Source organism: Thalassovita litoralis (genome assembly GCF_900182725.1).
Taxonomy (GTDB): Bacteria; Pseudomonadota; Alphaproteobacteria; order Rhodobacterales; family Rhodobacteraceae; genus Thalassobius; species Thalassobius litoralis.
Genome location: NZ_FXTO01000028.1, coordinates 1 through 44445 on the forward strand (window position 1 = coordinate 1; position 44445 = coordinate 44445).

Annotated in this window: 46 protein-coding genes, 2 tRNA genes and 1 pseudogene; 27 read left to right on the forward strand and 22 right to left on the reverse strand. The window is 58.3% G+C overall.

The window, feature by feature from the left end:
• From FN828_RS21135 to FN828_RS15855, 3 genes and pseudogenes are all read left to right on the forward strand, one after another.
• Positions 1-133: pseudogene (locus FN828_RS21135) on the forward strand (transposase domain-containing protein); the annotation flags it as partial.
• Between the two features lie 372 nt (positions 134-505).
• Positions 506-1510: a tyrosine-type recombinase/integrase gene (locus FN828_RS15850; protein WP_142494398.1), complete on the forward strand. Its 1005-nt coding sequence runs from the start codon at positions 506-508 to the stop codon at positions 1508-1510.
• Positions 1511-1552: 42 nt separating this feature from the next.
• Entirely contained in the window at positions 1553-1759 is a 207-nt protein-coding gene (locus FN828_RS15855) for a hypothetical protein (RefSeq protein ID WP_142494399.1), read from the forward strand.
• A 106-nt stretch (positions 1760-1865) separates the two neighbouring features.
• On the opposite strand, the gene FN828_RS15860 is transcribed toward FN828_RS15855, so the two are convergent.
• Positions 1866-1939, reverse strand: a tRNA-Cys gene (locus tag FN828_RS15860).
• A 323-nt stretch (positions 1940-2262) separates the two neighbouring features.
• Between FN828_RS15860 and FN828_RS15865 the strand changes: the two genes are divergently transcribed.
• Complete coding sequence (locus FN828_RS15865; protein WP_142494400.1) at positions 2263-2448, forward strand: CTP synthetase; 186 nt, start codon at positions 2263-2265, stop codon at positions 2446-2448.
• Between the two features lie 85 nt (positions 2449-2533).
• Here FN828_RS15865 and FN828_RS15870 read toward each other — a convergent pair whose 3' ends face one another.
• Entirely contained in the window at positions 2534-3292 is a 759-nt protein-coding gene (locus tag FN828_RS15870) for an alpha/beta fold hydrolase (protein ID WP_142494437.1), read from the reverse strand.
• 89 nt (positions 3293-3381) lie between these two features.
• Here FN828_RS15870 and FN828_RS15875 point away from each other — a divergent pair, with 89 nt between their 5' ends.
• A complete protein-coding gene (locus FN828_RS15875; protein WP_142494401.1) occupies positions 3382-3756 on the forward strand; it encodes a hypothetical protein in 375 nt (124 codons plus the stop codon).
• On the opposite strand, the gene FN828_RS15880 is transcribed toward FN828_RS15875, so the two are convergent.
• Both FN828_RS15880 and glyA read right to left on the reverse strand, forming a co-directional pair.
• On the reverse strand, positions 3695-4543 hold the full coding sequence (locus tag FN828_RS15880) for a DUF817 domain-containing protein (RefSeq protein WP_142494438.1): 849 nt from the start codon (positions 4541-4543) through the stop codon (positions 3695-3697). The genes FN828_RS15875 and FN828_RS15880 overlap by 62 nt on opposite strands.
• A 158-nt stretch (positions 4544-4701) precedes the next feature.
• A complete protein-coding gene (gene glyA, locus FN828_RS15885; protein ID WP_142494402.1) occupies positions 4702-5985 on the reverse strand; it encodes a serine hydroxymethyltransferase in 1284 nt (427 codons plus the stop codon).
• A 174-nt stretch (positions 5986-6159) separates the two neighbouring features.
• Here glyA and FN828_RS15890 point away from each other — a divergent pair, with 174 nt between their 5' ends.
• Positions 6160-6921 (forward strand): NAD kinase, encoded by a 762-nt coding sequence (locus FN828_RS15890; RefSeq protein WP_142494403.1) that lies wholly within the window; start codon positions 6160-6162, stop codon positions 6919-6921.
• 27 nt (positions 6922-6948) lie between these two features.
• On the opposite strand, the gene FN828_RS15895 is transcribed toward FN828_RS15890, so the two are convergent.
• Both FN828_RS15895 and FN828_RS20615 read right to left on the reverse strand, forming a co-directional pair.
• On the reverse strand, positions 6949-7350 hold the full coding sequence (locus FN828_RS15895; protein WP_142494404.1) for a CIA30 family protein: 402 nt from the start codon (positions 7348-7350) through the stop codon (positions 6949-6951).
• Positions 7351-7483: 133 nt separating this feature from the next.
• The gene (locus FN828_RS20615; protein ID WP_185959055.1) at positions 7484-7627 is read right to left on the reverse strand and encodes a hypothetical protein; all 144 of its coding nucleotides are present in this window, start codon (positions 7625-7627) and stop codon (positions 7484-7486) included.
• Positions 7628-7823: 196 nt separating this feature from the next.
• Between FN828_RS20615 and FN828_RS15900 the strand changes: the two genes are divergently transcribed.
• Both FN828_RS15900 and FN828_RS15905 read left to right on the forward strand, forming a co-directional pair.
• A tRNA-Lys gene (locus FN828_RS15900) sits at positions 7824-7909 on the forward strand.
• A 16-nt stretch (positions 7910-7925) separates the two neighbouring features.
• Positions 7926-8321, forward strand: coding sequence for an aminoacyltransferase (locus tag FN828_RS15905; RefSeq protein WP_142494405.1), 396 nt, complete (start codon positions 7926-7928; stop codon positions 8319-8321).
• A gap of 376 nt (positions 8322-8697) precedes the next feature.
• Here the strand turns inward: FN828_RS15905 and FN828_RS15910 are convergent, their stop codons facing one another.
• The 7 genes from FN828_RS15910 to FN828_RS15940 form a co-directional block, all read right to left on the reverse strand.
• On the reverse strand, positions 8698-9648 hold the full coding sequence (locus FN828_RS15910; protein ID WP_142494406.1) for an IS1595 family transposase: 951 nt from the start codon (positions 9646-9648) through the stop codon (positions 8698-8700).
• Between the two features lie 377 nt (positions 9649-10025).
• A complete protein-coding gene (locus tag FN828_RS15915; protein ID WP_142494407.1) occupies positions 10026-11246 on the reverse strand; it encodes an SPOR domain-containing protein in 1221 nt (406 codons plus the stop codon).
• A 65-nt stretch (positions 11247-11311) separates the two neighbouring features.
• Entirely contained in the window at positions 11312-11944 is a 633-nt protein-coding gene (gene upp, locus FN828_RS15920; protein ID WP_142494408.1) for a uracil phosphoribosyltransferase, read from the reverse strand.
• The gene (locus FN828_RS15925) at positions 11941-12930 is read right to left on the reverse strand and encodes an adenosine deaminase (protein ID WP_142494409.1); all 990 of its coding nucleotides are present in this window, start codon (positions 12928-12930) and stop codon (positions 11941-11943) included. Before FN828_RS15925 ends, upp begins: the two co-directional genes overlap by 4 nt.
• The gene (locus FN828_RS15930; RefSeq protein WP_142494439.1) at positions 12927-14138 is read right to left on the reverse strand and encodes a phosphopentomutase; all 1212 of its coding nucleotides are present in this window, start codon (positions 14136-14138) and stop codon (positions 12927-12929) included. Before FN828_RS15930 ends, FN828_RS15925 begins: the two co-directional genes overlap by 4 nt.
• Positions 14138-15442 carry a thymidine phosphorylase gene (locus FN828_RS15935; protein WP_142494410.1) on the reverse strand — a complete coding sequence of 435 codons (1305 nt, stop codon included), beginning with the start codon at positions 15440-15442 and terminating at the stop codon, positions 14138-14140. Before FN828_RS15935 ends, FN828_RS15930 begins: the two co-directional genes overlap by 1 nt.
• 5 nt (positions 15443-15447) lie before the next feature.
• Positions 15448-15840, reverse strand: coding sequence for a cytidine deaminase (locus FN828_RS15940; protein WP_142494411.1), 393 nt, complete (start codon positions 15838-15840; stop codon positions 15448-15450).
• Positions 15841-16002: 162 nt separating this feature from the next.
• On the opposite strand from FN828_RS15940, the gene FN828_RS15945 reads away from it, so the two are divergent.
• The gene (locus FN828_RS15945; RefSeq protein ID WP_142494412.1) at positions 16003-18282 is read left to right on the forward strand and encodes an NADP-dependent malic enzyme; all 2280 of its coding nucleotides are present in this window, start codon (positions 16003-16005) and stop codon (positions 18280-18282) included.
• Positions 18283-18333: 51 nt separating this feature from the next.
• Here the strand turns inward: FN828_RS15945 and FN828_RS15950 are convergent, their stop codons facing one another.
• Positions 18334-19314 carry a Hint domain-containing protein gene (locus FN828_RS15950; protein ID WP_142494413.1) on the reverse strand — a complete coding sequence of 327 codons (981 nt, stop codon included), beginning with the start codon at positions 19312-19314 and terminating at the stop codon, positions 18334-18336.
• 442 nt (positions 19315-19756) lie between these two features.
• Between FN828_RS15950 and prpE the strand changes: the two genes are divergently transcribed.
• Positions 19757-21646: a propionate-CoA ligase PrpE gene (prpE, locus tag FN828_RS15955; RefSeq protein WP_142494414.1), complete on the forward strand. Its 1890-nt coding sequence runs from the start codon at positions 19757-19759 to the stop codon at positions 21644-21646.
• Between the two features lie 145 nt (positions 21647-21791).
• Here the strand turns inward: prpE and FN828_RS15960 are convergent, their stop codons facing one another.
• Positions 21792-22724, reverse strand: a complete 933-nt coding sequence (locus tag FN828_RS15960; protein ID WP_142494415.1) for an MYG1 family protein — start codon at positions 22722-22724, stop codon at positions 21792-21794.
• A gap of 98 nt (positions 22725-22822) precedes the next feature.
• Positions 22823-23134, reverse strand: coding sequence for an ETC complex I subunit (locus tag FN828_RS15965; protein ID WP_142494416.1), 312 nt, complete (start codon positions 23132-23134; stop codon positions 22823-22825).
• 424 nt (positions 23135-23558) lie between these two features.
• Here FN828_RS15965 and uvrB point away from each other — a divergent pair, with 424 nt between their 5' ends.
• Both uvrB and FN828_RS15975 read left to right on the forward strand, forming a co-directional pair.
• Entirely contained in the window at positions 23559-25757 is a 2199-nt protein-coding gene (uvrB, locus tag FN828_RS15970; RefSeq protein WP_142494417.1) for an excinuclease ABC subunit UvrB, read from the forward strand.
• A gap of 34 nt (positions 25758-25791) precedes the next feature.
• On the forward strand, positions 25792-26106 hold the full coding sequence (locus FN828_RS15975; RefSeq protein ID WP_142494418.1) for an aspartate aminotransferase: 315 nt from the start codon (positions 25792-25794) through the stop codon (positions 26104-26106).
• Here FN828_RS15975 and FN828_RS15980 read toward each other — a convergent pair.
• Positions 26093-26698, reverse strand: coding sequence for a rhodanese-like domain-containing protein (locus FN828_RS15980; protein WP_142494419.1), 606 nt, complete (start codon positions 26696-26698; stop codon positions 26093-26095). The genes FN828_RS15975 and FN828_RS15980 overlap by 14 nt on opposite strands.
• A 171-nt stretch (positions 26699-26869) precedes the next feature.
• On the opposite strand from FN828_RS15980, the gene FN828_RS15985 reads away from it, so the two are divergent.
• From FN828_RS15985 to FN828_RS16045, 13 genes are all read left to right on the forward strand, one after another.
• A complete protein-coding gene (locus tag FN828_RS15985; protein ID WP_235891505.1) occupies positions 26870-27181 on the forward strand; it encodes a hypothetical protein in 312 nt (103 codons plus the stop codon).
• 117 nt (positions 27182-27298) lie between these two features.
• The gene (locus FN828_RS15990) at positions 27299-27754 is read left to right on the forward strand and encodes a universal stress protein (RefSeq protein WP_142494420.1); all 456 of its coding nucleotides are present in this window, start codon (positions 27299-27301) and stop codon (positions 27752-27754) included.
• 34 nt (positions 27755-27788) lie between these two features.
• Positions 27789-28871: a hypothetical protein gene (locus FN828_RS15995; RefSeq protein WP_142494421.1), complete on the forward strand. Its 1083-nt coding sequence runs from the start codon at positions 27789-27791 to the stop codon at positions 28869-28871.
• Between the two features lie 86 nt (positions 28872-28957).
• Entirely contained in the window at positions 28958-29521 is a 564-nt protein-coding gene (locus FN828_RS16000; protein WP_142494422.1) for a NifU family protein, read from the forward strand.
• Positions 29522-29634: 113 nt separating this feature from the next.
• Positions 29635-30222: a tRNA (adenosine(37)-N6)-threonylcarbamoyltransferase complex dimerization subunit type 1 TsaB gene (gene tsaB, locus FN828_RS16005; protein WP_142494423.1), complete on the forward strand. Its 588-nt coding sequence runs from the start codon at positions 29635-29637 to the stop codon at positions 30220-30222.
• Complete coding sequence (locus tag FN828_RS16010) at positions 30215-30643, forward strand: GNAT family N-acetyltransferase (protein ID WP_142494424.1); 429 nt, start codon at positions 30215-30217, stop codon at positions 30641-30643. The genes tsaB and FN828_RS16010 overlap by 8 nt, the downstream gene beginning before the upstream one ends.
• A 166-nt stretch (positions 30644-30809) precedes the next feature.
• Positions 30810-31811 carry a BMP family lipoprotein gene (locus FN828_RS16015; RefSeq protein ID WP_142494425.1) on the forward strand — a complete coding sequence of 334 codons (1002 nt, stop codon included), beginning with the start codon at positions 30810-30812 and terminating at the stop codon, positions 31809-31811.
• A gap of 72 nt (positions 31812-31883) precedes the next feature.
• Positions 31884-33479, forward strand: coding sequence for an ABC transporter ATP-binding protein (locus tag FN828_RS16020; protein WP_142494426.1), 1596 nt, complete (start codon positions 31884-31886; stop codon positions 33477-33479).
• A gap of 4 nt (positions 33480-33483) precedes the next feature.
• Positions 33484-34578, forward strand: coding sequence for an ABC transporter permease (locus FN828_RS16025; protein ID WP_142494427.1), 1095 nt, complete (start codon positions 33484-33486; stop codon positions 34576-34578).
• Positions 34579-34581: 3 nt separating this feature from the next.
• On the forward strand, positions 34582-35547 hold the full coding sequence (locus tag FN828_RS16030) for an ABC transporter permease (RefSeq protein WP_142494428.1): 966 nt from the start codon (positions 34582-34584) through the stop codon (positions 35545-35547).
• Between the two features lie 196 nt (positions 35548-35743).
• Positions 35744-36667: a sulfite exporter TauE/SafE family protein gene (locus FN828_RS16035; protein WP_142494429.1), complete on the forward strand. Its 924-nt coding sequence runs from the start codon at positions 35744-35746 to the stop codon at positions 36665-36667.
• On the forward strand, positions 36664-37443 hold the full coding sequence (locus tag FN828_RS16040) for a TIGR02186 family protein (protein WP_142494430.1): 780 nt from the start codon (positions 36664-36666) through the stop codon (positions 37441-37443). The genes FN828_RS16035 and FN828_RS16040 overlap by 4 nt, the downstream gene beginning before the upstream one ends.
• A gap of 218 nt (positions 37444-37661) precedes the next feature.
• The gene (locus FN828_RS16045) at positions 37662-38360 is read left to right on the forward strand and encodes a DUF2270 domain-containing protein (RefSeq protein WP_235891506.1); all 699 of its coding nucleotides are present in this window, start codon (positions 37662-37664) and stop codon (positions 38358-38360) included.
• 119 nt (positions 38361-38479) lie between these two features.
• Here the strand turns inward: FN828_RS16045 and ccoP are convergent, their stop codons facing one another.
• From ccoP to ccoN, 4 genes are read right to left on the reverse strand one after another with little or no spacing between them, the layout of a single operon-like run.
• Positions 38480-39346 carry a cytochrome-c oxidase, cbb3-type subunit III gene (gene ccoP / locus FN828_RS16050; RefSeq protein WP_142494431.1) on the reverse strand — a complete coding sequence of 289 codons (867 nt, stop codon included), beginning with the start codon at positions 39344-39346 and terminating at the stop codon, positions 38480-38482.
• Positions 39347-39351: 5 nt separating this feature from the next.
• Entirely contained in the window at positions 39352-39543 is a 192-nt protein-coding gene (locus FN828_RS16055; protein WP_142494432.1) for a cbb3-type cytochrome c oxidase subunit 3, read from the reverse strand.
• Between the two features lie 15 nt (positions 39544-39558).
• Positions 39559-40287, reverse strand: coding sequence for a cytochrome-c oxidase, cbb3-type subunit II (ccoO, locus tag FN828_RS16060; RefSeq protein WP_142494433.1), 729 nt, complete (start codon positions 40285-40287; stop codon positions 39559-39561).
• A 15-nt stretch (positions 40288-40302) separates the two neighbouring features.
• Entirely contained in the window at positions 40303-41904 is a 1602-nt protein-coding gene (ccoN, locus tag FN828_RS16065; protein WP_142494434.1) for a cytochrome-c oxidase, cbb3-type subunit I, read from the reverse strand.
• Positions 41905-42107: 203 nt separating this feature from the next.
• Here ccoN and FN828_RS16070 point away from each other — a divergent pair, with 203 nt between their 5' ends.
• Complete coding sequence (locus tag FN828_RS16070; protein WP_142494435.1) at positions 42108-42947, forward strand: universal stress protein; 840 nt, start codon at positions 42108-42110, stop codon at positions 42945-42947.
• A gap of 174 nt (positions 42948-43121) precedes the next feature.
• On the opposite strand, the gene FN828_RS16075 is transcribed toward FN828_RS16070, so the two are convergent.
• The gene (locus FN828_RS16075; RefSeq protein WP_142494436.1) at positions 43122-43928 is read right to left on the reverse strand and encodes a class I SAM-dependent methyltransferase; all 807 of its coding nucleotides are present in this window, start codon (positions 43926-43928) and stop codon (positions 43122-43124) included.
• Between the two features lie 293 nt (positions 43929-44221).
• Between FN828_RS16075 and FN828_RS20620 the strand changes: the two genes are divergently transcribed.
• Positions 44222-44389, forward strand: a complete 168-nt coding sequence (locus tag FN828_RS20620; protein WP_185959056.1) for a hypothetical protein — start codon at positions 44222-44224, stop codon at positions 44387-44389.
• Positions 44390-44445 lie beyond the last annotated feature (56 nt).

The following is a 44445-nucleotide window of genomic DNA, read 5'->3' on the forward strand; positions in this document are numbered from 1 at the left end:
CGGTGTGGCCCTCGGCCGGAAATCCTGGCTCTTCGCCGGATCAGAGCGCGGCGGACATCGCGCCGCCGCCATCTACACGCTGATCGGCACGGCCAAGCTCAACGACATCGACCCGCAGGCATGGCTCGGCGATACGACCCCACCAAGCAAGAACTGGAATCTGCTTACAGAGGGTTCACATTGGCACCCACGACATGAGGAAATCATGGATCACATTCTTTGTCGTGCTGCCCTTCGAGGAATCCAAGCTGTCAGGTATGATGAAGGTAGTTTTCTAACCTCAAATCCAGATGCACTTGCAATGCACTTGGATGGTGAATTGGTAAGGCTGTCGGGTCGCTCTGGTCAGAAACCCCTGCTTACGATCACCGATACCTATGGACGACAACATAAAAGATGGGGCGGAAAACTGTAGCGGGCCTAAACTTCCCAATCCAGCTTATCAACAGTGCGCTTTAACACATCGAAGCTGAACCCGATGAATTTGAGAGGATAGATTTGCAACATGGCAAAGCGTGAACTTCCCAAGCATGTCTATCGGCAGCGCAACGGGCTGTATTTTCAGCGGCGCGGGTGGCCTTCCTTAAAATTCCAGAATGACTTTGGAACACCGGAATTCTGGGCAGAATATGCCAGCATCCTGAATGGGGAAAGCAAGCCTTCGCGGGTATCTACCCGCTCTTTCCGGGCATTGGTTGCGAATTACCGCAAGTCTCCGCGTTATCGTCGGCTCAAGCCACGCACGGCGCTGGATTACGACAAATATCTTGATTTCTTCTGTGATAAGATGGGCGATACTAATCCGGCCAACATGAAGCGCAAGGATGTGATCCGCCTGCGGGATGCGAACGCCGAAAAGGCGTATTTCGCAAACTACTCTTTGCGGGTGCTGCGTGTTCTGATGGAGCATTGCGTCGATCTGGGTTGGCGGGAAACCAATCCTGCCAAGGGGGTTCCCGAACTGAAAACCCAAAAGACCGAACGCGAACCGTGGCCGCGTCAATTGCTGGACACCTATCGCGCGGCTTGCCCTATAGGCACCCGTGAACGGCTTGTGATGGAACTTTGCGTTGGCACTGGTCAGCGCATTGGTGATGTTTTGGAAATGCGTTGGTCCGACATTCAAGACGGTGCCATTGTCGTGCAGCAGAACAAAACCAACAAGGTTCTCTGGGTGCCTATCTTGCCTGAATTGCAAGCGGCGCTGGATCAGGCCAGCCGCCATTCGGTGTTTATCCTGACGAATGAGAGGGGAACCAATCGTTGGTCCTATCGTGGCGCATCGCAGGCGGTGCGCAAGGTGCGCGAACAGATTGGGGCTGTGAACTATGACATTCACAGTTGGCGCTACAATGCCGCCTGTGAGTTGCTGGAAGCTGGGTGTGAGGACGATCTGATCGCCGCAGTTACGGGCCAAAGCCCCGCGATGGTGCTGCACTATACCAAGAAAGTTCGGCAGAAACTCAGGGCGATTCAGGCGCAAAATATGCGCGTTGGGCAAAACCCCTAAAAAATCCAGCACAACACAAACCACACACAGGGCGGAAACGGCATGGCTGACCTCATCGTGATATTATTCGCTCTGTGGCTTGTCCTTTGGTTCTACATCTTCTTGCCCGCCAGAATGGCAAGTAACCGAGGACGCAGCGCATTGATTTGGGTGCTGGTCTCTTTGGTTTTCAGTCCACTGTTGGCAATCTTTCTGCTGCTGGTTCTAGGCCGGGCCACTTCCGCATGGAAATCACAAGCAAAGGCCTAGCGTTTCACCATGCCTTTGCGAACAGAACAAAAACAGAATATTTAGACATTTGTTTAGACGCAAAAGCTTGCGTCCGGCGTCATTCTTCTAAGTGATTGATTTTATTTGGAGGCGAGTACCGGAATCGAACCGGTGTACACGGATTTGCAATCCGCTGCGTCACCACTCCGCCAACTCGCCGCCATGGTGTAGTGATGGCAATTAGAGCATATAGAAACGGAGCGCAAGAGCGAACCTTGGTGTGAAGCCCCCCTTCTGGGGAGGCTTCCAGATATGCTTGGAAGACCTAATAGGATTTTAAGGACGGCAGAGCCAAATCATACCCGCCAAGCAAAGGCGGGATGGTCCGAACATAGGTCAAAGCTTTCGGAATACGCACACCCACGCCCCCAAAGCACGATCCGAGCCGCGATAAATTCGGGATGTGACCCAGATCAAAGAAAAAACATTCCGAATCCCATATGCGTCTTCATAGGACACGCGTCAGATTTTATGAGGATGCTATGCTCAGACTGGCTTCGATTTTATATTCGTTGATTGGCACCACGATTGCCGGGACTTTGGTCATTGCGGCCCTGACGATGGGGTATGACACATTGCAGCCCATTCTGGTTGCGGCCGCCGCCGGGTTCGTGGTGGCACTGCCGGTCGCGTGGCTGGTGGCCAAGGGCATCGTCGATAATAACTGATCTTTGGTTTGTTTCGCTCCGGCGGAACATGGGCGATGGCGGTACGAGGGAGGGGTCCCCGTTGGGGCCGCCATCGCCAACTTTGTTACATATTCAGCCAGGTACGCACTGCGGCTTCGAATTCGCGCGGTTTGTCAGCGTGCAGCCAATGCCCTGCACCGGGAATCTTAGCGAATTTTGTGTTCGGGAACAGGGCTTTGATCGTGTCCCGATGGCCCGGCGTTACATAATGGGATGCGCCCCCGGTCAGGAATAGAACGGGTTTAGCAAATTTCCCGCTGATCTGCGGAAAGCTAAGGATTTTCGGCATTTCCTGCGCCAGTACATCCAGATTTAGCCGCCACTTTTTCGCAGACACATCCAAGGATTGCGTGAAAAACACCGGCAGGATCGGATCGTCGATCATGGATCGCAACTGTGCTTCGGCATCTGATCGTTTGGTTATGGCGTTCAGGTCAATTGCTTTCATCGCCTTGATGTATTCGATCTGGGAATGCCCATAGCTGACCGGCGCAATATCGGCCACGATCAGGCGGTTCACCAAATCGGGGTATTTCAGCGCCAGCACCATCGCCGCCTTACCGCCCATCGAATGCCCCAGCACATCCATTGGCGCCCCGTGGGCGCGGATCACGGCGGCCAGATCTTCGGCCATGTCCTCATAGGAATGGCTGTCATAGCAAGGGCTGTAACCGTGGTTGCGTTGATCTACGGCAATCACCTGCCGTTCATCTGACAGGCGTTTGGCGATCACGCCCCAATTCCGCCCAGAGCCATACAAGCCGTGGACAATCAGCAGCGCGGGGTTGGCGGTGGGGGTGCCGTGGGCAATCTGGTTCAACATAACCTGTGCATAGCGCCGCATCAGATGCTTTTCCAGCGGCATTGTGCGACACCGGGGCTTGCGTTATTTTTCATGGCGGAGAGTGGTACGTGATCGACGAAAAAACAATCACCCGGATGGCAACAGAGCTGGAGGCGTTACTGGCCGAAAAATGCGGTCAAACCTCTGGCCCGTTTGCGCTGCGCCTGAAGCGCGGGGTGCGCCGCGCACCCCGGTCCGTTCGTCATGCGGCTGATGGCTTTGCGCTGGCATTCACGCAAATGGGGCATCCAAAACTGGCGCGCCTGATGGATGCGTCGAAGGTGAACGATCAATACGACATCCTGCGCAGCTACTTGCGCGGCATTGACGTGGCCGACCGGCGCAAGGGGCTGTTGCTCAGCGTGCTGGGCAGCGTGTCGTTTAGTCTGCTGGCGATGCTGGCGCTGTTGCTGATTTTTCTGCGGTGGCGGGGCTATCTGTAACCCGTGGACTGCGCTGCAACGCGCCACGGAACACCAGCGTCACGGTGACAAAGCTGACATACAGCAGCAGATACCACGACCCCATCTTGGCGAAGCTAACCTGATCGAACGGGTTTTGTCCGGCATACAGCCATGTACCTGTCATCGTGCCGATGTTTTCGGCCAGCCACAGAAAGAAGCTGGAAAAGAAAGCGGCCAGCGGCAGGGGCATCCAGTACCAGTTTTCCCCAATCCGAAACCAGATGCGGGTACGCAGGTACAGCAGCACCGTCGCCGCAAAAAGGATAACGCGAATATCAGGCAGGAAATGATGCGCAAAGAAATTCACATAGATCGCCCCAGCCAGCACAAGGGATGACCAGAACGGCGGATAGGGGGCGAATTGCATGTCAAACAAACGGATGACCCGCGCCATGTAACTTCCAACGGATGCGTACATAAACCCGGAAAACAGCGGCACGCCCCATAGCTTCAACAGGCCCGGTTCGGGGTAGGACCAGCTTCCGGCCTGAACCTTGAACAGCTCCATCACGGTGCCGGTCAGATGGAACAGCAAGATCACTTTTGCCTCGTCCCAGCTTTCCAGCTTTAGCGCCAGAAACAGGACTTGCAGGCCAATCGCGACGATAACCAGCGCATCATATCGGTGTAGCATCCAATCGGGTTGCCAGATTGCACGGGTCAGCAGGATCGCCCCCAGCAGGCAAATACCGAACAGGCAGGCCCATCCCTGTTTCAGAACGAACATCACAAATTCAGCCATATAATGCGGAAGATGCGCGCGCATCCGGTCGCCCAATTGGCGTTCGATCCGCAATGTCAGAGGGGCATGGTGAACCATATAAATCGTCAATCAATATCGCAAAAGGAATGGCCGATATAAAAACACCGCCGCAGGGATGTCCAGCGGCGGTGTTCATTCAGGTGATTAGCCCGGTTATCCGATTACAGGTTCGGATACAGCGGGAACTGCTGGCACAGGGCTTCGACCTTGGCTTTTACCTCGGCTTCGACTTCGGCGTTGCCGTCTTCGCCATTGGCGGCCAGACCGTCGACCACTTCGACAATCCAATCAGCAATCTGACGGAACTCTGCCTCGCCAAAGCCGCGGGTCGTGCCTGCGGGGGTGCCCAGACGGATGCCCGAAGTAACCATCGGTTTTTCCGGGTCGAACGGAATGCCGTTCTTGTTACAGGTGATGTGCGCGCGGCCCAGTGCCTTTTCGGTGGCGTTGCCCTTTACCCCTTTGGGGCGCAGGTCGACCAGCATCACATGGGTGTCGGTGCCGCCGGTCACGATGTCCAGCCCGCCCTTCATCAACTGATCGGCCAGTGCGGCGGCATTGGCGCGAACCTGTTTCTGGTAGGTCTTGAATTCGGGACGCAGCGCTTCGCCAAAGGCGACGGCCTTCGCGGCGATCACATGCATCAGCGGGCCGCCCTGAATGCCGGGGAAGATGGCCGAGTTGACCTTTTTCGCGATCTCTTCGTTGTTGGTCAGGATCATGCCGCCGCGCGGGCCGCGCAGGGTTTTGTGGGTCGTGGTCGTGGCCACATCGGCATAGGGGAAGGGGCTGGGATGTTCACCCGCCGCAACCAGCCCGGCAAAGTGGGCCATGTCCACCATCAGGAACGCACCAACGCTATCCGCGATTTCGCGCATCTTGGCAAAGTCGATCTGGCGCGGGATGGCCGAACCACCGGCGATGATCATTTTGGGTTTGTGTTCGTCTGCCAGCGCCTGAACCTGATCGTAATCCAGCAGGCTGTCCTGTTTGCGCACACCGTATTGGATGGCGTTGAACCATTTGCCCGACTGGTTCGGCTTTGCGCCGTGGGTCAGGTGGCCGCCTGCGTCCAGCGACATGCCCAGAATGGTGTCGCCCGGTTGCAGCAGCGCGTTGAACACGCCTTGGTTGGCCTGGCTGCCCGAGTTGGGCTGCACGTTGGCAAATTCACAACCAAACAGTTCCTTGGCGCGGTCGATGGCCAGATTTTCGGCCACGTCTACGTATTGGCAACCGCCATAGTAGCGGCGCCCCGGATAACCTTCGGCGTATTTGTTGGTCATGACAGAGCCCTGGGCTTCCATCACAGCGGCGGAAACGATGTTTTCGGACGCGATCAGTTCGATCTCGTGGCGCTGGCGGCCCAGTTCGTCGGTGATCGACTTGTACAGCTCGGGGTCGCGCGATGCGAGCGCCTCGGTGAAGAAACCGGTATCGGACATTCAATTGCTCCGTCATGGCAGTTGGGATGGCGCGTAAGTAAAGGAAACCGATGCCAGAAGAAAGCCCGGAATGCGACCATGCGGCACCATATGGCGGCAGGGCTGGTGCCTTGCGTGAACTTGTGGTTCGATTAGGAACGGTTTGGCCCGCTTCGGAAACAGGGATAGGCATAAATGACCCTTCGCATTGCGTTTACTGCCAGTGACGCGCACTCGGCCCAGACGGCCCGCGCCGCCCTGATTGGTCGCTATGGCAACACGCCCGAAGAACAGGCCCATATCATCGTGGCCTTGGGCGGGGATGGGTTCATGTTGCAGACCTTGCACCGCACACAACATCTGGATTTGCCGGTTTATGGGATGAACCGGGGAACCGTCGGGTTCCTGATGAATGAATATAGCGAAACCGATCTGATGGACCGGCTGTCAGATGCCGAAGAAGCGGTGATTAACCCGCTGTCGATGAAAGCAACCTGCGCAGACGGCCATGTGCATCATGCGCTGGCGATCAACGAAGTGTCCGTTCTGCGCGCCGGACCACAGGCGGCGAAGCTGCGGATTACCATTGATGGGCGGCTGCGGATGGAAGAATTGGTTTGCGACGGGGCGCTGATTGCCACGCCTGCCGGGTCCACGGCCTATAACTATTCGGCGCATGGGCCGATTCTGCCGATTGGGTCCGATGTACTGGCGCTGACCGCGATTGCCCCATTCCGGCCCCGCCGCTGGCGCGGGGCGCTGTTGCCGAAAACCGCCCATGTGCGGTTCGATGTGCGCGACCCGGAAAAACGCCCCGTCATGGCCGAGGCTGACAGCTATTCGGTGGAAAAAGTAATCAGTGTTGAAATCAAATCTGAACCCGACATCAAGCACCGCATCCTGTTTGACCCCGGTCACGGGCTGGAAGAACGGCTGATCCGCGAGCAATTTGTCTGACGGGACGGCCCAATTGGTGCCGCTGGGTCAGTAGAATTGCAGGCGGGCAATATTCAAATCCTGTACCGTGGCATCCGGGTCTACGATCACGCCATAGCTGTGGATTGCTTCGGGGCGGGGTAGTCGGCGCAACACGCCACCAACGGGCCGGAACTGAAAAAACGGCAGGTTCAGCGTGACCCAATCAGCCGGGGCGATGAAACCCGCCTGATAGCTTTGGCCTGGGCGCATAGATTGCGTGCGCAGCGCCATAACGCAGCTTTGCCCTGCCCCGCGCACCGTGATCAGCAGCCCCCGCGCTTTGGCAGTCAGCGGATAGGTCAGCTGATGCAGCGCCCCAGCCACCAGCGGATGCGCTTGCAACGGGGCAGGCCGCAGAACCGGGCGGGGGGCTTTAGGTTCGGTGACGAAATCATCGAACAGCATCATGATGGGCGACTCCGCAAAGCTATGTTCTTATTTTGTTCTCAATAGCATCCGAACGCAATCCCAAAAGAAAGGCGATTGTATATTTGACAAACCAGTTTTCCCGAGCGATCACGCAACAGCGTGACAGGCCGGATCAGTCGCTGGACGCTTTGTCGTCCTTCGGCTTCTGTTTCACCAGCTTCCTAAGCTTCTCGTTGAACCGTGCTTCGTCGTCATCCGTCCCGAGTTCGCGGGCGGCTTCCTTGAAGCGGTCAAGTTGGGTTTTGTCTTTTTCCATAACCACATCATAGTGATTCGGCCCGGCGGGAACCACACGGCACAACACTCTTTGCGTGTTAATCTAACGCAATTTGCAAAATCTAGTATAATCAAATAGTTACAATGATCCATTGGGATAAACGCAGTTTGACGTTGACTCCCAGCCCCTTGATGCCACACGATATTGCGCAAGCGGGGCTTCCTCGCACAACATAGGCCCCGTGGCGGAATGGTAGACGCAACCGTCTTTTAAACGGACACCGTGCAAGGTTTGTGGGTTCGAATCCCACCGGGGCCACCACATCACGGAGGCCGCTATGTCGAAAGCGCCAAAAATGAAAGATATGCGGGAACGCTTGGATAGCATCAGGCGAGAGATAGAGAAGCTGCAAGCCCAAGAGTCGCTTTTGCTTGATATGATGGGTGAAGAACCCACGAAAACCACCCCCAAGAGAGCGCCCAAGGGTTCTGTAAAAGTGCGAGTCCTTGAGATGCTAGAGTCAGAAGGCCGAAGCGGGCTGAACGCTGCAAAGGCAGTTGAATTAAGCGGAGCCGAAGGTGACGCACTGGACAGGGGTTCGGTGTCCAGCCTCCTATCGCGCCTCAAACAAGACGACGTGGTTGTCTATGATGGGAGCAACTACCGTCTCAAAAAATACGCGGGGATGCCTAGCGTTACCCCCCTGAGAACCTCGGGTGATCGTCAATTCTGACGTTTGCTCAGAAGGCCCGCCCCCCCAGAGTTATGCCGTAGGAAGCATTCTAGGGGAGCGGCTCACGTCCTACAGGAAAGGACTTCCCATGGACAATCGTAATGACGACAAGAAGGTCGTCTATCGGCCCTATATCACGACCAAAGACGGTCGTCGCATATGGGCCAAATGGTATGGCAAGAGAGCGTTCCGTATCGAACTTTGACTCGCCTTAATCTCTGAGGGAGCAGGAAACTGCTCCCTCTTTTCGTTGGTGACGCAACCGGCGAACCGGCACCGTGCAAGGTTTTTTGCCACCACACTTCTAATATGGTCACTTTTCAGGTGCGGTGAAGCTTTTGCTGACGCACCCGCAATGCTTTGAATCGTTTTCGATCTATTGCGCGTAGGTCAACCGCTTCCCGGCAGCACCTTTCAAAGCAATCTCGCCACGTTCTGTGTCGTTAACCCCGTTTGCGGTGCGGTTGTTATAACGGAAGTCAAACTCCGCCGCATAGCGATGCAGATGCTGCTTGCCGCAGTGCTGATAGACACCCTTCATGCCGCGCTTGAAGATACTGTAGAAGCCTTCGACGGTATTTGTGTGGACCTCGCCGCGCACGTATTCGCCTTGACCGTGACGGGTGAAGTCATGACCCGCAAACTCGTCGCCAAGGCGCTTATACTGGCCTGCCTCGTCGGTGTAGACTACGGCTTCCTTGGCGATGTTTTCGCGCAGGATCGGCACCAGCGTAGCGGCTTTCAGATCATCAACGATGATGCTCTTGGCGCGGCCCGTGGTGCGATCCACCAGCGTCAGCATTTTGTGCTTGTGGGCGAAGCCACGGCCCTTCTTCTCGCCATGCGGCTTGATGGTGCGGTCATTGCCGATGAAGGTTTCATCGACCTCTACAGCGCCGCCGTTGCCGCCCATGGGTGCGAACTCGCCGGAACGCATGCACTCGCGGATGCGATGGGTCAGGAACCATGCGGATTTATAGGTGATGCCCAGAACGCGGTGCAGCTGGTGGCTGGAAATGCCCTTCTTGCTGGATACCATCAGGTGAATGGCTTGAAGCCACAGGGTAAGCGGCAGATGGCTTTCCTCGAAGATGGTGCCCTTGCGAACGGTGAACTGCTTGCGGCACTCACGGCACTTCCACAGGCCGTGGCGCTCCTTTCCTTCCGGGTTCTTCGCGCTCGGCTTGGTGCGAACGCCAGTCAGGCGATAGGCGCTATCCACAACGCCGCAATGCGGGCATACCGGACCATCCGCCCAGAGCATGCCTTCGACGTGCGCGAACGCTGCGGCTTCGTCGTGGAAGTAGGGGGCGGAAAGAACGGACATTCGAAACTCCTATCGTCTTGATAAGAATATAGGGTTTCAGGCTTGGTTTGTCAAATATACAATCGCCAAAAGAAAAGCCCCACATGTGGGTTTACCCAAAGCCATCCAGAATTGGCAGAAACGCAGCATGACCAAACTCCACTCATCCGAAAACAAATCGTGGACTTTTCTCGTTTCAGGTTCATCGCGGTCAGGAACAAAGACCACTAGGCCAATGTGACAAACCACGCCTTGCTTTGAGGCGTCGCAAATCTGCGGGGCGATCCGGTCCTGCCGCCCCCGCAAACAGGACCGTTTCATACCTATTGCAAAATGCTACGTCAGTTATTTTCGCAAACGCATGAGGGGGCAAAACAACACGCTTGCCCCCAGCAGGCTTAGCGGGCGAAGGCATCCCGAAACCCGGCGCGGCGGGCGGTGGACAGGGCTGCATTCACCTGTTGCGGCGATGCGAATGGCCCGGCCATCACGATCTGATAGGATTTACCGCCCTTGGAATACTGCGCCATCCGCACCGGCAAACCGGCTTGTTGCAGCCGCGCGGCAGAGCGTTGGGCATTGGCTGGCACCCCGAAGGTTCCCACCTGAACATAAGATTTCCCGGCGGTTTTCGCGGCCTGCACGGGTTGCACCTGCCCTTTGGTGGAAATCTTCCCGGTCTTCGCGTATTTAAACGCCTTGTCCCGCTGCTGCGTTGCCAGATCCGTATAGGGATAGGTCACATTCGGATAAAACCGCGTCACGTCCTGCCCGGTGCGGCGGTCGATCAAACGGCGCGGGACTGTCTGTGTCCAGACCAGATCCATCTGCGCCTTTCCGGAGAATGTCTGCTGGGCGCGACGGGGGTTCAGGCGGTCATCCTTCCAAACCGGGCGATAGCCATCAGGGACACGCACGCCGGTCGTTGCATTCGCCTGCAACTGCGCCACATGCTTCGGCACCACCCGCGTTCCCGGTGCAACCGTTCCCTGCCGCACCACCGGCGCAGCCGCCACACGCCCCGCACCAGAGCCATAGGAAACTGGCGGTTCAACCTGTGGGCCACAACGCAGCCCGGCCCCCTGCATATAGCGCCCACTTGCCCCCAGACCTGTACAACCGGACGCAGCAGGTGCCGCCAATTGCACAGGGGCGGCGCGTTTGGGTGCAGGTGGCGCAGCCAGAACGCGCGGCGGCGTGGTCACGGATGCCACCGTGCGGATCGGTGCCGTCCGCGCGGTTTTTACAACCGGCGCAGGTTTGGCCGCTACAACCACGGGCTTTTGCACGGGCGCAGGTTTCGGGGCGGGCTTCGGCGCAGGGGCCTGCGCAACCTTGGGCGCTGGGGCTTCGGCCTTGGGTGCAGCCTTGGCAAAGGTCGGTTGCGCCCCGCAAATCGGCTGACGCGCCCGCGTCACACGCGGCACCCACGTCACATTGCCATCGACACCGGCGCGAATGAACACGCAGCCCTTGCTATCCACATATTGCTTGCCCTTGTAGGACGTGGGCGGAAATTCGGCTGGCAAATTAGCCCCGTTAAAGGCTTGGGCAAAGGCTGCCCCACCCCCAAGCACCAAGGCGAAAATTGCAGAAGAAATGATTTTTGAAACTGGCATATTGCCCCCCAAGCAGGCTTTGGGGGGCAGGTTGCACGATTCAGCATTATTAGTAAAGGGTGCGCTTATTTTGTGCCGAACATCCGATCACCCGCATCACCTAGTCCGGGCAGGATATATCCCTTGTCGTTCAGACAACGGTCCAAGGACGCCGTGACAATCGGCACATCGGGATGCGCTTCTTTCATCCGGGCCACGCCTTCGGGTGCGGCCAGCAGGCACATGAAACGGATGTTTTTCGCGCCCGCTTGTTTCAGCAGATCAATCGCCGCAGCCGAGGAATTGCCGGTCGCCAACATCGGGTCCACGGCGATCACCAGACGATCCTCGAGGTTTTCGGGCACCTTGAAATAATACTGCACCGGCTCCAGCGTTTCTTCGTCGCGATACAGGCCAACAAAGCCCACGCGCGCTGCCGGGATCAGTTCCAGCACCCCGTCTAACAGGCCATTGCCCGCCCGCAGGATCGAAATCAGCGCCAGTTTCTTGCCCTCCAGAATGGGGGCGTCCATCGTTTCCATCGGGGTTTCGATGGTTTTGGTGGTCATGTCCAGTTCGCGCGTGATCTCATAGGCCAAAAGCTGGCTGATCTCGTGCAGCAACCGGCGGAAACTGGCGGTCGAGGTGTTTTTATCACGCATAATCGACAGTTTATGTTGCACCAGCGGATGCGTGACGATGGTCAGATGCTCGGTCATGCGTATGTCTCCAATCGTTTTTTCAGGCTCTCGCGCGTGGCCGGATCGCAGAAGGCAGCGCCAAGCGCCGTATCGTTCAGCGCAGCGAAATCTTCGGCTCCCCAACCAAAGGCACGTTCCAGTTCTTCGTATTCCCGGCCCATCGTCGTGTGGAAAAAGGGCGGGTCATCGGTGGATACCGTGACCTTTACCCCTGCATCGCGCAAGCGTGCAATAGGATGGGCCGCGAAATTGCGATACAGGCCCAGCGCCACGTTCGACCCCGGACAAATTTCCAGCACGATTTCCCGTTCAGCCAGAATATCAACCAATCGCGGGTCTTCGATGGCGCGGACGCCGTGGCCGATCCGATCCACCCGCAGATCATCAATCGCCTGCCGGATCGCATCCGGCCCGCCCCATTCCCCGGCGTGGGTGGTCAGGCGCAACCCTGCCTCGCGTGCGCAGTCAAAAGCCCAAGCATAATCGCCTTGCCGCAGGATGGTTTCATCGCCGCCCATACCAAAGCCGACGATCCAATCCCCCGCCGTTTCTGCCGCGCAAATCGCGGTTTCCTTGGCCTTCTCCGGGCCGAAATGCCGGATGCAGGTCACGATCCCACGCAGGATAATGCCCAGCTCCGCCTCGACCTCGGCCGCGATTTCCTGAATCGCGTGCAGATATTCGCGCCACGCCCCCAAATCACGGCCACCGCAAAAATCAGGACTGATAAAGGTTTCCGCGTAAATCACCCCGTTTTCGGCACAGTTTTCCAACACTGCGCGGGTCAACCGCTGATAATCGCGCGGCGTTTTCAACACCTGCGTAGCGGCCTCGTACACCTTCAGGAACTCGGGGAAGTCACGATAGGCATAGGCCCCGCGCTCGTCAAAGACCCGATCCAGATTGATGGATTTTTCCTGTGCCAGCCCACGGATGAATTTCGGCGGTGCCGCCCCTTCGATATGCAGGTGCAGCTCCAGCTTGGGAAAGGTTTTCCAACTCATAAAAACGATACCCCCGGTCCTTGTGCGGGAATGCCCAGATGCGCGGCAATGCTGGCCGCGACATCCGCAAACATCACGTTTCCAATGGCTTTCTCCCCTACCCCATAACCCAGAACCGGGGTGCGTTCGCGGGTGTGGTCCGTCCCGATCCACGTCGGATCGTTGCCATGATCGGCGGTGACGATCAGCAAATCATCGGATCGCAAGCGCGGCAGCAGCTTGCCCAGTTCTGTATCGAACCACTCCAAGGCGCGGGCATAGCCCGACACATCCCGCCGATGCCCATACAGGCTGTCGAATTCCACGAAATTGGCAAAGGTCAGGCTGCCATCTTCGGCATCATTCACCAGATCGGACAGATGGGTCATCAGCACATCATCCGGGCCTTTGCGGACCTCATCAATGCCGTGCATTGAAAAAACATCCCCGATCTTACCCACGGCATACACATGGCGTCCCGCCCCTTGCACCCAATCGCACAGCGTTGGGCTAGGCGGGGCAATGGCATAATCGTGACGGTTCTGGGTGCGGGTGAACCCGGTTTCGGGTGTCCCCACAAAAGGCCGCGCAATCACACGGCCCACTTTCATCGCATGAACCATCGGAGCAATTCCCTGACACAGGTCCAGCAGACGTTGCAGGCCAAAGCTGTCTTCATGCGCGGCGATCTGCAACACACTGTCAGCCGAGGTATAAAAGATCGGCTGCCCGGTCCGCATATGTTCAGCCCCATATCGGGCAATGATTTCCGTACCCGACGCATGGCAATTGCCCAACACCCCGGCCACCCCGATCAGACGTTCCGATTCCGCGACAATCTGGGGCGGCAACGCGGGCAGAGTATCGGGGAAATAGTGCCAGTCCCACGGCACTGGCACCCCCGCCAGTTCCCAATGCCCCGATGGTGTGTCCTTGCCGGGGCTGATTTCCGTCGCGCCCCCCCACAGCCCGGTGGGGTCCGCCCCCAGCCCCGGCGCATCGCGGCCCGAAGCAACGCGGATCGCAGCCCCCAGCCCCAGCCGATCCATCACCGGCAGGGATAAAGAACCGCTGCGCCCCTGCTCTGCCCGGCCCTCGGCGCAGGCATCGGCAATATGCGCCAGCGTATTCGCCCCGGTATCGGGACGGGTGCCATTGAAAAAACGCTCAGCATCCGGCGCACCGCCAATGCCAACGCTGTCGATCACAATCAGGAAAGCGCGCGGCATCATCCGATCCTTTCATGAATTAGCGGCGGCAAGTCCGGTGCCGCGCCCGTCAGGCGCAACGCCGCCAGCACCTCGGCCCCGGCCTGATCTGCGGCGGCTTCGCGGGCGGCATGGACACGCGCCAGCGGTTGCCCCCGCTCTACCCACGCGCCCAACGGCACCACATCGGACAGGCCCACCGCCGGGTCCACCGTATCGGTTTCCACCTGACGCCCACCGCCCAGCTCGACCACGGTCAGCCCCAAGGCATACCCGTTCCAGCCCGCCACATATCCCGCCTGTGGCGACAGGATTTCCCGGATCACCGGCGCTTCGGGCAGGAACCGCTGCCAATTGTCCACGAACTGCACCGGCCCGCCCTGTTCGGCCACCATCCGGCCAAAAACCTGCGCCGCATCACCGCTGGCGATGGCTGATAAAATGCGCTGCTCCCCCACGGTCGCGTTGTCTGCCAGCCCCGCATTGGCCAGCAATACGCCCCCCAAGGCGGCAGCAATATCCAGCAACCGGCCCTTGGCCTGCCCCGTCAGCACCCGCATGGAACTGGCCACCTCCAGCGCATTGCCCAAGTCCGGGGCCAATGGCTGATTCATATCCGTGATCAGCGCCGTTGTCGGGCAACCCGCCGCGTTTGCCGTTTCCACCAAGGCCAAGGCCAAGGCGCGGGCGTCATCCGCGGATTTCATAAATGCCCCGGTGCCGATTTTCACGTCTAGCACCAGACCTTCCAGCCCTGCTGCCAGTTTTTTCGACAGGATCGAAGCGGTGATCAAATCCAGGCTTTCCACCGTCCCCGTCACATCGCGGATCGCGTAAAGCCGCTTATCCGCCGGAGCAATATCCGCGCTGGCGCTGACGATGGCACAGCCCGCCCGCTGCACGACCTGACGCAGGCGCGTCTCCTCTAGCCCGGTCTGGAAACCGGGGATCGCCTCTAGCTTGTCCAGCGTGCCGCCAGTGTGGCCCAGCCCCCGACCCGAAATCATCGGCACATAGGCCCCGCAAGCCGCCAGTGCAGGCGCAAGGATCAGCGACACGCAATCCCCCACCCCGCCTGTGGAATGCTTGTCCAGCACCGGACGATCCAGATCCCAGCGCAGCACATGGCCGGAATCGCGCATGGCCAATGTCAACGCAGTGCGCCCCTGATCGCCCAGCCCGTTCAGCAGCGCCGCCATAGCAAAAGCCCCCGCCTGCGCATCGCTGACCGTATGATCGGCCAGACCGGCGGCGAACCAGCGGTATTCCTGATCGGTCACGGGCTGGCGGTCGCGCAGCCGGGCAATGATCGCACGGGCATCCATCGGGATCAGGCGCGTTCCATATGGGATTGGTCGAACGCCCCCGGCAGCAATTCGGAAATCGTCATCACCGTTTCTGGCCCGTCCACCGTAGCCAGCCGCACCGTGACCTCGCCCCGGCCAAATTCCGCCAGTTTCTGACGGCACCCGCCGCAGGGCGTCACCGGATGGGGGCTGTCGGCAATCACGCAAACCTCGATCAGTTCGGTTTCCCCTGCGGCGACCATTGCGGCAATCGCCCCCGCTTCGGCGCAGGTGCCTTCGGGGTAGGCCACGTTTTCTACGTTGCAGCCCACATAAACCATACCGGATTTACCACGAATGGCCGCGCCGACCTTGAAATTGGAATAAGGCACATAGGCATTTTCGCGCACCGCGCGGGCAGCATCCAGCAGGGACATATCCAACACTCCGTTCCGGCACGGGCCGATCCCGCGCACATGCGGAAAACTGTGAGGCTCGGCGGATAAATTTGCAAGCCCATGACCACGTTGGAAAACTGGCGCTTCCCCTTGGTCAGGATTTAGTTTAACACTAAACTACCCAAATCAGGGAGACCCCACATGTCTGATAGCCCCAAAGACTCGCTGCGTCAGGCGGCGTTGTTTTATCACGAATACCCCAAACCCGGTAAGCTGGAAATCCGCGCCACCAAGCCATTGGCGAATGGCCGCGATCTAAGCCGCGCCTATTCCCCCGGCGTGGCCGAGGCCTGTCTGGAAATCAAGGACGACGCCAGCAACGCCAGCCGCTATACCGCGCGGGGCAATCTGGTGGCGGTTGTCAGCAACGGCACCGCAGTTCTGGGGCTGGGCAATATCGGCGCGTTGGCCAGCAAGCCGGTGATGGAAGGCAAAGCCGTCCTGTTCAAAAAATTCGCCAACATTGATTGCTTTGATATCGAGGTAAACGAAACCGACCCGCATAAGCTGGCCGATATCGTGTGTTCGCTGGAACCGACCTTTGGCGCGATCAATCTGGAAGACATCAAAGCCCCCGATTGCTTTATCGTTGAAAAACTGTGCCGCGAACGGATGAATATCCCGGTGTTTCACGACGATCAGCACGGCACCGCGATCGTGGTGGGGGCCGCCGCGAAAAACGCGCTGCATGTGGCAGGCAAGAATTTCGAGGATATTAAGATCGTCAGCACTGGCGGCGGAGCCGCCGGGATTGCCTGCCTGAACATGCTGCTGAAACTGGGCGTGAAGCGTGAAAATGTCTGGCTGTGCGACATTCACGGGCTGGTCTACGAAGGCCGAACCGAAGACATGAACCCGCAAAAGGCGGCCTATGCGCAAAAATCCGACCTGCGCACACTGGATCAGGTGATCGACGGCGCGGACATGTTCCTTGGCCTGTCCGGGCCGCGTGTTCTGACGCCCGACATGGTGGCAAAGATGGCGAAACGCCCGATCATCTTTGCGCTGGCGAACCCCACCCCCGAAATCCTGCCCGAAGATGCGCGCGCGGTCGCACCCGATGCGATCATCGCCACCGGGCGCAGCGATTACCCCAATCAGGTCAACAACGTACTGTGTTTCCCGTTTATCTTCCGGGGGGCGCTGGATGTCGGCGCAACTGAAATCAACGACGATATGCAACTGGCCTGCATTGACGGCATCGCCGCGCTGGCCCGCGCCACCACCAGCGCCGAAGCCGCCGCCGCCTATCAGGGCGAACGGCTTAGCTTTGGGGCTGATTACCTGATCCCCAAACCCTTTGATCCGCGCCTGTCCGGTGTGGTGTCCACCGCTGTCGCCAAGGCCGCGATGGCCAGCGGCGTTGCCACCCGCCCGCTGGAGGATCTGGACGCCTACAAGGCCCGCCTGAACCAAAGCGTTTTCAAATCCGCGATGCTGATGCGCCCGGTGTTCGAGGCCGCCCGCACCGCCAGCCGCCGCATCGTCTTTGCCGAGGGCGAGGACGAACGCGTATTGCGCACCGCACAGGCCGTTCTGGAGGAAACCACCGAACAACCCATCCTGATCGGCCGCCCCGAAGTGATGGAAGCCCGCTGCGAACGCGCGGGCCTAAGCCTGCGGCCTTTCGTGGATTTTCAGGTGGTGAACCCGGAAAACGACCCGCGTTATCGCGATTACTGGGGCACCTATCATCAGATCATGGCCCGGCGCGGCGTCACCCCCGATCTGGCTAAGGCGATCATGCGCACCAACACCACGGCCATCGGCGCGATCATGGTCTATCGTGGCGAAGCCGACAGCCTGATTTGCGGCACCTTCGGGGAATATCGCTGGCACCTGAACTATGTCACACAGGTTTTGGCCGACGATTCCCTGCAACCGCATGGCGCGCTGTCCCTGATGATTCTGGAAGATGGCCCGCTGTTCATCGCCGATACGCAGGTCACGATTGATCCCACCCCTGCCGAAATTGCCAAAACCGTTATCGGTGCCGCGCGGCATGTGCGGCGGTTCGGACTGGAACCCAAGGTGGCGCTGTGCGCACAATCGCAGTTTGGCAACCTGAACAGCGATACTGGCCTGCGCCAGCGTGAAGCCTTGAAAATTCTGGATTCCCAGCCCCGCGATTTCACCTACGAAGGCGAAATGAACGTGGATGCGGCGCTGGACCCGGAATTGCGCGAACGCGTCTTCCCGATGAGCCGCATGAAAGGCCCGGCCAACGTGCTGGTCTTTGCCAACGCCGATGCGGCCAGCGGTGTGCGCAACATCCTGAAGGTCAAAGGCGACGGGCTAGAGGTCGGCCCGATCTTGATGGGCATGGGCAACCGGGCGCATATCGTCAGCCCGTCGATCACCACGCGCGGGCTGCTGAACATGGCGGCCATCGCGGGCACACCCGTGGCGCATTACGGCTAAGACACCAAGAGTTTCCGCCAAAAGCCAATCAACAGCTTTTGGCGGAACATTTCAGGCGCAGTTCCGCTGCAAAAGCGACCCTATCACGGCCGCCTCGCTTCCTCGGGCTTCTGCGGTGCAAAGCTCCATCCCATCCGCCAAAAATGGAAACAGACCAACGATTTCCTGCTTCAGGTCCAGATTTTCGGGAACGTCATCATCCTGCGGCAAAAACAGGCTTTCAGCAGGCATTCCGTTGGCCACCAAAACCACATGCCGGGCGCACAGAAGATGGTGATAGGATATTTCCGTCACCGTCCGGTCCAACGAAATCGTCGCGTCATTTAGCAGTGATTTAGCGGATGCAAGGCAATCCTCTTCCCCTGTAATCAACCGCGCCTCCAGCCCGGACAGATACAGCCGGTGCTGCTGGGACAGCCACGTATCGCGATGCGGCACCCCCGGCTTCAACGCGTTTTTACGGATACGAACCGGGAACCATTTGTCAAAGTCCATATTCTGCGGCAGGCGCAGCTTGCGCGCCCCGGACCACAGCACACCATGCGCCTGCCCGAACCAGTCCACAACCACGTCACCCGCGCGAATATCTTCGATTGGCCGCTCCCCCGCATCCGTCAGAATGCGGGTTCCCGCAGCAAAGCAGATCGGCGTGAACACTTCATAGCCAACCGGCTCGATATCCACCACAAGCGCCACTGCACCTAACAGGTTCGGCTCACCTTCGGGGTAATGGAAATAAATCTGCCCGCCCACTTCGAACACGACAACAGGCACCGAAGCCCCCAACGGAACCGTCAGCCCCAGCACATCGACACCCGGCGTCACCGTGCCGCTGCCGATGTAATTCACAGGTTGCCCGTTAAACGTGGAAAGCCCGTCATCGAAATCTGACAGGGTACCGTCATTATCCTGAAGCGTGCCGGTCTGTTCGCTGCCAAACCCATTCAGAACCAGTGTTTGCTGCGAAGATAACAAATTCGCAGCCAATAAAGACCCATTATAGGGAACTACCGTAATGTCTTGGGAATACATCGCGTTTCCCCTTATTATCTGCCCAAGATGCCCTTCTAACTAATGGAAATCACGCGCAAACAGACAGCGGAAACGACATCGAATATCTTTTGGACTCGTGGCCCCGATACGTTCCCCCTCTTACCGATAAGCAATCATACGCTGCATTGATTGATACATTTTCCCCGCATCATTTCAAGCAGCCAAATACACTCAATTGTATAGGTATGCACGAAAGAACTACCTCTTGGCGGGAATGTTTGCAGATTCGCATAATTAATTTGCAAACCGCGCAAAACTTTGCGGAAGCGCCCCTGAAATCCACAGCCTTTGCAACATGGTTTTGGTGGAAAACCTCCGAAAGCCTCGCAAACTTGCGTAAATCTGTCGCTGGTTTCGGTAACATACTTGCGTGAATTTGCGACGCTACGTAACAAGAAATCAACCACACAGGAGGCATACCATGGCATACAAAGATATTTACGCTGCATGGAAATCAGACCCCGAAGCGTTCTGGATGAACGCAGCACAGGCGATTGATTGGGATACCCCCCCTACCAAAGCCTTGTTTGATGATAACGCCCCCCTGTATGAATGGTACAAGGACGGCATGGTAAACACCTGCTGGAACGCGGTGGACCGCCATGTGGAAAACGGGCGCGGCGAACAGACCGCCATCATCTATGACAGCCCTGTCACGCATACCAAACGCACCATTTCCTATGTCGAACTGCGCAACCGCGTGGCCAGTCTGGCCGGGGCGTTGCGCGCAAAGGGCATCGAAAAAGGCGACCGCGTTATCATCTACATGCCGATGATCCCCGAAGCGTTAGAGGCCATGCTGGCCTGCGCCCGTTTGGGGGCAGTGCATTCGGTGGTGTTCGGTGGCTTCGCCAGCAACGAACTGGCCGTGCGGATCGACGATGCAAAACCCAAAGCGATCATCGCCGCCTCGTGCGGGATCGAACCGGGCCGCGTAGTGCATTACAAACCGCTGCTGGATGGGGCCATCGACATGGCCACCCACAAGCCCGATTTCACGGTGATTTTCCAGCGCGAGCAAGAGGTCGCCCATCTGGAAGAAGGCCGGGATTATAACTGGCATGGCTTCCAGTACGGCGTTGAACCGGCGGAATGTGTCCCGGTCGAAGGCGACCACCCTGCCTATATCCTGTATACCAGCGGCACCACCGGCCAACCCAAGGGCGTTGTACGCCCCACCGGCGGACATCTGGTGGCGCTGAACTGGACCATGAAAAACCTGTATAACGTCGATCCGGGCGACGTTTTCTGGGCCGCGTCAGACGTGGGTTGGGTCGTGGGGCATTCCTATATCTGCTATGCGCCGCTGATCCACGGCAACACCACCATCGTGTTCGAGGGCAAACCCGTCGGCACCCCCGATGCGGGGACGTTCTGGCGCGTTATCAGCGAACACAAGGTCTCGTCCTTCTTTACCGCGCCCACCGCATTCCGCGCCGTGAAACGCGAAGACCCCAAAGGCGAGTTTGTCAAAAAATACGACCTGTCGAACCTGAAACAGGTCTATCTGGCCGGTGAACGCGCCGACCCTGACACGATTGTCTGGGCGCAGGATCAACTGGGCGTGCCGGTGATTGACCACTGGTGGCAAACTGAAACCGGCTGGGCCATCGCGGGCAACCCGCTGGGCATTGAATCGCTGCCGGTGAAGCTGGGCAGCCCCTCGGTTCCGATGCCGGGTTATGACGTGCAAATTCTGGACGAAGGCGGCCACCCGATGAAAGCCGGGGAACTGGGCGCCATCGCGGTGAAACTGCCGCTGCCCCCCGGCACCCTGCCGACCCTGTGGAACGCCGAAGCCCGGTTCAAGAAATCCTATCTGGAACATTTCCCCGGCTATTACGAAACCGGCGATGCGGGCATGATCGACGAAGACGGCTATCTGTACATCATGGCGCGCACCGATGACGTGATCAACGTCGCAGGCCACCGCCTGTCCACCGGCGGCATGGAAGAAGTGCTGGCCAGCCATCCCGACGTGGCCGAATGCGCGGTGATCGGCGTGACGGATGATCTGAAAGGGCAACTGCCCGTGGGCTTCCTGTGCCTGAACGCCGGATGCGACCGCGACAATGCCGATGTCGTCAAAGAAGTTGTAAAACTGGTTCGTGACAAAATCGGCCCTGTGGCGGCGTTTAAACTGGCCGTGGTGGTGGATCGCCTGCCCAAGACCCGTTCGGGCAAAATCCTGCGCGGCACGATGGTGTCGATTGCGGATGGCAAAACCTACAAACTGCCCGCCACCATCGACGATCCGGCCATTCTGGACGAAATCAAAGTCGCCCTGCAAAGCATCGGCTACGCCCAGTAACCCAACAGATTAACCCCCACTGGCCCCGCCTTTGTGCGGGGCTTTTCTTTTGCACGGCTGGCAAATCCATATCTTGTGTAACAAGCGCATTCTACCGACATCAAAGCCGCTATTGATCGCCCAACAGATCAGACAGGTTCCCTCGTCAATCAGCCGCACCAATGGCAGCTTCATTGACCGCTTTCACCGCCATCTTCAGAACCGCCTCGCGCGTGGCAGCCACCGCGATGAACCGCGCGTTATGGCAGAACTTGGCACCGCTCACGCCGCAAGCCGCTTCCAGATCGGCATCGGTCAACCCAGCCCAGGCCTCGGGCAGATCTGCGCGACTTTCAAAGGTATCACCACCTTTGCGGATGGTTGTCAGCGCCCAATCGCTTTCGCGCGGGTGAACGACAAACAGCAAATGATCAGCCCCCGCTTTCTCTATTGCTGACCTGAACGGCATACCCATCGGAAGTTCCAGTATCTTCGACGCCCCGGCAGCAACAATCGCCTTGGAAACCATAGCCTCGGCCCGGCATTTTGCCGCTTTATTCCGAACCACCGCCTCTACAAAAACGCGCGCCACGTCCAGCGCCGAAAAGAACGCCTGATCATCGCTCTCGGCGCTTCGATCATCAAAGGCTGGCTTCAAGGTTTCCAACAATGTCGGCAGGGACAGCCCCGCCAGAGGACCAGCCACCGAAGGTTCCATCGCTCCGTTGTCAAGCAGATCAACCGGCAGAACAAAGCTCTGATCAAAGCTGCGGTGAACAGCCTCAACGTCAGCCTCAGGCGTCCGCAACGCGCGCAAATATGCGTGGCCGAAATGATGCCATATCAGCCCGAACGAACTGTAAGGCTGCCCATCCCCCCGCAGCGGATTGGGCCGCTGGTGGTGATCAAAGATCATCGCATCAGCATCATAGGCCCGCCCGACATCAAAAATAATCCTGCTGCTGTCCGCAGTGATCCAGATCGGATCACGGCTGCGCACCAGTGTTGCATCAGGAAAGAGCCGCGTTAAAATTACCGATGACAGCAATTCATCGGCATGGAAACCGCCGGAGTGCGTAACAAGATGGGTGATAGTCATCTGGGTGATGTTCGTGCTGGGAAAAACAATTTGGGCGACCTGATTGGCCGCCCATCAAGACCTGCTTCGCGAATGAAGCAGCCCTTTCCAAATCAACGTCAGTGCGTCCAGGGGCTGCGGCGGTTGGTGGCAAAGTTTTCGCCATATCCACCCGCGCGGATATTAGGTTTGCGCCCATGCGGTTCGGTCACAGTGGCGTCGATACCATGTTCCTTGGCGTAATCCAGTGCCGCCTCTTTGCTGGCAAACCGCATCTTGACCTGTGCCTGCGTATCCGTGCTGGAGGTCCACCCCATCAACGGATCAACCTCGCGGGCGGACGCGGGGGCATATTCCAGAACCCAAGATTTCGTTTTCGCCGTCCCCGAGGACATAGCGGTTTTGGCAGGTTTGTAGATACGCGCACGCATAACATGACTCCTCTGTTCCGGCGATTTATCGGGGAAAATGAGAATAACAGCAAGAGCAGACCGCCCTTTTTCCCCGCCAAAAGCAAAGGAAAATGGGCGTTGACCGCCGTCTGACCCGCAGGGAGCGAGGGGTGGGTGAACGCGGACCCTACGGCGGCCAAGCCTGCTGCTTGCTACAAAGAATCATACGCAGGGGTCGCCGCTCTTCGCAAGAGATTCCGTTTACGAAATTTCAAAAATATACATATTTTCTTTTCATTTGTTTCAATACGGACAGAAATATTGACCAATTCAGATACGCATAATTCGCCCAAGAACGAATTGAGGCGTTGATTATCCACGACAATTCCCTGCTTGGCGGAAACAGGGGTTGAAGTAGAACAAAAACAGATCAAATTGGGACTGCCAAACCCGGAGAAGCCCGATGCCCTATGCCCATAACGATCAATCGGCCCCGATTTTGCACGCCCCGGCCCCCGATGTAAAAACCCGCCCCAAGCTGGAAGGCGGCAAACGCTTTACAATGAAATCGGAATTTTCACCCGCCGGAGACCAGCCCACAGCGATTGCCGAACTGTCCCAAGGCGTGCTGGCAGGCGAACACGATCAGGTATTGCTGGGCGCAACCGGCACCGGCAAGACCTTTACCATGGCCAAGGTGATCGAAGAAACCCAGCGCCCCGCGATCATCCTTGCCCCGAACAAGACACTGGCCGCGCAATTATATGGGGAATTCAAGGGCTTCTTCCCCGACAACGCGGTGGAATATTTCGTCAGCTATTACGACTATTACCAGCCCGAGGCCTATGTCCCGCGGTCCGACACCTATATCGAGAAAGAAAGCCAGATCAACGAACAGATCGACCGGATGCGCCACTCGGCCACGCGGGCGCTGCTGGAACGCGATGACGTGATCATCGTGGCCTCTGTGTCCTGCATCTACGGCATCGGGTCGGTGGAAACCTATGGCGCGATGACACAGGATCTGAGCGCCGGCAGCGATTACGATCAGCGCGCCGTAATTGCCGATCTGGTCGCCCAGCAATACCGGCGCAACGATCAGGGGTTTCAGCGTGGTAGCTTCCGGGTGCGCGGTGACGTGCTGGAAATCTGGCCCGCCCACTTGGAAGACCGCGCTTGGCGGCTGTCGTTCTTTGGCGAGGAGTTGGAGGCGATCACCGAATTCGATCCCCTGACCGGGGAAAGAACCGATACGTTTGAACAAATCCGCATCTACGCGAATTCGCACTATGTCACGCCGAAACCAACGATGCAGCAGGCGATTCAAGAGATCAAAAAAGAACTGCGGCAGCAGTTGGACCTGATGACGAATTCCGGCAAATTGTTAGAGGCGCAGCGGCTGGAGCAGCGCACGAATTTCGATTTGGAGATGTTAGAGGCCACCGGCGTCTGCAACGGGATCGAGAATTACTCGCGCTATCTGACGGGGCGCGCACCGGGCGAGCCGCCCCCCACCCTGTTTGAATTCATCCCCGATCATGCCATTGTTTTCGCGGATGAATCCCACGTTTCCGTTCCGCAGATCGGCGGCATGTACAAGGGCGACTTCCGCCGCAAATCCACGCTGGCGGAACATGGGTTCCGCCTGCCAAGCTGCATGGACAACCGCCCCCTGAAATTCGAGGAATGGGACGCCATGCGCCCGCAATCGGTGTTCGTGTCAGCCACCCCCGCAGCATGGGAAATGGAACAGACCGGCGGTGTTTTCACCGAACAGGTGATCCGCCCCACCGGATTGCTGGACCCGCTGGTAGAAATCCGCCCGGTGGACATGCAGGTGGACGACCTGCTGGACGAGGTGCGCCGCGTATCCGCCGCCGGGTTCCGCACATTGGTCACGACCCTGACGAAACGCATGGCCGAAGACCTGACCGAATACATGCACGAACAGGGCATTCGTGTGCGCTATATGCACAGCGACATTGATACGATCGAACGGATCGAGATTTTGCGCGACCTGCGGCTGGGGGCGTTCGATGTGCTGATCGGGATCAACCTGCTGCGCGAGGGGCTGGATATTCCCGAATGCGGACTGGTGGCCATTCTGGACGCGGATAAAGAAGGGTTCCTGCGCTCTGAAACCTCCTTGATCCAGACCATCGGGCGGGCCGCGCGAAACGCCGAGGGGCGGGTCATCATGTATGCCGACCGGATCACCGGCTCTATGCAGCGGGCTTTGGATGAAACAGACCGCCGCCGCGCCAAGCAGATCGCCTATAACGAAGAACACGGCATCACCCCCGCCACGGTGAAGAAGAATGTCGAGGACATTTTGGCCGGGCTGTATCAGGGCGATACGGATCAGTCCCGCGTTACAGCCAAGATCGACAAACCGCTGCATGGCGCCAACCTAGAGGCCCATCTGGACGGGCTGCGCAACGACATGCGCAAAGCCGCTGAAAATCTGGAATTCGAGGAAGCCGCCCGCGTGCGGGATGAAATCAAACGGCTAGAGGCGGTCGATCTGGCGATTTCAGATGATCCTTTGGCACGGCAATCGGCGGTCGATAATGCCGTCGAAGCCGCCGCCGCCGGGCGGGGCCGCTCCACCGCCGGACGTCCGGGGCAACGCGGCGGCGTGAAACGACGCAAAGGGCGTTAAGACGGGCTTACCCCACAGCCGTCAGGTTGAGGTCATGCGCAACATGAACTCTCCGCTATCGCCTGAAATCTGGCTGAACGATCTGTTCACGTCAAAAGCCGTGACGCAAGGCAGGGTCATCCGGCGCAAACGTCGGGATATTGAACGGTTTGTCGGAATGGAACCGTTCCTGAACGAAATCAACCGGCGCGGCTATCGCGCCATCGAAAACGCGGGGCAGATTGTGATTTTCTGCAACCAAGGCCCGATCCGTTGGCTTACACCGAACCGCCCGCCCCGCGTGGCGCCGCTTTCTTTCAAAGAAAGCGGACCGAAATCTTTTCAAGATTTCGGCATCACTCCCCGGTGACGGTCAGGCCTAACATGCGCCAAGCGTGCATCCCACCCCGGTAATAATAAATCCGATCCGCCGGGTATCCCACCTCGATCATATTCCGAATGGCCGTGGGAGATTGCCCACACCAGTTGCCGTTACAAAACAGCGCCACCCGTTTCGGATTTTCACATTCCCATCCGTCGAAATCAGGCTCGCACCCCAGTTCCCCCAGATGATCAATCACCTGCGTATAGGGGACATTCACTGCACCGGGAATCGACCCTCCCTCGAACCAGCTTGGCGTGCGCGAATCCATCACCACAACCTCTGGGTCTTTCAGCATGTCCATCAGCTCCAACTCGCCGATTGTCGTCACCCCTTCGGCGGGGGTCATCGGTTGAATACAAAAGGGCGGACACTCGCGCGAGGTCTTGGCCCATTCCCCCGTGACCTGATGCTCGGTATCCTGAATCCGTTCAATCACCACTTCTCCATCCACGGTTGGCACGGTAACAACAGGCAGATCAGGCCGGATTTTCACCTTTAACGCATCATTCTGCGCCACGCCTTCGGCAGCCAGCGGTGACGCCATCATCAATGCAGCAATCAGGGCAATAAATCTCATTGGATCTCCTCCTCACAAACTATTCTGACAAACACGCCTTTCCCTGCGCCATTCGGCCCGATTGAAACAACACGACGGTTCCGGCATACTGCGGCACAGGGTAACAAATCCGCGCGCAGGATACAGGTGAAATCGCCGGGCTGCGCCATTCGGGGCCAGAGGCAGTACAATATGAAACACGTTCTTCGCAGCCTTTTGATAGCTTGCGTTTTTTTTCCGGCGACAGCCCAGACCGTTGCGGCAGGCCCAATTGAGCGGGCTTGTCTGTCATCCCCGCGCCAAGGGGCCAACTGGCGCCTGTGCGGCTGCATCCAACGCGTTGCGGACCAAACCCTGACACATGCCGATCAACGTATGGCGGCGAAATTCTTCTCGGATCCGCACCGCGCACAGGAAGTCCGGCAATCCAGCAATATCCGGCACGAAGAATTCTGGACGCGCTACAAGGAATTTGGCGCAACCGCTGCTGCGGCCTGTAGCTGACCTGTCTGCAAACACAGTTTCCCGAACGCCATAAGTCCCCCGCAAATCTGGCCCAATCGGCCTGTATTGCCACCGTCGCATCCTTGCGCCATGATCCGGGGCAAGGAGAAAACAATTATGCGTAAATTTCTGGTGATCCTTGACGATAGCCGCGAATGCCTGAACGCGATGCGGTTCGCGGCCATGCGGGCAGCAAAAACCGGAGGTGCCGTGCAAATCCTTTCGGTCATTCCCCCAGAGGAGTTCAACCACTGGATCGGCGTGTCCGACATCATGCGCGAAGAAGCGCGGGAACGGATTACCGTTCATTACGAGGTCTTTGCCAAATGGATGCGGGACCGCCAGAATATCGACCCCGAGCTGATCATCCGCGAAGGCGAAGCCGTCACCGAAATTCTGGCCCAGATCAAGGACGATCCCGAAGTCGGCGTTCTGGTGCTGGGCGCTGGCGTGGATCGCAAAGGCCCCGGTCCGCTGGTCACACAGCTTAGCCGCAGCGCGGGAACCCTGCCCGTTCCCATCACCATCGTTCCCGGTGACATGTCCAAGGAACGACTGGAGGCAATTACCTGATCCGAACGCCCCGTTCCTGCAAAGGAGAATCAACATGACCGCCCTGCGCCTTTTTTTGCTTTGGCTTTTGTGCCTGCCCCTTGTTTTGATCCTGCCACAGGCAGGCACAGCACAGCAGCGCAGCATTGCGCAGGACGTATTCAAGCCAGATTGGCTTGGGCGGCAGGAAGCCCGCTATTTGCAGGCCGGGCTGACGCTGGAGGGGCTATATCTCGGGCTGCTGGATGGCGAATGGGGAAAAGGCAGCCAATCGGCCTTGGACCGCTATCTAAGCGCCCGTGGGCAGGGGACACGGGCCATTGTCTATGGCGATCTGCTGCCACTGGTCACAGCCACGCAAGCCACCATTCAAATCGAATTCTGGCAGGGTGTGAACGATTTCCCCAAGAAAGCAACCTTTCTGGCTCCGATGGCTTTGATGCAGCCAGACACGACAGCCGAGCATTTCACCCTGAAATCAGGGGATGGAAGCCTGCTGGTGCGCCTGATCGAAAACGACAAGGATCAGACCATCTCTATGCACCAATGGCTGATCGACAATCACGCCGGTTCCACCAAAGAGCTATACCGAAATTATTCTGATCAACGGCTGATCACCTCGGGCCTGCTGAAAAGCGGCAAAACCGTATATTTACGCTCGGAATATGCAAAATCGAACAGCATCGTCACCGTGTTGGTACAATATGAACCCTTTCAAAAGATGCGGGGACAGATGATTGCCGCCTCGATCTCTTACGAAGGGTATGGAACTGCAATAGGGCTACCCCAAGGAAGCGCCATAGGCGACTTGTTGAACCTGAACCGCGAAACCGCACGCCCGTCTGAACCTGTCAGACCCGTCTTTGGGTCAGGGGGATCAGGGGGTGATGGCGCGGGCGGCGGCGGGGGCATTTCCCGCCCGGCCCCCATCATGCGGCCTGAACAACCACCCCAAGGCAACCAACCCGCCCCGCCAACAGGCGGCGGGATTGGCATCGCACGCCCGGCCCCCGGCACAGGGCCATCACAACCCGGCATCGGCGCAGGCGGATCCGGCGGCGGAATCGCCCGTCCGGCGGCCCCTATTGCCGCCAACAGTCTGAGTTTTGCCATCCCCTCCCTTCCCCCGGCCGAGTGACGCAATTACTTTAGAATCATTCCAAACCTTGACTCCACGCCTGTCGGGGCGCATATCCTTGGCAAGACACAAAAGGTACGCAGAAGATGTTTATTCAAACCGAGTCGACACCGAACCCCGCAACGTTGAAATTCCTGCCCGGTCAGTCCGTTCTGGATGCTGGAACTGCGGATTTCCCCTCGGCTGACGGGGCGGAAAAATCGCCGCTGGCGCAGCGTATTTTCTCGGTAAACGGCGTGGCTGGCGTGTTCTTTGGCACTGATTTCGTGACTGTGACCAAATCGGACACGGTGGAATGGGATCACATAAAGCCCTCGATCCTTGGCGCAATCATGGAACATTTCCAATCCGGCCAGCCCGTAATGGCAGGCGAGGCCAGCGCATCGGGCGGACATGCGGACCATGATGGCCCGGATGCGGAAATCGTGGGTCAGATCAAGGAATTGCTGGACACCCGCGTGCGCCCCGCCGTGGCGCAGGATGGCGGCGACATCACGTTCCACGGGTTCGATCGTGGCGTGGTCTATCTGCATATGCAGGGGGCTTGCGCCGGTTGCCCGTCTTCGACGCTGACGCTGAAAATGGGGATCGAAAACCTGCTACGTCACTACATCCCCGAAGTGACCGAGGTACGCCCCGTTGCCGTCTGAGGACCGGACATCCAGAACAGTGCCAGCGGAGTTTGTCAGAAACTCCGCCCCGGACCTCCTGAGGAAATCCTCCCCCGCTTGCCGAAGCCTTTCGCAATGGCCATAAGGCACTTATGACTGATGCGCCCCTGATCCTTGCGTTCGACACCTCCGGCCCGCATGTGACAGCGGCTTTGCTGGCGGGCGAGGATATTCTGACCCAGCGGTCCGAGGAGATGCCGCGCGGCCAGGCCGAACGCCTTCTGCCGCTACTGGAGGAGGTTCTAGCCGAGGCGGGCAAAACCTTTACCGACCTCACCCGCATCGCCGTCGGCACCGGCCCAGGCAATTTCACCGGCATCCGCATTTCCGTGGCTGCGGCACGGGGGCTGGCGATGGCACTGGACATCCCCGCCATCGGCGTCTCGCTACTTGATACCACCCAATTCCTGTCGCACTGGTCCCCGGTCGCCATGCCCGCCCCGCGCGGGCAATTCTACCTGATGGATTTCGACAAGATGCGGGAGCCTGTGCTGATCGAACGCCTGCCCAATTTTGCCGTGGCCCTTTCGACAGAACACACCCCTGCCCAACATGTCGCAATGATGGCCCGCCTCGCCGCCATACGCACGCCCGGCACCGCCCCGGCCCCGCTTTATGTCAAACCGGCTGATGCGGCCCCTTCAAAAGACGCCCCGCCGGTGATCCTTGACGATGCCTGAACTGACGCCCGAACATCTGGCCGATCTGCATAAACGGGCCTTTACCAGCCAACGCCCGTGGACCGCGAAAGAATTCGCCGGGTTGCTGGAATCCCCGCTGGTCTTCTGTGTCGGGGACGCCCGCGCCTTTGCGCTTGGCCGCGTCATCGCAGACGAGGCAGAACTGCTGACGCTTGCCACCGCCCCGGCATATCAGCGTCAGGGGATCGGGCGCCATATGTTGACAGCCTATGAAAACACGGCGCAATCCCGTGGTGCGGCCCGCAGCTTTCTGGAAGTGGCGGCGGATAACGCCCCGGCCATCGCGCTGTATCAAACCGCAGGTTACGCGCAGGACGGGTTGCGCCCGAACTACTATCGCACCATGACCGGCGACACGGTAGACGCTGTGCTAATGTCGCGCTTATTGCCCCGGCGTTAACTGTCCAAATGGTCAAAAACACGGCATCGAAACCCTAGTTTCCTGTTGACCCCTGCGCCCGCCTGCGGCCTAAATTCAAACAGAACAGATGCAATCTGCTCGTGCGACAAGATTCAAAGGCGCCCGTTTTCAGATGGTGCCATTTCAACACTGCGGGAGACTATAAATGACCCTGATGACCAAATTCTTGGGCGCTGCGGCTGCTTTGGCGCTAAGCGCGGGCACGCTGGCTGCCGACCCGGCCCTGATCTTTGATCTGGGCGGCAAGTTTGACAAATCCTTCAACGAAGCCGCCTTTACTGGCGCAAGCCGCTGGGCCACAGAAACCGGCGGAACCTTCCGTGAAATAGAACTGCAATCCGAAGCCCAGCGCGAACAAGCGCTGCGCCGTTTTGCCGAAGCCGGGGCAAACCCGATCATCACTATGGGCTTTGGCATGGCTGATCCGCTCAGCAGCGTAGCCCCCGATTACCCCGATACCAAATTCGTCGTGATCGACGTGACCTGGATTGAAGGCGCGAATATCCGTCAGATTGGTTTCGCGGAACACGAAGGGTCATATCTGGTCGGGATGCTGGCCGCGATGGCATCGAAATCCGGCGCTGTCGGTTTTGTCGGCGGTATGGATGTTCCGCTGATCCGGCATTTTGGCTGCGGCTATGCCCAGGGCGTGAAGGCCGTAAACCCCGATGCAAAGGTGATCGCCAACATGACCGGCACCACCCCCGCCGCGTGGAATGACCCGGTCAAAGGGTCTGAATTGACCAAGGCCCAAATCAGCCAAGGCGCGGACGTGGTGTATGCTGCGGCTGGCGGCACCGGCGTGGGCGTGTTGCAAACTGCTGCCGACGAAAACATCCTGTCTATCGGCGTGGACAGCAACCAAAACTACCTGCACCCCGGTAAGGTTCTGACCTCGATGCTGAAACGGGTGGACGTGGCCGTTTATGACGCCATGAAAGCGGGCGACGCGGTGGAAACCGGCGGTGTCACCATTCTGGGCCTTGCCGACGATGGCGTAGGCTACGCGCTGGACGAACATAATGCGGCGCTGATCACCCCGGAAATGAAAGCTGCCGTGGATGCCGCCCGCGAAAAAATCATCGCAGGCGATCTGAAAGTGGTCAGCTATTACGAAAACGATAGCTGCCCGGTTCTGGATTTCTGATCCACATCCCGAAACAGACCTATCGGGCCGTGCTGAACCCTTGGCGCGGCCCTTTTCCTAAGCGGGGTCCAGATGACAGGTACAGCGCCAGCGATTGAATTGCGCGGCATCTCCAAGGCTTTTGGCCCGGTGCAGGCGAACAAGGATATTTCCATCCGGGTCATGCCCGGCACGATCCACGGTATTATTGGGGAAAACGGCGCGGGCAAATCCACGCTAATGTCCATTCTGTATGGGTTTTACAAAGCCGACAAAGGGGAAATATTCATCCACGGCCAAAAGACCGTCATCCCCGACAGTCAGGCCGCCATCGCCGCCGGGATCGGCATGGTGTTTCAACATTTCAAGCTGGTGGAAAACTTCACCGTTCTGGAAAACGTCATTCTGGGGGCCGAAGACGGGCGGCTGTTGCGGCCATCCCTAGCGCGGGCGCGCAAGGAACTGAAACGGCTGGCCGAAGAATACGAACTGAACGTCGACCCCGATGCCGTGATCGAAGATATTGGCGTGGGGATGCAACAGCGCGTTGAAATCCTGAAGGCGCTGTACCGGCAAGCCGACATTTTGATCTTGGATGAACCCACCGGCGTTCTGACCCCGGCCGAAGCGGACCATTTGTTCCGCATTCTGGATAACCTGCGCAACGGAGGCAAAACCATTATCCTGATCACCCACAAGCTGCGCGAGATCATGGAAATCACCGATACTGTCAGCGTGATGCGGCGCGGCCAGATGACGGCCACGGTAACAACCGCCGAAACCAGCCCCGAGGAACTGGCCGAACTGATGGTGGGCCGCAAGGTGCTGCTGCGGGTGGACAAGGCCCCGGCACAGCCCGGTGATGTGGTGCTTGCGGTGGAAAATCTAAACGTCACCGATGAAAAGGGCGTTCAAAAACTGCGCGATGTCTCGCTGTCCATCCGGGCGGGTGAAATTTTGGGCATCGCGGGCGTGGCCGGAAACGGCCAGTCCGAACTGCTAGAGGTGCTGGGCGGAATGTGCACCGCCACAGGGCGGATCACCCTGAACGGTGACGACATCGACCTGAGCGGGCGGCAATCAGACGGCCAGTCGCGCCGGGCGCGGGGCATTGCCCACGTCCCCGAGGACCGCCAGCGCGAAGGTCTGATCATGGACTTTCATGCTTGGGAAAACGTGGCCTTCGGCTATCATACAGACCCCGCTTGGCGGCGTGGTCCGCTGATGGATAATGCCGCGCTACAAGCAGACACCGCCCGGAAAATGGAAAAATTCGACGTGCGCCCGCCCGATCCGTGGCTGGCGGCCAAGAACTTCAGTGGCGGCAATCAGCAAAAAATCGTGGTCGCCCGCGAAATCGAACGCAACCCGACCCTGTTGCTGGTGGGGCAACCAACGCGCGGCGTCGACATTGGTGCGATCGAATTTATTCACAATCAGATTGTGGCCCTGCGCGATCAGGGCGCGGCGGTGCTGTTGGTGTCGGTCGAACTGGATGAAATCCTGTCGTTGTCGGACCGCGTTGTGGTGATGTTCGACGGGCAGATTATGGGCGATGGTCCCGCCAGCACCGCCAACCAGATCGGGCTGGGATGCCTGATGGCAGGCATGGGTGGCGCAGACACAACCGCGATGGCAGGCTGGACGATTTCCGACGCCGCCGCCCCCGAATTGATGCAAGAGGGCTAAGCGCATGGATAAAATGCCGAAATGGGCCGATGTAATCCTGATCCCGCTGATTTCCCTGCTGTTGGCGGCAATCCTGTCCGCGCTGGTCATTCTGGCCATTGGCGAAGACCCGTGGGCCGCGCTGAAAATGATGGTGCAGGGGGCGCTGGGGTCCACCTATGGCTGGGGGTATACGCTGTATTACGCCACCAACTTCATTTTTACCGGGCTGGCTGTAGCGGTGGCCTTTCATGCCCGTATGTTCAACATCGGCGGCGAGGGTCAGGCGATGCTGGGCGGGCTGGGTGTGGCGCTGGTGTGCCTGTTCATCCCGTGGCCGCATTGGACGCTGGCAGTCATTGCCGCCACGATCAGCGCCGGGGTGTTCGGGGCACTGTGGGCGGCAGTCCCTGCATATCTACAGGCCAAACGCGGCAGCCATATCGTGATCACCACCATCATGTTCAACTTCATCGCCTCGGCGGTGCTGAACTATATGCTGGTCAATGTGCTACGCCCCCAAGGCGCGATGGACCCGGCCACCGCGAAATTCCCCGCAGCCACGCATCTGCCCACGCTGCACGAACTACTGTTGCCGCTGGGGATCAAGTTTTCCAAAGCCGCGCCTGCGAATGTCAGCCTGCTGATTGCGCTGGCAGCCTGTGTGCTGGTCTGGCTGCTGATCTGGCGCACCCGTCTGGGGTATGAAATCCGCGCGTTCGGATTTTCCGAATCCGGCGCGAAATATGCCGGGATCAGTCCGGTGAAAATCACCATCGTGGCCATGCTGATTTCCGGCGCATTGGCCGGGCTGATGGCGATCAACACCACAATGGGCGAGGCAGAGCGGCTGGTTCTGAACGCGACCGAGGGCGCGGGCTTTATCGGCATTGCCGTGGCGCTGATGGGGCGCAGCCACCCGTTCGGCGTCTTGCTGGCGGCAATCCTGTTCGGCTTCCTGTATCAGGGCGGGGCTGAACTGGCGCTGTGGACCAATATCCCGCGCGAAATGATCGTGGTCATTCAGGCGCTGGTGATCCTGTTCACCGGGGCGCTGGACAATATGGTGCGGATACCGCTGGAAAAACTGTTCCTGTCGCTGCGCCGGAAAGAGGGCTGAGCCATGGATTATATGACCCTTTTGCTAATTCTGGATTCAACCGTGCGGCTGGGAACACCGCTGCTGCTGGCCTGTCTGGCCGGGCTGTTTTCCGAACGCGCCGGAATTTTCGACATCGGGCTAGAGGGCAAGATGCTGGCCGCCGCGTTCTTTTCCGGTGCGGTTGCGGCAGTGTCCGGTTCTGTCTGGCTGGGCCTGCTGGCAGGGATCGGTGCATCCTTGGTTTTGTCTGCGCTGCATGGTTTGGCCTCGATCACCTTTCGCGGGAACCAACTGATTTCCGGTGTCGCGGTGAACTTTCTGGCCGCGGGAATGACCGTCGTTATTGCACAGGACTGGTTCCATCAGGGCGGGCGCACGCCATCATTGATGGGGGGCGGACGGTTTACACCGATCACCCTGCCCTTTGCCGAAACGCTGCAAGACGTACCCGTGATCGGCCCATTATATTACCATCTGATTTCCGGCCACACGGCGCTGGTATATCTGGCCTTTGCCTGTGTTCCCGCGACATGGTGGCTGCTGTATCGCACGCGCTTTGGGTTGCGACTGCGGGCCGTTGGGGAAAACCCCGCTGCGGTCGATACTGCGGGGGTATCGGTGGTTGGCCTGCGCTATGCGGCGGTGGCGATCTGCGGCATTCTGTGTGGTATCGCCGGGGCCTATCTGGCGACGGCGCTTCAGGCCGGGTTCGTCAAGGATATGACAGCGGGCCGGGGGTATATCGCGCTGGCGGCACTGATCTTCGCCAAATGGCGCCCGTGGTACGCGCTGTCTGCCACCATGTTGTTCGGCCTGCTGCAAGCGGTGGCCCTGCGCTATCAGAACATCGACCTTGGCAGTTTCACGATCCCGGTACAGGTCATGGATGCCCTGCCCTATATTTTGACCGTCGTGATTCTGGCCGGGTTCGTCGGCAAGGCGATTCCCCCCCGCGCCGGAGGAGAGCCGTATATCAAGGAACGCTAAGCCCCCTGTCAGTCCGTTATCCGAACCGAAAGCAGGCCAATTCACCGTCTGCCAGAACCAATCTGATATGCCGCGATATACCTTTGTTATAGCGTGATAACTCTCGCTTACGGGTGGCCTGTATTTTTCGCTGCATTGCTGCACTTTGCCCGAACCGCCGCTTGCCAAGTGACAATCCGTCACGCTAGGTAAGCTCATGCAAATCTACCTGCCCATTGCCGAAATCTCTGTCAATGCGTTCCTGTTGTTGGGACTGGGCGGGATCGTGGGCGTTTTGTCTGGCATTTTTGGCGTGGGCGGCGGGTTCCTGATTACCCCCTTGCTGTTCTTCGTTGGCGTTCCGCCATCTGTTGCCGTTGCCACCTCGGCCAATCAGATCGTGGCCTCGTCCTTCTCGGGCCTGCTGGCGCATATGAAGCGCAAGAACGTGGATCTGCGCATGGGGTGGGTTCTGCTGGGCGGTGGTCTGGTTGGATCAGCCATTGGGGTTGTGGTTTTCAACTATCTTAAATCGTTGGGGCAGGTCGATCTGCTGGTACGGCTGTGTTACGTGCTGTTTCTGGGGGTCATCGGCAGCCTGATGCTAGTCGAAAGCCTGAACGCCATTCGCCGCGCCAAAAAAGCAGGCGCCCCGGTTATAAAGCGCCGCAATCGCAACTGGGTTCATACCGCACCGCTAAAGGTACGGTTTCGGACCTCTGGCCTGTATATTTCGATCATCCCCCCCTTGCTGGTGGGCTTTGCCGTTGGGATGCTGGCCGCCGTGATGGGCGTAGGGGGTGGGTTTATTCTGGTTCCCGCCATGATCTACATTCTGGGAATGCCAACACGGGTCGTTATTGGAACCTCGCTGTTCCAGATCATCTTTGTCGCGGCCTTTACCACGATGCTGCACGCTATCACGAACCATACGGTTGATCTGCCGCTGGCGCTGTTTCTGCTGGTTGGCGGTGTAGTTGGGGCGCAGATTGGCACCCGTATCGGCGTCAAACTGAAGGCTGAACAATTGCGCGTCTTGCTGGCCCTGTTGGTGGTCGCGGTCTGCGCCAAAATCGCGCTGGAACTTCTGCTGGAACCGTCCGAGCTGTATTCCATCGCCTCGACGGTGGACCTGTCATGATCCGGGTCTTGTTCTGCCTCTGCCTTGGCCTGATCGCCCTGCTGCCGCTGCCGCAGGTGGCCCGCGCGAATGAACAGGTGGTTTTGGGCCTTAGTCAGGACCGCGTGGCAATCACAGCCCGTTTCGATGGTTCAGAAATCCTGATCTTCGGCGCAGTCAAACGCGAAACCCCGATCCCAGATGAACCGCTGGACGTCATCATTACGATTGCTGGCCCCTCTGGCCCGGTCACATTGCGCCGGAAGGACCAGAAATTCGGTATTTGGATCAATACCGCTTCTTTGAAAATCTCTCAGGCGCCCAGTTTCTATGCCGTCGCAACCAGCCGACCGCTGGATGTCGTTCTGGATCAAAACGAAGACCTGCGCCACGGCATCTCTTTGGATCAAAGGATTTACGCCTATACCTTGGCCGCGATGACGAACGAGGCCAAAGACTTCAGCGCCGCCTTGGTTCGGATACGCGAACAGGACGGCAGCTATCAGATGTTAGAAGGGGCAGTGGATGTGGACCAGCAAACGCTGTTTCGCAGCTCGATCGCGCTTCCCTCGAATCTGACCGAAGGCGCATATGAAACCCGCATTTTCCTGACCCGCAGCGGCAAGGTCATATCCAGTTTTGACACGGTTATTGACGTGCGTAAGGTTGGGCTGGAAAGGTTCCTGTTTAATCTGGCGCAGGAACAGGCCGCGCTATATGGACTGTTGTCCTTGGCCTTGGCAATTTTCTTTGGCTGGGCGGCCTCTGCATTCTTCCGGTTGCTGCGTCAGGGCTAAATCAGGGCTAAACCCGTTTCCACCTTGTCCGGCGTGATTTCATCCCGTGTCAGCCGACATTCATTGGCGGTGCATCCGCCAATATCCCGTCCACATTCCCCGACCTAAACCGTCACGCTCTGGCCCCAGCGCTTTGACCATGCCCCCCTGCCCGTGCCATAGTTTCACCGGGAGCAGGAGACATCAGCGCCACCCGGCGCGCAAAATGGGGGGAATACGTGGCCCAATCCGCGCCAAACCCGTCGCAGCCGAATTGCGACAACCGTACCGATCTAACATCTTCGGAAATCACCGCTATTGCACATCTTTACAGGGGCGAAGTTTATCGTTCGACCATATGGCGGACGCGACTGGACACCACGACCAATTGGGCCGTGGTAACATTGGGGGTCGCACTGTCGATCTCTTTTGCCTCTCCGGACGCATCGCCGCTGCCGCTGGTTCTGGTCGGCGTCTTGATCATCTTTTTCCTGATGCAAGAAGCCCGGCGCTATCGCTATTTCAACGTCTGGCGCGCCCGCGCCCGGTGGATGGAAACGCATTTCTATGCACCGATGCTGAACGACGGCGACCTGCACATGGAAGAAAACTGGCAAAAAACGCTGGCCAATGACTACATGCGCCCGAAATACCACGTTTCTATGATGACAGCCGTCGGGCGACGCATCCGGCGCAACTACTTGTGGATATTGCTCATCCAATCACTGGCTTTTGCCGGGAAATTGGCCGTTCATCCCACACCTGTTGAATCACTGGAACAGGCGATCCGCCGCGCCGATGTTGGTCCGTTGCGTGGTGAAATTATCGTCGCCTTGGGGGCAGTTTACGTCATTTCATGGGTCGCTATCGCAATCTGGAGCGATAAAAACGACAAAATCCGCGCACGCGGGCGCGGAACAGACAGTTCTATGGGTTGAAATTCCCTGAACTTGTAAAATAATGGCACCGGCCTTCCAGGAAACGCGCGAACAGGACGGAAGGGCCGGTGCCGACCCATGGGCGCGGGAAACGCCCATGGGTATTCTTTTATGCGGTGTTACTCACCACCACCCAGTTGGTGCACATAGGTGGCAACCGCACGGATCTGAGCTTCGGACAGACGGGCATTCCAGTTCGGCATCACGCCTTTGCGGGAATTCGTCACCGTTTCCTTGATCGAGGCAAAATCACCGCCAAACAGCCAGATTGCGTCAGTCAGGTTCGGGGCGCCTTGTGCGCGATCACCAGTGCCGTCTTCCATGTGGCAAGCGGCGCAGTTTTCCTCGAACACAACAGCCCCGTCAGCCACCATAGCGGCATCCTGCGGCGTGCCAGACAACGACATGACATAATTCGCAACCTGGTCGATCTGCTCTTTTTCCAGCAACTCATCACGGCCAAAGGCAGGCATTTCAGAAAAACGCGTGTCTTCGTCGTCGGGGCTGCGGATACCATAGGTGATCGTGGTGTGGATTTCTTCGATGTTACCCCCCCACAGCCAATCGTCATCCAGCAGGTTCGGATAGCCTTTGGCACCAGCCGCACCCGACCCGTGGCACTGTGCGCACCACGTTTTGAACACGGCAGCCCCAGCCGACACAGCATAACCTTGCAGTTCGGGATTTCCCGAAATCTCGGTCAGTTCAGCCGCGGCCAGCTTTTCGTTGATCGGCCCCAGTGTTGCAGCGTTGGCGTCAATTTCGGCCTGCACATCGGCACGCGTCGACCAGCCCAGAAAGCCAGCCGTCGCCCCGCTGATCCCCGGCCACGCCGGGAAAGCAACCGAATAGATCACAGCCCAGACGATACAGGCATAGAAGGTCCACAACCACCAACGCGGAAGCGGGTTGTTCAGCTCTTCAATACCGTCCCACTCGTGGCCGGTCGTGCTGACCTGTGGTTTTTTGTTTGGTTTGTTAGCCATCTCTCTCACGCCTCCTTGGCGTCACCACCGCGAGCGGCGGGTTTGTCTTCATGCCGGAAGGGGATGTCAGCCACGTCCTTGTAAACCTTGCTGGAGCCGGGGCGGAAGGCGAAGACCACCACCCCAACAAAGAAGGCAAACAAAGCGATCAACATCCAGCTATCCGCGAACTGTCTCAGGATCGAGTAGGTGTCCATAATGGTCCCCTCCCCTTACCGGCTCGCGTCCGGGGTGAAGGTCGAGAAATCAACCAGCGTTCCCAGCATTTGCAGATAGGCCACCAAGGCGTCAGCTTCGGAAATTCCGGGCTGGCCGTCAAAGTTACGCACCTGCACCTTGTCGCCATAACGTTCCACCAGACCGTCATAATCGCTGTCCGGGTCCGCCTGTGCGGTGAAATCCGCACGGGCATTCGCCAGCATGTCTTCGGTATAGGGAACCCCCACCAAGGAATGCACTTTCATGCTGTCCTCGATATATTCACCGTCGATCATGCGGTTTTCCAGAAAGCCATATTTCGGCATCACGGATTCCGGCACCACCGATTGCGGATTGCGCAGGTGGTCCACATGCCATTCATCCGAATAGCGGCCACCGACACGCGCCAGATCCGGCCCGGTCCGCTTGGACCCCCACTGGAACGGGTGGTCGTACTGCGATTCAGCCGCCAGCGAATAGTGGCCGTAACGCTCGACCTCGTCGCGCATCGGGCGGATCATCTGGCTGTGACAGACATAGCAGCCTTCGCGCACATAAATGTCACGCCCTGCCAGCTCCAGCGGGGTGTAGGGGCGCATGCCCTCTACATCCTCGATGGTGTTTTCCAGCCAGAACAGCGGTGCAATCTGCACGATGCCGCCGATGGTCACGACAAGGAAGGCAAAGATCGTCAGAAGCGTGATGTTCTTCTCAAGGATCGTGTGTTTATCAAGAATTGCCATTGTTCCGATCTCCTCTTACTCGGCCGGAACCAGATGGTTCTTGGCTTCCACAGCCGGCGACTTCTTCACGGTCATGAACAGGTTGTAGCACATGATCACGCCACCCAGCAGGAACAGAACCCCACCCGTACCGCGCACCACATACATCGGCAGTTTCGCAGCAACGGTGTCAGCGAACGAGTTCACAAGGAAACCGTTGGCATCCACTTCACGCCACATCAGGCCTTCCATGATACCAGTCACCCACATGGCAGCGGCGTACAGGATGATACCGATTGTCGCCAACCAGAAGTGCCAGCTTACCAGCGACAGCGAATACAGCCGTTCACGGTTCCACAGCTTCGGCACCAGGAAATACAGCGCGCCAAAGGTGATCATGCCGTTCCAGCCCAATGCGCCAGAATGCACGTGGCCGATGGTCCAGTCCGTGTAGTGCGACAGCGAGTTGACGGCGCGGATCGACATCATCGGTCCCTCGAACGTCGACATGCCGTAGAAACCGACCGAGATAACCATCATACGAATGATCGGGTCAGTCCGCAGCTTATCCCATGCACCCGACAGGGTCATCAGACCGTTGATCATACCACCCCAAGACGGCATCCACAGCACGACCGAGAACACCATCCCCAGCGTCGACGCCCAGTCAGGCAGCGCGGTATAGTGCAGGTGGTGCGGACCAGCCCAGATGTAGATGAAGATCAGCGCCCAGAAGTGAATGATCGACAGCTTGTAGGAATACACCGGACGTTCGGCTTGTTTCGGCACGAAATAGTACATCATGCCCAGGAACCCAGCAGTCAGGAAGAAGCCCACAGCATTGTGGCCATACCACCACTGCGTCATGGCATCCTGAACACCCGAGAAAACCTGAACCGATTTGGAACCGAAAATCGAAACCGGAATCGACAGGTTGTTCACGATATGCAGCATGGCCACGGTGATGATGAAGGACAGGTAGAACCAGTTGGCCACATAAATGTGGGGTTCTTTCCGCTTCACGATGGTTCCGACGAAGACAGCAAAATAAGCGACCCAAACGATGGTCAGCCACCAGTCCACATACCATTCCGGCTCGGCGTATTCTTTCGACTGGGTTGCACCCAAGATATAGCCGGTTGCGGCCAGAACGATCATCAACTGATAGCCCCAGAACACGAACCACGCCAGATTGCCGCCCCACAGGCGCGACGCCGAAGTCCGCTGCACCACGTAGAACGAGGTCGCGATCAACGCGTTACCACCAAAGGCGAAAATCACCGCGCTGGTGTGCAGCGGGCGCAGCTTGCCGAAATTCATGTAGCCCTGCGCCCAATCAAAGTTAAGCACCGGAAAGGCCAGCTGAAATGCGATAAAAGTCCCTGCCAGGAAGCCAACGACCCCCCACAAGGCAGTTGCGATCACGCCAGCGCGCACAACGCCGTCGAGATATTCATTTTGCGGTGCAGGCGCCGCCGGTTCCCCGGTGCGGCGCAGCACGTACAGGAACGTAATCGCAGCGGCCAAAGCCACCGTAATCGCGTTCACCATATATGCCAGATCACGCGCATAGTTGGCCGCGATCAACGCCAGAAGCGTGACCAGACCAAGCGCGATCAGCTTGATGTAATTTACCATTTTGCGTCCCTTCGTCTTTTACCCGCACGATTCGTATGCCGCACAGGCGGTTCCAGACTGGCCGTTTAATGCGTTCGGCAGCCTGACACTGCATTGATCTGTATCAAAACCCGGTTTCCCATTTCTTGACACGGGTCAAAGTGGCTCAGAAATCTGCGGTTTACTGTATCACGTAGAAGGTCATGTGCGGATAGGAGAAACCAATGGCTTACAGAAGCTTATTTACGGTGCTGACAGACACCAAATTCGTGGCCCCTGTACTGGAACAGGGTATTGCGCTCGCAACCTCGCAGGATGCGCATCTTGATGTGCTGTGTATGGGCGTGGATCGGACCCAAACCGGCTATTATTACGCAGGTGCGAACGCGATGGTGCTACAGGAAACCATCACCCGCGCTCAGGAAGAGGCGAAAGCGGTCGATTCAGCCGTGCGCGCGCGGTTGGGGAATGCGGACATTCGCTGGGGAACCGATATGGGGGTGGCGCAACTGGCCGATCTGGGCCGCCACGTTGCCGCCCATGCCCGGTTTTCCGATCTGGTGATTCTGCCGCAACCCTATGGGGAAAAACACGGGGCCGAATTGGAACCGGCGATGGAATCGGCGCTGTTCGAGGGCAAAGTTCCCGTACTGGTGCTACCCGATGGCAAGCCAGCCCTGACCGCGCCGAAAAATATCTCGATCGCGTGGAACGAAAGCAACGAGGCAATGGCCGCCGTTCGTGCCGCCCTGCCGTTCTTGCAGGCGGCGGAAAATGTGCGCGTCGTGGTGATTGATCCCCCGACCCACGGCCCGAACCGCTCGGACCCCGGCGGGTTGCTCTCGCAATATCTGGCGCGTCAGGGCGTGAAGGCGGAAATCGACGTGCTGTCCAAAACCATGCCCCGCGTGTCGGACGTGCTGCTGCGCCACGCGGATGACACCAACGCCGATCTGATCGTGATGGGCGCCTACGGCCATTCCCGCTTCCGCGAGGCCATTCTGGGCGGCGCCACCCGCTATATGCTGGAACAAACCGACCTGCCGGTTCTGATGGCGCATTGATCCAGAACTTAAAAGACCCGCCCCCGGCGGGTCTTTTTGCATTGGTGAGTTTGGTGCAAACGGCAGTATGCGGGCGGAAGCAGACCTTGCGGCCAGACGCAGCGAAGGACTGCGAAGAGCCCAAACTTACCGGATGCTGCGGATAAGGCGAATGGCTGCTATGACAGAAAAGCTTTAGCCCGCTCGGCCTGAAAAAACGACACTCGGCATCGGAATCTTATAAACCCCATGCTCGAGATAGGGTGCAGTCAATTCATCGATCTCATTTCGAATTGTATTCTGAACACTCTGTTCTTGGCGTTCCAAAATGAGCGGCACGCGAACGCCGAATTTCATGAAGAACTCAAAAAAGCTGGGACCGGGCGCATGTAAAACATTCTCGACCACCTCAGATTTGATGTCGGTGAAACCGGCGAGACGCATCATGCCAGAGACATTAGCTTCATCAGACAAAACGTATGCGTTTGGCGCAGGGTCGGCACGCGACATGTCAGCGTGCCGACCCAAGACATCGAACAAAAGCCGATAGCACTCCGAGCGATCAGGCCCAAGCCACTGGCTAAACACAAATCTTCCATTCGGCTTGAGAACACGGCGGGCCTCTGACATCGCCTTTTCCGGGTCGGTGACATGAAACAGAACGATATTGCTAAGTACCGCATCAAAGGTTTCGTCTTGTGCTGGCAAATTCTCAACGTCAGCGACAGAGAAATCTATATCTGGAAACTGGTTTTTCGCCTGCTGGATCATCCCCTCCGAGAAGTCGATGCCTTCGACTGCCGCGCCGAGAAGTTTTGCACTCGCTGCGACAAAGCCGGGACCACAACCCGCATCCAACACCTTCGCACCTGGGAAAAGTCTGGCATGGTCCAGAAGTTTCGGAATTGACTGGAGTGTTGCGCGCGCGGTGGTGTCTCCGTACAAATCGGCCCGTTTTGACCATCCGTCACGTTCGCCATCTCTAAACGCTGAGTAGTCCATGAAATCCCTCCCAATTCAGTGGAGAAGAACACAATCCTCTGCCGGCTGGCAATCCGAAAGGGAAGTTTGGGCACGTAGGCATAAAAGTCTGCTTTAGTCCGCATAGCCGACCTCGGGCGTATCAGATTGCTGCGCTCCTTCGCCAATGTCGGCTTTCGGGAAGCTGCATCGCAGCGTCGATAGCAACGGCCAATGTCCGCAAAGGGCCGTTGTCCCCCTTCACCACTCCCCCCCAAAAAACTGAGGATCTTCTCGTATCTATAATGGAACCATAGATACAGGAGGATGTTTCCATGAAGACGTTATCTGCCCTCGGCGTGCTGGCCGGGGGCTTTTTGATTCAGCCAATACCACGGGCCGTGGTGACCACGCTGCTGTGGGTCGCGTCGCGGTCGCATCCGGCTGTGGCGGCACTGGTGCTGGTGCTGGTCGTGGCAACATGGGGGAACGATGATGCTTGAGCTGTTCGTTCTGATCGTGGTCGCCAGCATCAGCCCTGCTTGGGCAGTCGCGGTGT

Bases quoted from the DNA above. Each gene is read 5' to 3' on its own strand.
- FN828_RS15980 (WP_142494419.1), bottom strand. From the start codon at position 26,698: ATGAGATTTATTGCCCTGATTGCTGCATTGATGATGGCGTCACCGCTG.
- FN828_RS20615 (WP_185959055.1), bottom strand. From the start codon at position 7,627: ATGGAAAAAGACAAAACCCAACTTGACCGCTTCAAGGAAGCCGCCCGC.
- FN828_RS15905 (WP_142494405.1), top strand. From the start codon at position 7,926: ATGTCGAAAGCGCCAAAAATGAAAGATATGCGGGAACGCTTGGATAGC.
- FN828_RS15870 (WP_142494437.1), bottom strand. From the start codon at position 3,292: ATGTTGAACCAGATTGCCCACGGCACCCCCACCGCCAACCCCGCGCTG.
- FN828_RS15945 (WP_142494412.1), top strand. From the start codon at position 16,003: ATGTCTGATAGCCCCAAAGACTCGCTGCGTCAGGCGGCGTTGTTTTAT.
- upp (WP_142494408.1), bottom strand. From the start codon at position 11,944: ATGACCGAGCATCTGACCATCGTCACGCATCCGCTGGTGCAACATAAA.
- ccoO (WP_142494433.1), bottom strand. From the start codon at position 40,287: ATGGCAATTCTTGATAAACACACGATCCTTGAGAAGAACATCACGCTT.
- FN828_RS15935 (WP_142494410.1), bottom strand. From the start codon at position 15,442: ATGGATGCCCGTGCGATCATTGCCCGGCTGCGCGACCGCCAGCCCGTG.
- FN828_RS16070 (WP_142494435.1), top strand. From the start codon at position 42,108: ATGGCTTACAGAAGCTTATTTACGGTGCTGACAGACACCAAATTCGTG.
- FN828_RS15880 (WP_142494438.1), bottom strand. From the start codon at position 4,543: ATGCGCGCGCATCTTCCGCATTATATGGCTGAATTTGTGATGTTCGTT.
- FN828_RS16075 (WP_142494436.1), bottom strand. From the start codon at position 43,928: ATGGACTACTCAGCGTTTAGAGATGGCGAACGTGACGGATGGTCAAAA.
- FN828_RS15890 (WP_142494403.1), top strand. From the start codon at position 6,160: ATGACCCTTCGCATTGCGTTTACTGCCAGTGACGCGCACTCGGCCCAG.
- FN828_RS15950 (WP_142494413.1), bottom strand. From the start codon at position 19,314: ATGTATTCCCAAGACATTACGGTAGTTCCCTATAATGGGTCTTTATTG.
- FN828_RS16040 (WP_142494430.1), top strand. From the start codon at position 36,664: ATGATCCGGGTCTTGTTCTGCCTCTGCCTTGGCCTGATCGCCCTGCTG.
- prpE (WP_142494414.1), top strand. From the start codon at position 19,757: ATGGCATACAAAGATATTTACGCTGCATGGAAATCAGACCCCGAAGCG.
- FN828_RS15985 (WP_235891505.1), top strand. From the start codon at position 26,870: ATGAAACACGTTCTTCGCAGCCTTTTGATAGCTTGCGTTTTTTTTCCG.
- uvrB (WP_142494417.1), top strand. From the start codon at position 23,559: ATGCCCTATGCCCATAACGATCAATCGGCCCCGATTTTGCACGCCCCG.
- FN828_RS16010 (WP_142494424.1), top strand. From the start codon at position 30,215: ATGCCTGAACTGACGCCCGAACATCTGGCCGATCTGCATAAACGGGCC.
- FN828_RS15915 (WP_142494407.1), bottom strand. From the start codon at position 11,246: ATGCCAGTTTCAAAAATCATTTCTTCTGCAATTTTCGCCTTGGTGCTT.
- tsaB (WP_142494423.1), top strand. From the start codon at position 29,635: ATGACTGATGCGCCCCTGATCCTTGCGTTCGACACCTCCGGCCCGCAT.
- FN828_RS16020 (WP_142494426.1), top strand. From the start codon at position 31,884: ATGACAGGTACAGCGCCAGCGATTGAATTGCGCGGCATCTCCAAGGCT.
- FN828_RS16015 (WP_142494425.1), top strand. From the start codon at position 30,810: ATGACCCTGATGACCAAATTCTTGGGCGCTGCGGCTGCTTTGGCGCTA.
- FN828_RS20620 (WP_185959056.1), top strand. From the start codon at position 44,222: ATGAAGACGTTATCTGCCCTCGGCGTGCTGGCCGGGGGCTTTTTGATT.
- FN828_RS15850 (WP_142494398.1), top strand. From the start codon at position 506: ATGGCAAAGCGTGAACTTCCCAAGCATGTCTATCGGCAGCGCAACGGG.
- glyA (WP_142494402.1), bottom strand. From the start codon at position 5,985: ATGTCCGATACCGGTTTCTTCACCGAGGCGCTCGCATCGCGCGACCCC.
- FN828_RS15925 (WP_142494409.1), bottom strand. From the start codon at position 12,930: ATGAGTTGGAAAACCTTTCCCAAGCTGGAGCTGCACCTGCATATCGAA.
- FN828_RS15865 (WP_142494400.1), top strand. From the start codon at position 2,263: ATGCTCAGACTGGCTTCGATTTTATATTCGTTGATTGGCACCACGATT.
- FN828_RS15975 (WP_142494418.1), top strand. From the start codon at position 25,792: ATGCGCAACATGAACTCTCCGCTATCGCCTGAAATCTGGCTGAACGAT.
- ccoP (WP_142494431.1), bottom strand. From the start codon at position 39,346: ATGGCTAACAAACCAAACAAAAAACCACAGGTCAGCACGACCGGCCAC.
- FN828_RS16055 (WP_142494432.1), bottom strand. From the start codon at position 39,543: ATGGACACCTACTCGATCCTGAGACAGTTCGCGGATAGCTGGATGTTG.
- FN828_RS15940 (WP_142494411.1), bottom strand. From the start codon at position 15,840: ATGTCCCTGCTGGATGCTGCCCGCGCGGTGCGCGAAAATGCCTATGTG.
- FN828_RS15910 (WP_142494406.1), bottom strand. From the start codon at position 9,648: ATGTCCGTTCTTTCCGCCCCCTACTTCCACGACGAAGCCGCAGCGTTC.
- FN828_RS15960 (WP_142494415.1), bottom strand. From the start codon at position 22,724: ATGACTATCACCCATCTTGTTACGCACTCCGGCGGTTTCCATGCCGAT.
- FN828_RS16025 (WP_142494427.1), top strand. From the start codon at position 33,484: ATGGATAAAATGCCGAAATGGGCCGATGTAATCCTGATCCCGCTGATT.
- ccoN (WP_142494434.1), bottom strand. From the start codon at position 41,904: ATGGTAAATTACATCAAGCTGATCGCGCTTGGTCTGGTCACGCTTCTG.
- FN828_RS15995 (WP_142494421.1), top strand. From the start codon at position 27,789: ATGACCGCCCTGCGCCTTTTTTTGCTTTGGCTTTTGTGCCTGCCCCTT.
- FN828_RS15990 (WP_142494420.1), top strand. From the start codon at position 27,299: ATGCGTAAATTTCTGGTGATCCTTGACGATAGCCGCGAATGCCTGAAC.
- FN828_RS15855 (WP_142494399.1), top strand. From the start codon at position 1,553: ATGGCTGACCTCATCGTGATATTATTCGCTCTGTGGCTTGTCCTTTGG.
- FN828_RS16030 (WP_142494428.1), top strand. From the start codon at position 34,582: ATGGATTATATGACCCTTTTGCTAATTCTGGATTCAACCGTGCGGCTG.
- FN828_RS15930 (WP_142494439.1), bottom strand. From the start codon at position 14,138: ATGCCGCGCGCTTTCCTGATTGTGATCGACAGCGTTGGCATTGGCGGT.
- FN828_RS15895 (WP_142494404.1), bottom strand. From the start codon at position 7,350: ATGATGCTGTTCGATGATTTCGTCACCGAACCTAAAGCCCCCCGCCCG.
- FN828_RS16035 (WP_142494429.1), top strand. From the start codon at position 35,744: ATGCAAATCTACCTGCCCATTGCCGAAATCTCTGTCAATGCGTTCCTG.
- FN828_RS15965 (WP_142494416.1), bottom strand. From the start codon at position 23,134: ATGCGTGCGCGTATCTACAAACCTGCCAAAACCGCTATGTCCTCGGGG.
- FN828_RS16000 (WP_142494422.1), top strand. From the start codon at position 28,958: ATGTTTATTCAAACCGAGTCGACACCGAACCCCGCAACGTTGAAATTC.